The sequence below is a fragment of the Rhodovulum steppense genome (assembly GCF_004339675.1).
Lineage (GTDB): Bacteria > Pseudomonadota > Alphaproteobacteria > Rhodobacterales > Rhodobacteraceae > Rhodovulum > Rhodovulum steppense.
Map to the genome: position 1 here is coordinate 111699 of NZ_SLVM01000003.1, position 54057 is coordinate 165755.

The window sequence follows — 54057 nt, forward strand, 5'->3', positions numbered from 1 at the left end:
TTCGAACGAGATGTTCGACGATCCGGTCCCCGAAGTTTCGCTTGACCCATTCACCGACGAAATTCGTCGGCACTCCGAACCGTGCGACCCCGTTCTCGAGAGCATGGAACTCGAGCGGTGCGATCCAGGTCACATAGTTGTTCTTTCCGATCGTTTTTTCGAGGTCCCTGCAAACACGTCCCCAGGTGTCTTCTGTCATCTTCGCCCGCTTTCGCTCCGTCCCAGATCATCCGGCTGACGAGTGCCCCCGCCGTTTTGGCAAAACGCACACGCCCCCACGCCCAACCGACGAGAGAGGTCAAAGACCCGGCCCGCACCAGTCGGACAGAAGAGCGACCGAGACACTCCCGGTCGCACCCGCTCCCAGGCACCGGTTCCTGTTCCGTTCGGCTCCGCTTCCGCGCGGGCAACAATGGACATGAGGCTCAGGCCGTTCCGGGCGGTATCCGCCGGGCAACGCCTGTGTCGCGTCCGATCTTCACGAATCCCCTATTCGCGAGTTCCGGATTGCTCCCCGAAGACGCCCCGGCCGCGCACCCACGGCCCTCGGAACATCCGCGGGGACCGCGTGCGCCATGTCCCCCCAAGTCGATATGAATCGCTTGCAAGACGGTAGACCGCCCCCTGCGAGGGGCGCAACAGAACTTCGGCCTTGACGGAAGCTTTACCGGAAACGAATCCGGACCCCGTGTCCGGACCGCCACGCGGGCGAAGTGATCGGCCCGAAAGCAAAGGGGCGCGGCCTGCGCCACGCCCCTGAAATGCCTTGTTTTTATGGCCGATCAGGCCCCCAGAGCCTTCACCCGGGCCGACAGCCGCGAGATCTTGCGGGCGGCGGTGTTCTTGTGGACGACGCCTTTTGTCACGCCGCGCATCAGTTCGGGTTGGGCGAGGCGGAGGGCGGCGGTGGCGGCGGCCTGGTCGCCGGTCGCGATGGCCTCCTCGACCTTGCGAAGGAAGGTGCGGATGCGCGAGCGGCGGGCCTTGTTCACCGCGGTGCGGCGTTCGATCTGGCGGGCGCGTTTCTTGGCCTGGGGCGAATTTGCCATGGTTTTCAGATACCTCTGTGTCCGGGTCGTCGTTCAAAATCCTCGCGCGACGAGTTCCCGGCCGGGTGTCCAGATCACCGGCTGATTCCGGCCAGAGCGGGCCTCACGCGCATGCAGGCCCCGGCCTATAGGGCAGATCGGGACCGAAGGAAAGGCCGAAAAACCGGATCGGAATTCCATATGAAACCCATATGAATTCCATATGACTTTTTTCGGCCCCCCCGCGAGGCTATTTCGCGGGACTACTTGTCGCGGAACTGCGGTTCGCGTTTCTCGACGAAAGCCTGCATGCCCTCGGTCTGGTCCTCGGTGGCGAACATCATGTGGAACATGCGCCGCTCGAACAGCAGCCCCTCGCGCAGGGTCGTCTCGTAGCTGCGGTTGACGCATTCCTTGACGGCCATCGCGGTCAGCGCCGATTTCTCGGCGATCTTCTGGGCGGCGGCCATCGCCTCTTCCATCAGCTTCTTGGCGGGCACCACGCGGCTGACCAGCCCCGAGCGTTCCGCCTCTTCGGCATCCATGAAGCGGCCGGTCAGGTGCATGTCCATCGCCTTGGACTTGCCGATGATGCGGGTCAGCCGCTGGGTGCCGCCGATGCCCGCGACCACGCCCAGATTGATCTCGGGCTGGCCGAATTTCGCGGTGTCGGCGGCGATGATGAAATCGCACATCAGGGCCAGTTCGCAGCCCCCGCCGAGGCAATAGCCCGACACGGCCGCGATGATCGGCTTGCGGCAGGCGAGAAAGCGTTCGGTCTCGGGGGTGAAGAGGTCGCCCGCGAAGACGTCGACAAAGCTTTTCTGGCTCATCTCGCGAATGTCGGCCCCGGCGGCGAACGCCTTTTCCGAGCCGGTCAGCACGATGCAGCGCACCTTGTCATTGGCGTTGGCCTGGGCCACCGCGTCGGCCAGTTCGGCCATCAGCTCGGCATTCAGCGCGTTCAGCGCGTCGGGCCGGTTCAGCCGGATCAGCGCGACATGGTCTTCGATCTCGACGATCAGCGTCTTGTAAGCCATCTGGGGCTCGCCTCCGTTCCGTTCGGAGCCGAACCCTTAACCTTCTGGCCCGGGCTTTCAAGCTATCTTTGGCATTGCGGACAGTAGAAGGTCGACCGCCCGGACTGGACGATTCGCCCGATTGTCCCGCCACAACCGGGGGTCGGGCAGGGCCCGCCCGCGCGGCCATAGGCGCGGAACGCATGCTGGAAATAGCCGAGTTCCCCGTCGGTTCGGCGGTAATCGCGCAAGGACGATCCGCCCGCCTCGATCGCCTCGGCCAGAACGTCGCGGATCACGGGCACGAGGCTTGCCGCGCGGGGTGCGGCAATCCGGCCCGCCTGCCGTTTCGGCGAGATGCCCGCGCGGTGCAGCGCCTCGCAGACATAGATATTGCCCAGCCCCGCCACGACATGCTGATCCAGCAGCGCGGCCTTGATCGGCGTCATCCGGCCGCGCAGGCGGGCCACCAGATAGGGTTCGTCGAAGGCGTTGCCGAGCGGTTCCGGGCCAAGCCCCGCCAGAAGGCGATGGGTTTCCAGGCGGTCGGTCGCGATCAGGTCCATCGCGCCGAAGCGGCGCGGGTCGTTGAAGGTGATGCGCGCGCCGCCCTCGATATCCAGCACGACATGATCGTGTTTCTCGGGCGCGGGATGGGCGTGGACGAACGCGCCCAGCATCTGCCCCGAGACCAGCACCCGGCCCGACATGCCCAGATGCCAGATCAGCGTCTCGCCGGTGTCGAGATCGGCCAGCAGGTATTTCGACCGCCGCCCCAGCCGGATCACCCGCGCGCCGGTCAGCCGGTCGGCCATCCCTTCGGGAAAGGGCCAGCGCAGGTCGGGGCGGTTGACCTGTGCGCGGGCGATCACCCGGCCCTCCAGCACCGGCGACAGGCCGCGACGCACTGTCTCTACCTCTGGCAATTCGGGCATCGGGGCCTTCCTTGTGGTCCGCTTCGCATTGTAGTCCCCGCAGGGCGCCCTATAAGAAGGGCGCGGCAGATCAACGGCAAGGCCCATGACAGAGCAAGCCCAGAACACCACGCATTTCGGTTTCCAGACGGTGCCCGAAGAGGAAAAGGCGGGGATGGTGCACGGGGTCTTTACCCGCGTCGCCTCGCGCTATGACCTGATGAACGATCTGATGTCGGCGGGCATTCACCGCGTCTGGAAGGATGCGATGATGGACTGGCTGGCGCCGCAGCCCTGGCAAAGGCTGCTGGATGTGGCGGGCGGCACGGGCGATATCGCGTTCCGGTTCCTCAAGCGCGCGCCGGGGGCGCAGGCGGTGGTCTGCGACCTGACCGAGTCGATGCTGGTCGAGGGCCAGAAACGCGCCGAGGCCGAGCGGCTGGGCGAGGATCTGGACTGGGTGGTGGGCGACGCGATGGCGCTGCCTTTCGAGACGGGCAGTTTCGACGTGGTGACCAACGCCTTCGGCACCCGCAATGTCACCCGCATCCAGGACTGGCTGAACGAGGCCTATCGCGTGCTGCGCCCCGGCGGGCGGCTGATGGTTCTGGAATTCAGCCAGATGCCCAACCCGATGCTGCAATGGGCCTATGACCGCTATTCCTTCAACGTGATCCCGGTGATGGGGCAGATCGTGACGAACGATCGCGGCAGCTATCAATACCTAGTGGAATCGATCCGCAAGTTCCCCGATCAGGACACGTTTGCCGACATGATCCGCCGGGCCGGGTTCGAGCAGGTGAAATACCGCAACATGTCGATGGGCATCGCGGCGCTGCATTCGGGCTGGAAGATCTAGGTGCGCGGTCCCCACAATATCGTCCGGCTGGTGCAGACGCTGGCCACCTTCGAGCGCACGGGCGCGAACCGCTTTGTCCTTGAGGCGATGGAGGCGCCCGCCAGCGTGCGGGTGGCGGCGCGCATCCTGGGCTGGCCGTTCAAGGTGCTGGGCAAGAAGGGCGATCCCGACCAGCCCCCGGTGACGCGGGCGCTGACCGCGCTGGGGCCGGCCTATATCAAGTTCGGCCAGATCCTCTCGACCCGGCCCGATGTGGTGGGCGACGAGCTGGCGGTGCAGCTGCGCGTGTTGCAGGACAAGCTGCCGCCGTTTCCGATCGAGGTGGCGAAGGAAACCGTGGGGCTGGAGCTGGGCCGCCCGGCGGACGAGCTGTTCTCGGAGTTCTCGGAACCGATCGCGGCGGCCTCGATCGCGCAGGTGCACAAGGCACGGGTGCGCGAGACCGGGGAACTGGTGGCGGTCAAGGTGCTGCGGCCGAATATCGAGCGCGATTTCCGCAAGGATGTGGATGCGTTCTACCTGGCGGCCTCGACCATCGAGATCCTGGCGCCGTTCTCGCGGCGGCTGCGGCCGACCGGCGTGATCGCGCATTTCGACAGCGTGGTGGCGGGCGAGCTGGACCTGCGGATCGAGACGGCGGCGGCGGGCGAGTTCGCGGCGAATACCGAGGGCGATGCGGGGTTTGTCGTGCCGCGGGTGATCTGGCCGCTGTCGGGCAAGCGGGTGATGACGCTGGGCTGGTGCGAGGGCGAGCCGATCGGCGACAATGCGGCGCTGGACGCGGCGGGGCATGACCGGCGGGTGCTGGGCGAGCGGGTGCTGTCGATGTTCCTGCGGCATGCGCTGCGCGACGGGTTCTTTCATGCCGACATGCACCAGGGCAACATGAAGGTCGCGCCGAACGGCGATATCCTGGTGTTCGATTTCGGCATCATGGGGCGGATCGACGAATATACCCGCCGGGTCTATGCCGAGATCCTGTTCGGCTTCATCCGGCGCGATTACCGCCGGGTGGCCGAGGTGCATTTCGAGGCCGGATACGTTCCCTATGACCGCGATATCGACGAGTTCGCGCAGGCGTTGCGCTCGGTCGGCGAGCCGATCTTCGGGATGGATGCGAGCCATATCTCGATGGCCCGGCTTCTGGCCTATCTGTTCGAGGTCACCGAACGCTTCGGCATGGCGACGCGGACCGAACTGATCCTGCTGCAGCGCACGATGGTCGTGGTCGAGGGGGTGTCGCGGTCGCTGAACCCGTCGATCAATATCTGGGAAGTCGCCCGGCCCATCGTCGAGGACTACATCAAGCAGAATATCGGACCCAAGGCGCTGATCCGGGATCTGAGGCGCACCGCGCTGGTGCTGGCGCGGTTCGGCCCGCGGCTGCCGGAAATGGCCGAGGCCGCGCTGATCCGCCAGTCGAACCCGCCGCCCGAGCCGACGCGATCCAGGGCGCTGAAGCCCGCCTTGTGGGCGGGGCTGGGCGCGGTGGCGGGCGGTGCGGCGGTGGCGCTGGCGCTGCTGGTCTGAGCGGCCTCAGCCCGGCTGGCGCAGCGCGGTCACGTTGCTGGCCGATGTCTCGCCGCCGCCCTGGAAGACCAGCTTGACGCCGCTGGCATCGCTGCGCACCTCGACGATGGGGGCATAGATCTCGGCCGCGCTTTCGCCGATGCGCGCGCCTTCCGAAAAGCTCTCGACCACGAAGCTGTAGCGGCCCGAGGCAAGCGTGGCCCCGTCCTGTCCCACACCGGTCCATTGCACCGGCGAGCCATCGGTGGCGATGGGCAGGCGCTGCACTTCGCGGCCACTGGCGTTGCGCACGACAAGCTGGGCGCTGTCGGCCGCAGGCAGGGGCTGGGGCAGGACCGTGATCGGAGTGCCCGTGAACTGTGCGGGCACCGCGGCGCGCCCCTCCATCCCGACCCAGGTGCCGTATTGCGCGAGCCCGGCGCCGCCCATGTTCTCGGTCAGTTGCTTGAGCAGGTCGTTGGTGCGCACCTGCTGTTCCACCCCCGAAAAGGTCGCGAGCTGCACCGCATAATCGGTCGACTCGATCGGATTGAGCGGATCCTGGTTCTTCATCTGGACCGTCAGCATCTTGAGGAAGGTCTCGAAATCGCTGCTGATATTGGCGGCCTTGGCGCTGGGCGAGGCGGCGGTGGTCGTGGCGGCGGTGGTCGTGGCGGCGGTCGGGTAGGTCACGCTGGTCATCTGGATCACTCCGTTCAAAGGCGCAGGTCGAGCCCGCCCGCGGCCATGGTCCGGCCTGCGGTCGCGGGTGGGGCGGACGGGGCGCTGTCATCGCCCGTCATGCCGGGGGTGGGGGCACTGTCAGGGGCCTGCCCCTGCCGCCCGCCCTTGCCCCGGAAATCGAGCACCACCTCGCCATAGCCAAGCTCGCGCATCGCATTGCCCAGAAGGTCGGCATGGCGGCGCATCAGGTCGAGCGTATCGGCGCGGTCGGCATTGATCGTGACGGTGATGCCGTTCTCGCCCGGCGCCAGCGTCAGGCGCACCCGGCCCAGTTCCTCGGGGCTGAGCGTCAGTTCCACCGCGCCGTCGGCGGCCCGGTGCAGGGCCTCGGCCATGGTGCGCATCGCCGGGCGCGGGGCATCGGCAAGCTGCGGCGCGGGGACGGAAGACCGGGGCGCGTCGGCGCCCGGGCGTTCGGGTCCGGGCGCATCGCCGCGCGCCGCGGTCTCGGTCACGGCGCCATCGCCCGACACGGCGGACGCGCGCGCGGGATCGGTTGGCGTGACATCCTGGGGCGGGACCAGGGCGGCGGCGGGCGCGCTGCCCGAATCGGGGCGCAGGACGGGGCCGACCGGGGGTGGCAGGTCGGCAGACCGATCGGCGCGGACCGCGCGCTTGCCGACGCGCGCGGGTTGGGGGTCGGCATCCGCCGCCTGGCGCAGCGCCGTTGCAGGGGTGTCGGGGCCTGATTTGCCGGGCATCGCCGGGGGGGCGGGGCGGGCCTCGGCAAGCGGCGGCCTGTCATCCGTGGCCGCGGAGGGGGCGTCGCCCGTCGGCAGAGCCTCCGGCTCCGGCGCCTCCGCCCCGGCGGGGGCGGCAAGGGGGGGCGTCTGCCGCGCGGCCATCACGGGCGGAGCGGGAACGGGACGCGGGTCCGGGCGCGTTTCGTTCCGGGTTTCGGGCTGGATTTCAGGGCGCGCCTCCGGGCCGGTTCCGGGCTGCCGTGCCTCGGCCGGGGGCGGCATGGCGCGGGACGGGAGGGGGGCTGCGCCCGGATCGGGGCGCGCGGTGGCGGACGCCCCGGCGGCGGGGGGCGTAACCTCCGGCGCACGGGGCGCTGCGGGATCCGCCGGGGAGCCCAGCGCGGGCCGGGCAGGCGCTGCCCCGGGAAACGCATCGACGCGGCCGGGCGCTGCGGGGCGCTGCGCGGCAACCTGCTCGGCAACGCGGTCCAGGACGGGGGCGGGAAGGGGCGCGCCGGGCATCGCGGGGCCTGCCGCCCCGGGAACGCGCAGTTCCGCCGCGGGGAGCGGTGCATCGGCGCGGCGGGACGGCGGAACGGTATCGGGGTCGGTGTCGTCGGACCCTGCCAGCGGAGCGGGCGGGGCGAGCGGGGGCGCCATGTCGGGGCGGACGCTGTCCGCATTCCCGTCGGTCGCCTCGGCGGGCGGGAATGCGGCGACGGGCCGGGATCCGTTGTCCCCGGCGGGGTCGCGGAGCACCGGCTCCTCGGTCGGTTGCGCAGCGGAACCAAGCAGCAGGGCCATCCCGGCCGCGAGACGCGCGCCGGGTTCGGCCGGGCGCCACAGGGCAAGCCCGGCGGTCGATCCGGCCCCGTCATCGGCGGGGACCAGGTGCAGGGGCAGCGCCGCGGCCACCCCGGAACCGTCGGACAGGCCGGGGGGCAGGCGGGCGGGCGCGGCGCCCTGTTCCCCGGCGAAGGCGGCAAGGAAGGCGCCGGGCTCTGCCCCGGGCAGCGCCGCGCCGGGACGGGCCGCGTCGGGCTGCACGGGCAGGCCGCCCGCCGCAAGGTCGAAAAGGGGAAAGGGTTGCATGCGCATCGCCGGACTTCTGCCACTGGTCGGGAGCAGACTGGCCGACAAGCGGTTACCGCTTCTTTACCGCTTGCCCCGCATAACCGGGAAAACGACTCGCAATTTAGGGATCATGCCATGCTGCCTCCCGTTACCGCACCCGTTGGCGGCCAGAGCCACGCCGTTCAGGAAACGCGCCTGCGCGAGGCCGCGCAGAAGCTGGAGGCGCAGTTCCTGGCCGAGATGCTGAAACATGCCGGCCTGGGCGAGACCCAGGGGCCGTTCACCGGCGGGGCGGGCGAGACGCAGTTCGCCTCGTTCCTGCGCGAGGCGCAGGCCGGGGAGATGGTGCGCGCGGGCGGAATCGGGCTGGCGGAACGGCTGTTCGAAGCGCTGAAGGAGCGGGCCGATGGCAAGTGAGGCGCTGGAGGATCTTCTGGAGCGCGAGGCCGAGGCGCTGCGCCGGGCCGATTTCGCGGCGCTGACCGGGATCGCCGAGGAGAAGGAACGGCTGGCCGCGGCCCTGGCGGCGGCGCCCGAGGAGGATGCCGACAGGCTGGCGCGGCTCAGGGCGCTGGCCGAGCGCAATGCCGGGCTGCTGGAGGCGGTGCGTCGCGGCGTGGACAGCGCGGCCGAAACCCTGCGCCGCGCGCGCGAACCGGCCGCGCCGCTCAGCACCTATGACAAGAGCGGCCAGTGCAGCCCGATCGGCGCCACGCAAGGGTCGCTGACCCGCCGTGCCTAGGCCTCATTTTCGCCCAGACGCCCCGGTAATACCCAGTTTCATTAGCCGTCGTTTAACCCGCAGCTGAAATGCTCGGGACCGCGTCCGGAAGATGGATGGCACGGCACGGGACCTCTCCACAGCCGTAAGGGTGAGAACACCTCGGATCGTCGTTACAGGCGGCTTCAACCCGTGGCGCAAAGCGCCATACGCAAGGAAGGACCGGAACCATGTCCAGCATCAACACGAATAGCGGCGCAATGGTCGCGCTGCAGACCCTCAAGGGCATCAACAACAACCTCGCCAAGGTGCAGTCGGAAATCTCGACCGGCAAGTCGATCGACTCCGCCAAGGACAACGCCGCCGTCTGGGCCATCGCCAAGACGATGGAAGCCGACGTCTCGGGCTTCAAGAAGATCTCGGACGGCCTGTCGGGCGCCGAAGCGACCGTTTCGGTGGCGCGCAACGCAGCCGAATCGATCACCGACCTGCTCAAGGACATGAAGGACCAGATCGTTCAGTCCGTGGGCGCCGCGAACGACGAAGAGCGGACGAAGATCCAGGCCAACGTGAACGCGCTGCGCGAGCAGGTCGCCTCGGTCGTCGGCGCCGCCCAGTTCAACGGCGTCAACCTGATCGACGGCACCGCCGGCACGATGGAGGTGCTGTCGTCGCTGAACCGCGACTCGGCCGGTCTGGTGACCTCGGCCAAGATCGACGTGGCCTCGCAGGATCTCTCGATCGGCGACTATACGGCCAAGGATGCGTTCTCCGGCACCACCGGTGCATCGACCAACGGGGACGCCGCCGCCTTCTCGCTGGATGCCACCGGCGGGTCCGACGACATCCTCATCCTGGATGCGACCTACGAGGTTGGCGACAGCCTCAGCGTGCGGATCGGCGAGAAGACGGTGACCCACACCTTCTCGCAGGCGGATATCGACTCGACCACGCCCGAGGCCGTGGCCGCGACCTCGCTGAAGGCCAAGATCGAGGCGCTCGGCATCAGCGGACTCGAGGTGGACTATGACGCCGCCGCCGCCGGAACGCTCAGCCTGACCAATAACGGCGCGAACGACCTGTCGGTGAGCATGCAGTTCAAGAATGCCGGGACGGGCGGACTGGGTGCCCTCGAGGCGATCAACGTGTCGGACGCTACCGGCGCCACCAATGCGCTTGCGGCAATCGACGGCCTGATCAAGACCTCGATCGACGCTGCCGCCGCCTTCGGCACGTCGCAGAACCAGCTCGAGACCCAGAACGATTTCGTCAGCAAGCTGATGGACTCGATGAAAACCGGCATCGGCTCGATGGTCGATGCCGACATGGAGGCGGTCTCGGCCCGGCTCCAGGCGTTGCAGGTCCAGCAGCAGCTGGCCACCCAGTCGCTGTCGATCGCCAACCAGGCGCCGCAGAACCTGCTGTCGCTCTTCCGCTAAGGCAAGGCAGGGCCGGGGCAAAAGCCCCGGCCCTTTCCTGACGCACCTAGCCCCCTCTCAGAACGGAAGGACAGACAGTGAACGCCCTGCACATGGCCCGGAATGCCTATTCGGCCCCCACCCAGGCCCAGACCCGCCCCCCCCGCGCCACCGAATACGCGGCCTTTGCCCGCATCACCGCCCGGCTGAAGGCCGCAGATGCCGACGGACGGAAGAACTATCCCGCCCTCGCCGCCGCAATCCACGAAAACCGCAAGCTGTGGACGATGCTGGCCGCGGATGTCGCCGATGGCGACAACGGGCTGCCGACGCAACTGCGCGCGCGCATCTTCTACCTGTTCGAATTCACCACCCATCACAGCCGCGAGGTGCTGAACGGCAAGGCCGATGTCGGCCCTCTGGTCGAGATCAATACCGCCGTGATGCGCGGCCTCGGGAAATCGGAGGCGGAGGCATGAGCGGTCTTGTCCTGAAGCTGGGTCCCAAGGAACGGGTGCTGGTCAATGGCGCGGTGATCGAGAATGGCGACCGCCGCACCCGACTGTCGATCAAGACGCCCAACGCCAACATCCTGCGGCTGCGCGACGCGATCCACCCCGAAGAGGTGAACACGCCCGTGCGCCGGGTCTGCTACATGGCGCAACTGGTGCTGTCGGGCGATTCGGTGCCCGAGGACATCCGCCCGCAATTGCTGCGCGGGATCGAACAGCTGAGCCAGGTGCTGACCGACCATGACAGCCGCACCCAGCTGACACTGGCCACCCAGGCGGTGCTGGCGGCGGATTACTACCAGGCGCTGAAGGCGTTGCGCAGCCTGTTGCCGCGCGAGGAACGCCTGCTGGCGGGTACGAGGCCGTCATGAGCTTTCAGCCGATCCTGCCGATCGGCGGTTACGCCGGCTGGCGCTTTCTCGAACGCACGATGGAGCGCCAGCAGGAGGCTTTCAACAAATCCACGACGGTTCAGCGCGAGATCGACTATTTCGCGGAGAAGATCGGCAAGGTCACGAATGCGGACGAGATCGTCTCGGACTACCGGCTGCTGAAGGTGGCGCTGGGGGCGTTCGGGCTGCAGGACGATATCGGCTCGAAATTCTTCATCCGAAAGGTGCTGTCCGAGGGCACCAGCGCCGATGACGCGCTGGCCAACAAGCTGGCCGACAAGAGCTATTTCAAGCTGGCCGAGGCCTTCGGCTTTGGCGGGTCCGGCCCGCCACGCACCCAGGAGCCGGGTTTTGCGGAACGGATCGCCAAGGCCTATCGCGAGCGCAGCTTCGAGGTGGCGGTCGGCCAGCAGAACAACGACATGCGCCTGGCGCTGAACATCGACCGCGACCTGGGCGGCATCGCACAGGACGAGTCAAGCGACCGGGGCAAATGGTTCAGCGTGATGGGCTCGGGCCCGCTGCGGCAGGTCTTCGACACCGCGTTCGGGCTGCCCACCGCCTTTGCCGCGCTGGATCTCGACCGGCAGCTCGAAGTCTATCGCGACAAGGCCAAGGCGATGTTCGGCAGTTCCGAGGCGGCGCAGTTCACCGACCCGGACAAGCGCGAGAAGCTGATCAAGATGTTCCTGATCCGCAGCGAGATCGCCTCGGGCGGCGGCAATTACAGCCCGGGCCAGACCGCGCTGACATTGCTGCGCGGCGGCTGAGGCGCACCGGGCCGGATCAGCCCCGGGAACCGGCCGGATCGGCCGCCGCGAGGACGTCGGACAGACGGGCGAAGCTGGTTGCGACATCGCCTGGCGCGTCTTCGGAGAGGAAGGCGTCGAGCCCGGGCCAGACCCGGATCGCGGCGTCGATCTCGGGGTCGGACCCGGCGGCGTACAGTCCCGCCTGGATCATCATCTCGGCGCGGTCATAGGCCCCGAGCAGGCGACGCGCCTGCGCGATCAGGGCGTTCTCGGGACCGCTGGCCGCCCGCGGCAGGCTGCGCGAGACCGAGCGCAGCAGATCGACTGCCGGGAACCGCCCGCGTTCGGCGATGCGCCGGTCGAGCACCACATGGCCGTCGAGCACGCCGCGCAGGATGTCGGCGACCGGCTCTTCCATGTCCGAGCCCGCCACCAGCACCGAGAAGACGGCGGTGATGTCGCCCGCGCCCTCGACGCCCGGGCCGGCGCGTTCGGCAAGCGCCATGATCGCCTGCGCGGTCGAGGGCGGATAGCCGCGCAGCGCCGCGGGTTCGGCCGCGGCAAGGGCAAGCTCGCGATGCGCCTCGGCGAAGCGGGTAACCGAATCGGCGAGGAACAGGACATGGTGGCCCTCGTCGCGGAAATGCTCGGCCACGGCCATCGCCGCCCAGGCCGCGCGGCGGCGCACCATCGGCGACTGGTCGGAGGTGGCCGCGACGATCACCGAGCGCGCCATGCCCTCGGGCCCCAGCACATGCGAGACGAACTCGCCGACCTCGCGGCCGCGTTCGCCGACCATGGCGATCACCGCCATGTCGGCCTGAACGCCGCGGGCGAGCTTGGCCAGCAGCGTCGACTTGCCGACGCCCGAACCCGCGAACAGGCCGATGCGCTGGCCGCGCACGATGGGCAGAAGCGTGTCGAAGGCTGCAAGCCCGGTGCCGAGCCGCGGGCCGAGGCCCCGGCGCGCGGTGGCAGGGGGCGGCGCGGCGCGCAGCGGCCGCGGTTCCGGTCCCGGCATCAGCGGGCGGCCGTCGAGCGGCTGGCCGAACGGATCGACGATCCGGCCAAGCCAGCCGCGATGCGGCGCGATATGGCCCGGGCCGGTCAACACGACGCGGTCGCCCACCGACAGCCCCTCGGGCGTGCCGTCGGGCAGCACGGTCACCGTGCCCTGGGCCAGCGCCAGCACCTCGCCCCGCCGACGCACGCCACGGCCATGCCGGATCTCGACCAGATCGCCCAGCCCGGCCTCGGCCGACAGGCCCGAGACGGTCACCGTGCCGCTGCCCGCGGCGGTGACGCGGCCGACCGCGCGGATCGGGGCCAGCGCGGCGATATGCGCCTGAAGGGCGGCGAAGGGGCTTTCGGGCATGCGGGGTCTCCGGTCCGGGCCGACACTTACCGTTTCTAAAGGAATCATCCTTAAGCCTTGATTGAAGCCGAGGGAGAATCCCCGATGTTCGAAAAGCTGGAAATCTTTCGCATGGCGCATGGGCTGGCAACGCATGCCGGCACGCGCCAGGCCGTCGTGGCCCGCAACGTGGCCAATGCAGACACGCCCGGATACCGGGCGCAGGACATCGCGGCATTCGCCGACACCTACCGCAAGACCGGGGACGAGATGGGCCTGCGCAGGACGCGCGAGGGGCACATGCCGGCGCGCGACCCCCTGCCCTTCCGCACCGAGCTGCGCGCCGACGACGTGCCCGGCGAGCCGAACGGCAACAGCGTTGCCCTGGAAGAGGAAATGCTGAAGGCGGCCGACACCAAGAGCAAGCACGACCTGGCGCTGGCGGTCTACCGCTCGTCGCTCAGCATCATCCGCACCAGCCTTGGCCGGTCGGGGGGATAGGAGGCTTGAATGACCGATCTCAGCGATAGTCGCGGCCTTTCGGCCAGCGGGTTGCGCGCCCAGGCACAGCGGCTGCGCCACCTGTCCGAGAACATCGCCAATGTCGATACGCCCGGCTATCGGCGCAAGCTGACGAGTTTCGAGGCCGAATTGGCGTCCAAGGGGCCGGAGGGCGCGGTCCGGACGGGGCCGGTTCGGCTGGACCGGACCGAGCTGCCGAAGGTCTATGACCCCTCGCATCCGATGGCCGATGCGACCGGGCATTACGACGGCTCGAACGTCAACCTCATCATCGAGATCGCCGACGCGCGCGAGGCACAGCGCAGCTACGAAGCGAACCTGAAACTGTTCGATCAGGCCCGGCAGATGTCGCGCGGCCTGTTCGACCTTCTGCGCCGTTAGGAGATCGATCCATGGATATCCGTTCCAGCATCGCCGCCAATGCCTATGCATCGGCCAGGCCCGCGACCCAGCCGCAGAAACCCGAGCAGGGCGGCGTCTTTGCCGATGCGGCCCAGAAATTCGGCCAGATGCTGCAGAATGGCGAGCAGACGGCGATGGCGGCGATGTCGGGGGGCGCCGATCCGCATGCGCTGGTGCAGGCGCTGGCCCAGACCGAACTGGCCGTCGAGACCGCCGTGACCGTGCGCAACAAGGTGGTCGAGGCCTATCAGGAAATCCTCAGGATGCCGGTGTAGGCCATGACCGAATTCGTCTTCTACGACACGTTGCGCCAGGGGCTGTGGATCGCGGTGATCATCTCGATCCCGATCCTGACCGCCGCGCTGGTCACCGGGGTCGCGATCGGCCTGTTCCAGGCGCTGACCTCGGTGCAGGAAATGACGCTGACCTTCGTGCCCAAGCTGGCGGCGATCCTGATCGTGTTCTGGATGTCGATGGCCTTCATGACCGAGACGCTGACCAGTTTCTTCACCGGCCGGATCGTGCCGATGATCGCGGGGATCTGAGATGGACAGCACCGGATACACCACGCTGACCCGCCAGGTCGGGCTGATGCGCGAGATGCAGAGCGTGGCGAACAACATCGCCAATGCCTCGACAGCCGGGTTCCGGCGCGAGGGCGTGATCTTTTCGGAACATATCGCCGCGCTCGACGGGCCGGGGGGGTCGCTGTCGATGGCGAATGCGCATGTGCGCAACATCGACCTCAGCCAGGCGCCGCTGACCCAGACCAATGGCCAGTTCGATTTCGCCATCGAGGGCGAGGGGTTCTTCCTGCTGGAAACGCCGCAGGGCGAGCGGCTGACCCGGGCGGGCAGCTTCACGCCGGACGCCAATGGCGAACTGGTTTCGCCCGATGGCCACCGGCTGCTGGATGGCGGCGGAGCACCGATCTTCGTGCCGCCCGACGCCGCCTCGGTCGCGCTGGCGGCGGATGGGACGCTGAGCGCGGATGGCCAGCTTCTGGGGCAGATCGGGCTGTTCCTGCCCGCCGACCGCAACGCGATGACCCATGTCGCCGGCACGTTGTTCGACCCCGGCGGCGCACCCGAGCCGTTCCTGGAGGGCACCATCCTGCAAGGCTATGTCGAGCAGTCGAACGTGAACGCGGTCTCCGAGATCACGCGGATGATCGAGGTTCAGCGCGCCTACGAGCTTGGCCAGAACTTCCTCAACCAGGAGGACGAACGTATCCGCAGCGCCGTCCGCACCCTGAGCGGCAACAGCTAGACCGGAAAGGATTGACCCATGCGCGCCCTCTCCATCGCCGCGACCGGCATGTCGGCCCAGCAGATGCGGGTCGAGGTGATCTCGAACAACCTCGCCAACATGAGCACCACGGGCTACGACGCCCGCCGGGCCGAGTTCGCCGACCTGCATTACCAGCAGGTGACGCGGCCGGGCACGATCAACGCCTCGGACGGCACGGTGCTGCCGACCGGGGTGCAGCTGGGCCTGGGCGTGCGGCCGGCCTCGGTCACGGTGAACCTGGCGCAGGGCGCGCTGTCGCAGACCGGGGGCGATCTGGACGTCGCGATCGAGGGGCGGGGCTATCTGGAGGTCACGCTGCCGAACGGCAACCCCGCCTATACCCGGGACGGCGCGCTGAAACGCACCGGCGACGGGCTGATCGTGACCTCGGACGGGTTCGAGGTGGCGCCGGGCATCGTCATCCCGGACGACGTGCGCAGCCTGTCGATCAATGCCGATGGCGAGATCTATGCCTATTTCCAGAACCAGGTGCAGCCGCAGCTTCTGGGCCAGTTCACGCTGACGATCTTTACCAACGAGAAGGGGCTGGAGGCCATCGGCTCGAACCTGTTCACCGAGACCGAGGCGTCGGGCGGACCGATCGCGGGCGTTCCCGGCGACGAGGGCTATGGCACGCTGCGCCAGGGCTATCTGGAGGAAAGCACGGTCGATCCGGTGCGCGAGATTACCGAACTGATCCAGGCCCAGCGCGGCTATGAGCTGAACTCCAAGGTCATCACCGCCGCCGACCAGATGCTGGCCGCCACGACGCAGGTGCGCTGATGCGGACCGTGCTGCTCCTCGGCGCGCTTGCCGCCGCCGCCCCGGCCCCGATTTCGGCCGAGATGCTGGTGGCCACGCGAACGATCCGCGGCCAGACGATCCTGGGGCCCGGCGATGTCGCGCTGGCCGAGGGCACGATGGCGGGCGCGCTGACCGACCCCTACGACGCGATCGGGCAGGAGGCGCGCGTCAATCTCTATGCCGGGCGACCGATCATGGCCGGCGATCTGGGCGCCCCCGCGATCATCGAGCGCAACCAGATCGTGACGGTCTTCTACCGCAACGGCGTCGTGAACATCGCGGCCGATGGCCGCGCGCTGGAACGCGCGGGCATCGGCGACCCGCTCAGAGTGATGAACCTCGCCTCGCGCACGACCGTCACCGGATTCGTCGCGTCGGACGGCACAGTGACCGTCGGCGCCTCTGCCAGACCCTAGGAGCCCAAGCCCATGAACCGCCTGATCCTTCTTGCCTGCGCTGCGGCGCTTGCCCTGCCCACCGCCTGTTCGAAGCTGGAGGATGTCGGCAAGGCACCGGCCTTCAAGCCGGTCGAGGGCAGCAACGAATATTACGCGATGACCGCGCAGGGCGGCCTGCCCAACGCCGCCGAGCGGCGCAGGCCGGTGGACAGCTCGTCGCTTTGGGCGGGCGGGCGCAAGTCGCTGCTGGGCGATCGGCGCGCGGGACGGCAGGGCGACATCATGACGGTCGTGATCCAGATCGACGACAAGGCCGAGATCTCGAACCAGACCGCGCGCAGCCGCACCGGCTCGACCTCGATGGGCATTCCGCAGATGCTGGGCCTGCCCCAGATCATCGACCAGGCGCTGCCCGACGGGGCCACGATGGCCAATGCGGCCAATGCCAATTCGAGCACGAACCACAATGGCAACGGCTCGGTCCGCCGCAACGAGAAGCTGACGCTGCGCATCGCCGCGACGATCACCGAAGTCTTGCCGAATGGCGTGCTGCGGGTCGAGGGCTCGCAGGAGGTGCGGGTCAATTTCGAGATGCGGGAACTGATCGTCACGGGCTATGTCCGGCCCGAGGACATCTCGCGCCAGAACGAGATCACCTATGACAAGATCGCCTCGGCGCGCATCTCTTATGGCGGGCGCGGCCAGATCACCGACATGCAGCAACCGCGCTATGGCCAGCAGGTCGCTGACATCCTGCTGCCGTTCTGAGGGCCGAGATGGGCAAGCTTCTCCCCGTCATCATCGCGGTCGTCGGCCTTCTTGCGGGGGCCGGTGCGGGGTTCTTCCTGCGCCCCGCACCCGAGCCCGAGGTCATGGCCGAAGGCGAAGCCGGCGAGGACGCCGCCCAGACCGCGGGCACGCCCACGGCGAAGCCCGCGGCCGACGGAAAGGCGGATGCGGAACGCGATTTCATCAAGCTGAACAACCAGTTCGTGATTCCGGTCGTGCGCAACGGCCGGGTCGCCTCGCTGGTGGTGATGTCCCTGAGCATCGAGGTCACGACGGGCAGCACGGAACTGGTCTTCAAGAACGAGCCCAAGCTGCGCGACGCCTTTCTTCAGGTCATGTTCGACCATGCCAATGCCGGCGGGTTCGACGGCGCCTTTACCGAGACCGGCACCATGACCATGCTGCGGCGCGCCCTTCTGGAGGCGGCCGACCAGGTGATCGGCGCACGCGCGCGCGACATCCTGATCACCGATATCGTCCGCCAGGACGCCTGATCCGCCGATCAGCTTTCGGCCGCGCCGCGGATCAGCCTATGCAGCGCCTCGTCCCGCCCGAAGGCGCGGGCGGCCTCTCGAAGCCGCAGCGCCTCTTCGGACCGGGCGCGCGCCAGAGCACCGTTCAACGCGGCGCGGCGCTGCAGATACCGGCGGCCGCGGCTCTGGCCCATCACGGCGCGCGCCGCGGGATCGGTTTCGGCTTCGCAGGCGCGCCATTCGGCATCCAGCGCGGCGATCTCGGCCTCGATCCGGCGGCACTCTCCGGCCGCGGCCTTGAGCCGGGCAAGCGCGGCATCGCGCAGCATGCCGCCGACCTCACCCAACCGCCGCAACCTGCCATCGACCCGCGCCATCAGCGGGCCCGCGCGCGGGTGCGCATCTCTTCGGCAAAGCGGATCGCGGCGGCCACGGCGCGGTAATGCTCGGGCTGGATCTCGGCGCCGATCTCGACGGTGGCGTAAAGCGCGCGCGCGGTCGGCGGATCGCGCCGCATCGGCACGCCCGAGGCGGCGGCGACCTCGCGGATCCGGGCGGCGACCTCGTCCACGCCCTTGGCCACGCAGACCGGCGCGCCGGGCGTCGCACGGTCCCATTTCAGCGCGACGGCGTAATGGGTCGGGTTGACGATCACCACATCGGCCTTGGGCACGTCGGTCAGCATCCGGTTGGTCGCGATGTCCATCCCGCGCTGGCGGCGCTGCTGTTTCATGTGGGGATCGCCCTCGGACTGCTTGATCTCGTCCTTCAGTTCCTGGTGCGACATCCGGTTCTTGCGGCGATGCTCGGCCAGTTGCCACAGGTAATCGACGGCCGCGATGCCGCCGGCGATCGCGACCGCGACCGCCATGAACTCGATCGCCATCCGCCCCAGCGTCGCGGCCGCCATGCCTGGCGAGAGGAACATCGTGCCGATCAGCTGCTCGATCCGGGCCGAGAGATAGACGCCGAGCAGAAGGATGTAGAGCGTCAGCTTGGCCGCGCTCTTGGCGAATTCGAACAGACCGCCGCGGCCGAACTTGTTCTTGGCGTTCTGGAGCAGCGAGATCTTGGACAGCTTGGGCTTGATCTTCTCGGGCGCGACGACAAGGCTGCGCTGGGCGAGGATCGAGGTCAGCGCGGCCAGGCCGGGCAGCGTCAGCCAGGGCAGCGCGGCCAGCATCGCGCTGGCCATCAGCCCGCCGACCGGCGCGCTGCCATGCCCGCCCAGCATCATCGGCGCGATCCGGTCGGCCTGGCCGATCAGCCCGGCGCCGATCCCGCCCAGCGCGGTCAGGCTGGCCGCGCCCAGGCCCAGCGCGGTGAGGGTCAGGCCCAGATAGGCGGCGGCGGTGTGCAGGTCGGTGGATTTCGCAAACTCGCCCTTCTTGCGGGCGTCGTCCAGTTTCTTCTGTGTCGGCTCGAACTGCTTGTCGCCGGGGCTCTCGTCGCTCATCGCCCGGCTCCGAACGGGGCGGCGTAAAGCTCGATCAGGCCGGTCTGCCACAGGCCCAGCATCGGCGGCAGGGCCAGCATCAGCAGGATCAGCCCGCCTGCCGTGATCGCGGGCGCCCCGACGAAGGCGACCATGAGCTGCGGCATCGCCTTGTTGATGACGCCAAGCGCGAGGTTGTAGATCAGCGCGGCGATGACGAAGGGCATGGCCAGCGTGGCGGCCAGCGCAAAGCCCTGCGCGATCCGCAGCACGCCCCAATCGGCCAGTTCGGCGGCATCGGGAAAGCGGCCGGCGGGCAGCAGGTCGTAGGACAGGATCATCGCCTCGGCGGCGCGCACATGCAGCCCCGACATCACCGCCAGCGCCAGCCCCGCCATCACCATCAGCCGCCCCATGGCGGGTTGCGGATCCATCGCGGTCGCGCCCAGCATCTGCGCGAGCGACGTGGCCTGGGCGGCGATCTCGCCGGCGATCTGGAGCGCAAGGATCATCAGCCGCAGCACCAGCCCCAGCGCAAGGCCGATCACCGTTTCGGTGGCGACGGCGATCCCCAGCGGGCCGGGCGCGATGTCGATCCCGGGCGCGACGGCGGGCGCCACGACCGCGGTGAAGGCCAGCGCGAGGCCCAGCCGGATCCGCACCGGAACCGCCCGCTCGCCGAAGGCGGGCAGCATCGCCAGCACCGCGCCGACCCGCAGGAACACCAGCCAGGAGGCCCAGAGCAGGGGCTGCCACAGCTCGGCCAGTTCCGCGAGGTCGTAGGTCATGCCGCCACCATGCCGACCAGGGAGGGGCGGGAATTGGTGCCGATTTCCTCGAAGGAGAGGACCGCCACCGAGATGCCCTTGGCCGAGAGCGCCGTCTGCAGGAAGCGCCTGCGCCGCCCCGAGGTGGCGATCACCGGGAAGACCCCGGCCTCGCCCGCGCGTGCGAGCCGTTCGGACACCGCGCCCGCCAGGCGGTTGAACTCCTCGGGCGGCAGGGCGACATCGGGCGGGCCGTAATCGTTGGCGATCTGGTAGGAAGTGAAGCGGTCTTCCCATTCCGGGACGAGTTGCAGCAGGGGCAGCGTGCCGTCCTCGCGCCGGTGTTCGGCCACGAGCTGGAAGCCCAGGCGGCGGCGGACATGCTCGCAGATCGCCTCGGCGCTGGCATGCGAGGGGCGGGCCTCGGCGATGGCTTCGAGGATCAGCGGCAGGTTGCGGATCGAAACCCGCTCCTCGAGCAGCAGGCGCAGAACGGCGAGCAGAAGGTCTGTCGGCACCTTGTCGGGCACAAGTTCCTCAAGCATCCGGCGGTTGGCCGCGGCGCGGTCGGTGTCGGAAAGGTTGGTCAGTTCGTCGAGCAGCCGACGCAGCGCCTTGTTGGTCATCAGCCGGGCAAAGTTGCGCTTGACCACTTCCAGCAGATGGGTGGCCAGCACCTCGGAGGCGTTGACCACGGTGACGCCCATCAGCGCCAGTTCCTCGCGCTGGTCGGCGGCGACCCAGCGGGCGGGCGCGCCATAGACCGGCTCGCGCACATCCTCGCCCGGGGGCAGCGGCGTCGCCGCGTCGGGCTGCAGCGCCAGCACCTGTTCGGGGCGCAGCCGGTCGCGCGCCTGTTCGACCCCCTGGATGCGCATGACATAGGTTCCGGGCACCAGCGCGCCGTTGTCGGTCAGCCGGATCTCGGGAAGGATCAGACCGAAGCTTTCGGCCACATGGCGACGCATCGAGGTGATCCGGGCCTCGATCCCCGTGGCCGGGTCGAGCACCATGCCGACGAGATCGGGCGCGAATTCCAGGTGGATGTCGTCGAGGTCGAGCAGATCGCCCAGGCGGTTGGCAGGCTTGGCCTCGGCCGCCTCGCCGTCCTTGGGTTGCGCCGCGGCCGCGGCTTCGCGCTGGGCGCGGCGATACATCGCCACGGCGGCCAGGCCCAGCGCCGCGGCACCCGCGATGAAGGGCAGGAAGGGCAGGCCCGGGACCAGCGCAAAGAGGCCCAGCAGAACGGCGACGGTGCCCAGCGCGGCGGGGTGGCGGCCAAGCTGGCTGAACAGGGCGAAATCGGCCGTTCCGGTGGCGCCCCCGCGCGACAGCAGTAGCGCCGCGGCAATCGAGATGACGACCGCCGGGATCTGGGTCACAAGCCCGTCGCCCACGGTCAGGATCGCATAGGTCTCGAACGCGCGGCCGATCGGCATGCCATGCACGATCACGCCCATCGCCAGCCCCATGATGAGGTTCAGCAGCGTGATGAGAAGCCCCGCGACCGCGTCGCCCTTGACGAATTTCGACGCCCCGTCGAGCGAACCGAAGAACGTGGTCTCGGCCTGTTCGCGTTCGCGCCGGGCCTTGGCCTCGGCATGGTCGATGGCGCCCGCGGCCATGTCGCTGTCGATGGCGAGCTGCTTGCCGGGCATGCCGTCCAGCGCGAAACGCGCGCCGACCTCGGCCATGCGGCCCGCGCCCTTGGTGATGACGATGAAGTTGACGATCATCAGCACGGCGAAGACCACGAGCCCGAGGAACACGCTGCCGCCCATGACGAACATCGCGAATCCCTCGATCACGTCGCCCGCGGCGCCGGTGCCGGTATGGCCCTGGCCGATGATCAGCTTGGTCGAGGAGACGTTGAGCGAGAGCCGCAGCATCACGGCGGCCAGAAGCACCGTGGGAAAGGCCGAGAAATCGAGCGGCCGCTCGATGAAGAGCGTGACCGTGAAGATCAGGATCGCGATCGCGAAGGAGGCCGCGAGGCCGATATCCAGCACCCAGGCCGGCATCGGCAGGATCATCATCACGATCACCGCCATCAGCGCGAGCGCGAGCAGGATCGTCGGGCGGAAGAGTTCCTTGAGCGTCAGGTTCGGCACGGACGCCCCCCGCCTGTTGCGCAAGCCGCGTCGCGGCAAGGGGATGGGCCCGCGTCAGGGGCGGGCGGCACGGGCGCGCGACGGGATCTGGGATATGCCATTCTGGCCTGTCCGGGTCGTTGGGGGGCTGTTCGGTCCGTCCGAAGCCTAGGGCGGTACGGTTGACAAAAGCTGAATCCCCGCGGTCTCAGCGTGGCTCTGTCCTGGCGAGGAGATCCTTGAGCCGGTCGCGCATGACCCCGCTGCCCTCCAGCAGATCGCGCGCGCCTGCGAGGCTGGGCGCCTGCGCGGGGTCGAAGGCGGCGGCCGGGGTGGTCTGGCGCATCGCGGCATAGCCGCTCTGGCTGTCGGGGCCCGCGGTCTCGACCGTGGACCAGTCCCGCTCGCGCCAGGCCAGCGCGGCCTGTCGGGCGGTATCGCCGGCCGCCCCGTAATGGCGGGCGGCCTCGACCAGATCACCGCGGGCGCGCGCGGCCTCGGCGCGCAGACGCTCGGCCTGGGTCGTTTCAAGGCCGGACAGGTATTGCGTCGCCTCGCCCGGCCGCCCGGCGGCCAGCGCAAGCCGGGCCCGCACGAGCCGTTCCTCGTCGGTGCCCTGGGGCGGGATGCCCGCGATGATCTGCCCGGCCCGGGGCGCGAATCCGAGGTCGAGCAGCCGGTCGGCCGCGGCAAGACGCGCCTTGGGTGTCAGCGCAATGGTCGGCACGGTCAGCGCGCCCGAGAATGCCTCGCGCAGGATGTCGGCATCGTTGCCGTCGCGGGCAAGCGCCCGCAGCAGGTCGGAGGCAAGATCCTCGCGGGGTTCCAGGCCGTGATGGAGCAACATGCCGAAGGCCGTCTGGAAATTGCCCCGCGTCGCGTGGCCGCGGATCGCGAGTTCGACCAGGCGCATGCCCTGCGGGGTGTCGCGTCGTTCATAGGCCAGCGCCTCGGCCAGCCGGAGGATGTCCATTTCGGGCACCTGCCCCGAGATCAGCAGGCTTTCGATCTTGACGATCACGGCCTCCGGCGTGGCCGGTCCGCCTTGCGCCAGCACCTCCTCGATCCTGGCCTCGGCGGTCTCGGTCTCGCCGCGGGACAGGTCGATCCTGGCCTCGACGATCGTCAGATCGCCCGAACGTGTCTTGTCGCCCGCACGCGCCACGGCGTTGCGCACCCGCGTCGCGGCCTCGGTCGCGCCCGAGGCGAGAAAACGCTCGGCCAGGATCGGGCCGAGATGGCGGCGCAGGTGAAGCGGCAGCTCCGAGAAGCTGCGGATCACCGCGGCCTCGTCGACCTCGGCGGCCGAGGAGATCTTCGGACGGGCGAGGGTCGCCCAGAGCGCGGCGCGGTTGGGACAGGAGAGCTGGCCGTCGAACAGGGCGGGGTTCTCGGCGATGCCCTCGTCGATGATCGCACCAACCTCGCGCCAGACCGCAGCGGGCGGCGTGTCCAGGCGGACCGTATCGATCACCGCCCGCACCTCGGTCCCGAAGCCGAGCGCGAGATAGGCGCGGACAAGCTTTTCGGCACCGGCCGGATCGGTGGCGTCGCGCATGTTCAGCAGCGCAGCGCGCCCCTCGGCGATCAGCGCCCCCGGGCTCTGGCCCTCCCCCCAGGCGGCGAGGTCGAAATAGCTGTCAGGGTAGCAGGGATCGCCGAGAGCCGAGCGGTCCTGCCGAGCGGCCTGGGGGCCTAATCCGCGGTCGATGCTGGTCTCGACATGGATGTTGGGCCGGTCTCCCAGCCCGGCAAGCGGCGTTTCGGCATCGGCCGATCCGGGCTCCGGCTCAGGTTCGCGCCCGCGCGCCTCGGACGGCGGCGGCCGGTCGGGGGTGATGTCGGCGGCTTGCAGCAGGCCCTGGGACGCAGCCCGGCCGATCTGCTTCATCAGTTCCGACCGGGCGCTTTCGACCCTGGGGTCGGGCGGGTCCACGGCCGCGAGCGGCTCCGGGGGAAGGAAACGGCCGATCACCGGGGACGGCGTCATGCGGCCGATATCGAGCGGCAGTCGCACGCGCGGGCGGGCGGGAACGACCGCCGGGCGGGCGGCCTCGACCGGACGGGGCTCGACCAGGGAGGCCTCGAAGGGCGAGTCGGCGGGGGCGGGACCGGTGCGCAGGTCGAGCACAAGCACGCCCGGACGCAGCAGCATCGCATCGGCATGGACCCCGTCGGGCACGGCGAGCGCGACGATTCCGGGCTCGGCCTGGCGGATATCGGCCAGGCGGGTCCGCGGGATCAGGGTGAACACGCCGCCCAGGGCGAAATCCAGTGCGGGATTGCCGAATCGCAGAAGGTAGCCGTCCGCGCCACGCCCCAGCGTCCAGCTCACATCGGCCGGAAACTCGAAGACGAGCCGCGAGAAATCCGCATGCTCGCCCGAGCGGATCGCGACGGTCTGGGCCAGCGCCGGTGTCCAGAACAGCGCGAGAAGAATGGCCAGAAGGCCCCGGCGGATCATGCGGCCTCCTGCTTGGTTGCCTTCAGCGCCTCTTCGAGTTCCGAGAAGCTGGGGCGCATCGCGCCCGGCGTGTTCTGGCGGCCGACCTCGATGCAGATGGTGGGCGGGTGGTTGTGCAGGTTGGCGACCAGCACCTCGCGGATGAGGTGGTAGAAATGGGCGTCCTCCTCGGTGACGGCGCGCACCCGCACGGCGAAGGGGCCAACGAAACCATAGGCGAGGAACACGCCGAGGAAGGTGCCGACCAGTGCACCGCCGATCATCTTGCCGAGGATCTCGGGCGGCTGGTCGATCGAGGCCATGGTCTTGATCACGCCGAGCACCGCGGCCACGATCCCCAGCGCGGGCAGGCCGTCGGCGACGGTCTGAAGCGCGTGGCTGGAATGCATCGCGTGATGCATATGCGCCTCGAGCCGTTTCTCGAGCACCTCCTCGACCTGGTGGGGGTCGTCATAGTTCATGCTGGCTGCGCGCAGGGTGTCGCAGATCAGTTCGACCGCGGTGGAATCGGCGGCAATCCTGGGATAGCGGCCGAAGATGGGCGAGTCGGCGGGTGCCTCGATATGGGATTCCAGCTCCAGCGGGTTCTGCCGTGCGACGCGGATCATCTCGAACAACAGGCACAGAAGGTCGCGGTAATCCGCAGGTTTCCACTTGGGTCCCTTGAAGATCTTGCCGATATCCTTGAGCGTGTGCTTGATCGACGCCATGTCGTTGCCGATGGCAAAGGCCCCGATCGCGGCGCCGCCGATCATCATCATCTCGAACGGCAACGCCTTGATGATGATCCCGAGCTTGCCACCTGCAAGCAGGTAGCCCCCGAAGACCATCACGAAGACGACAAGAATCCCGACGATGCCGATCATGGCAGCTCCGATATGTTCCGTTCAGGACGGACTCTGGCAGGCCCGCGTTAAGAAAGACTGATTATTCCCTTGGCGCCCGCGCGTTGCGGCCCGCCAGAATCACGCTGATCGAATAGGCAAGCGGCGGGTCGAGCCCCGCCAGGACCGCCGCGGCCGCATCCGGCCGCATCCGGCCGAGGAACCCCGCCGCGAATTCGGGGGCCATTTCGGCAAAAAGCGCGGCGGCCTCGTCGGGCTTCATGTTCTCGTAGACGGCGGTCAGCCGGGCGACATCGTTCTCGGCCGCGTCGTCTGCAATGGTGAGGGTGTCCCGGAGCGCGGCTTGCGCGGCCTCGAGCGCCTCGATCTGGCGGGCGATTTCCTCGCCCGCGATGTCGATTGTCGCCTCGCGTTCGTCCAGAAACGCCTCGCGGGCCGCGACCTCGGCCTCGCGGGCCTGGAGCGCGGCAAGCACGGCGGCGATGTCGGGCGGCGGGGGGCAGGGCTCGGCCACAGCCTCCTGCGTTGCGGGCGACGTCTGGGCAAGCCCGCGGATCTCGTCGGTCAGGGCCTGCGCGGTGCCGCCGCCGAAACGGATCAGCCCCGAGGCGAGGAAAAGCCCGGCGATGACCGGAAGCACCGCGCCGCCGCTGCGGAAGGGCGAGGATTTGCGGCTCATTCGGCGGCCTCCGGAACGCGGCGGCGGAACAGAACCGCCGGGGCCTCGGCGGGCGGCGGCGCATCCGCCGGAGGTGCCGGGGCCATCGGCGGCGATGCCGAAGCGGGGCCCGCCGGTGTCGTCTCGGCGGGCGGAGGCGCGGCGCGCGGCACCTCGGGCGGCAGATCGTGCATTGCCGCGACCAGCAGTTCCAGGCGCCTTGCCACATCCTCGGCCCGTCCGGTCAGGCTTTGCAGCCCGTCGGTAGAATGGCGTGCGGTGCTTTGCGCCCCGTGCAGCACCTTGGTCATGTCGTCCACCTGGGCCGAAAGCACGGCGATCGCGCCCCCCATGCCCTTTTCCAGGTCGTTGAAGCGCCGCAGGCGCCGCGCCAGGACATGACAGTAGAGCGTGGCGCCCAGCGCCCCGGCGATCAGCAGGATATCCGCGATCAACGCCATTCTCGCCTCCTCAGTTCAGCACGAATTCGGTGATCAAGAGGTCACGCACCCGATCCTGCCCGGTGACGAGCTGGACCCGGCGCAGCATCTGCGCACGCAGGGTGATGAGCGCCGTCGGGCGCTCCAGCTCGGCGGCCTCGACGGCGCGCAGATAGCTGTTCAGCACGTCGACCACCCGCGGCATCAGCAGGGTCACTTCCTGCTGATGGACCGGGTTCACCTCGAGCTGGGCCTGAAAGCGCAAGTGACGCCGCTGCGATTCGGGGCCGAGCGAGATGATCATCGGCTCGATCGGGACGAAGGCGACGCTGCCCAGAACGGAATCGCTGACCCGGTCCGATGACCCGCTGCCCGTGGTCGTCTTGTCCGCCCCTCCCAGGATCAGGCCGGAATAGATCGCAAAAAAGGCCCCGCCGCCGAGGACGAGCGCCCCGACCAATCCGAGGATCAGCGGTTTCTTCGACTTGCTGGCGGGGGCTTCTGCCCCGTCGTCTTGCGTATCGGCCATTTCCCGGCCTCCTTGTCTGCCCGTTCCTCTATAGCCGCGGGAGGGCTAACCGATTGTTAAGCCGGTCCTGCGAAGGATGTGCGGCAGAAACGGGGCAGAAGCCCCCAGGATCGGGAGACCCATCTTGCCGCAGCTTTTGGCCATATGGACCGGGCTGACCCCGAGCCGCCGGGTGATCGTTATTCTGGCGACCGTGGCGATGTTCGCCGCCGTTCTTTTTCTGTCGCGGGTGGCAACGACGCCCCGCATGGCGCTGCTCTATTCCGGTCTCGACAGTGCCGCAGCCGGCGAGGTGATCCGCGCGCTCGACCAGACCGGCATTGCCTACGAGGTGCGCGGCCCGGCGATCTATGTCGATGCCGGCCGCCGCGATTCGCTGCGCATGACGCTGGCGAGCGAAGGATTGCCGTCGAATGGCGCCGCGGGCTACGAGCTGCTGGACTCGCTGTCGGGATTCGGCACGACCTCGCAGATGTTCGATGCCGCCTATTGGCGCGCCAAGGAAGGCGAGCTGGCGCGCACGATCCTGGCCAATCCGCAGTTCCGCAGCGCGCGGGTGCATATCGCCACGCCCAGCGCGCGGCCCTTTGCACGCAATGTCAGGCCCGCCGCCGCCGTGACGGTCGGCGCGGCCGGCGGCCCGCTGGGCCCCGCCCAGGCCAAGGCGCTGCGCTACCTCGTCGCCTCGAGCGTCGCCGGGCTGATGCCCGCGGATGTCTCGGTGATCGACGCGAATAGCGGCACCGTGGTCACCGACGACACGACCGCGAGCTTTGGCGGCGACGCCGATGACCGTGCCGCGGCGCTGAAGGGTCGGCTGGAACGGCTGCTGGCCGCGCGGCTCGGTCCCGGACGTGCGGTCGTCGAGGTCAGCATCGAGACCGAAACCCAGAGCGAATCGATCCGCGAACGGCTGATCGACCCCGAAAGCCGGATCGCGATCAGTTCCGAGAACGAGCAACGCTCGACGAACTCGAGCGAAACCGGCGGCGGCGCGGTGACCGTGGCGAGCAACCTGCCCGAGGGTGCCGGCGCCTCCGACCGCCAGTCGCAGCGCAAGGAAACCCAGACGCAGGAGCGCGTGAACTACGAGGTCTCGCAGACCGAACGCGAGATCCTGCGGGCTCCGGGTGCGGTCAAGCGGCTGAGCGTTGCGGTCCTGGTCGACGGGGTGGCCGGGCGCGACGAGGCGGGCAACCCGACCTGGAACCCGCTGCCCGAGGCCGAGATCGAGGCGCTGCGCGAGCTGGTCGCCTCGGCCGCCGGATTCGACGACTCGCGCGGTGATGTCATCACGCTGAAATCCATGCCGTTCGAGCCGGTCGAGGCGCTGGGCTCGGGTCCCGGAAGCAGCCTGCTCGGCGACGTTTCGCTTGATCCGCTGACGCTGATCCAGCTTGCCGTGCTGGCCGCAGTGGCGCTGATCCTCGGGCTTTTCGTGGTCCGCCCGATCCTTGCCGGGTCCGGTCGTGCGACACCCGCGGGCCTGCCGCCGCCGCAGCGGTCCGGTGCCGACTCTGGCGACGGCCAGACCTGGCTGGACGGCGAGATCGACCCCGATGACGGCTTTGCGCCGGGCCTGCCCATGGCCACGATGACGATGAACACGCTTGATCCGTCGGCCTTCACCGATAGCGGCTTTGGGGGTGGCGGCTTCGGCGCGTCCGACAACGACCCGGTCGGCCGACTGCGCGACCTTATCGAGGAACGGCGAGAGGAATCGGTGGCGATCCTGCGCGGCTGGATGGAGGAACGGCAGGAGACGCCGTCGTGACCCGGCTCAACCTGGAGGATTTCTCGGCCCCGCGGGTCGAGGAGCCGGAGGCCCGGCCCGAGCCGTTCGATGCCCAGGACATTCGCCTGAAGGCCTTCGAGGAGGGATACAAGGCCGGTTGGGACGATGCGGCCGCCGCGGAGGCCGAGTCACATGCCCGCATCACGGCGGATTTCGCCAAGACCCTTCAGGAGATGTCCTTCAGCTATCACGAGGCGCGCGCTCACATGCTCGCGGCGCTGGGGCCGCTGCTGAGCGCGATGGTCGAGCGGGTGCTGCCGCAGATCGCCGCCGCCGGGTTCGCCCGGACGGTGGTCGAGACGGCGATGCAGCTTGCCGAGACCCAGGCCGAACGCCCGGTGCGGATTCGTGTCTGCCCCGAGAACCGGGCGGCGCTGGAGGGGCTGATCGCCACCGATCCGGGCCTGCCGCTGGCCGTGGTCGAGGACGACACGCTCGGCCCCGGGCAGGCGCTGGTCTCGGCCGGAACCGTCGAGAACGAAATCGACATAGACGGGATGCTGTCCGCGCTCCGGACGGCGCTCGACGACTTCCTGACCACCCAAGAGGAGACCCGCCACAATGGATGACCCCATATCCGAGGAGCCGACCGGGATGCCGGGCGCCCGATTTCTCGATCAGGTACCGATCGAGATCACCGTTTCGGTCGGCAAGGCCCGCCCGCTGCTGCGGGATCTGCTGCGGGTCGAGCGCGGCGGCGTGCTGCCGCTGGATCGCCGGATCGACGACCCGGTCGAGCTTTACATCGGCGACCGGCTGATCGCGCGCGGCGAGTTGCAGGAGGTCGAGGGCGCACAGCCAGGCCAGATTGCGGTGCGCCTGACCGAGGTCATCGACAGCGTGAAGGGCGGCTGAGCGATGCGCGCGCCCCTGATCCTTGCCGTGATCGCGCTGGCCGCGCTGACCCTGCCGGCCGGCGCACAGGAGATCTCGATCTCGCTCGGCGGCGAGGGCGGCTCGCTTGCGGGACGGGGGGTGCAACTGATCCTGCTGATCACCGTGCTGAGCCTGGCGCCCGGGCTGGCGATCATGGTGACCTGTTTTCCCTTCATCGTCACCGTGCTGGCGATCCTGCGTCAGGCGATCGGGTTGCAGCAATCGCCGCCCAACATGCTGCTGGTCAGCCTGGCGCTGTTCCTGACCTATTTCGTGATGGAACCGACCTTCACGCTGGCCTGGCAGGAGGGCGTGGTCCCCCTGATCGAGGAGACGCTGTCGGTCGAAGAGGCGATCCCGCGCATCATCGACCCGTTCCGCGCCTTCATGGCGGCCCGGGCCGAGGCCGACACGTTCGATGCGCTGGCCGCGCTCCGGCCGCAGACCGATCCGGCGGTGCCGATGGCCGAGGCACCGCTGTCGGTCCTGGTGCCCTCGTTCATGCTGAGCGAGATCGGCCGGGCCTTCGAGATCGGATTCCTGATCTTCCTGCCCTTCCTGATCATCGACCTGGTGGTGGCGGCAATCCTGATGTCGATGGGCATGATGATGGTGCCCCCGGTGATGGTCTCGATGCCGTTCAAGCTGGCCTTCTTCGTGGTGGCCGATGGCTGGACGCTGATCTCCGAGGCGCTGGTGCGGGGATACTTCCCGGCGGGATGATCCGCAAGCGATTGCCCGGGATCGAGATCGGGGTGGCGGGCGCATCGACCCGCTGCCCGATGCAAAAGGGCCTGGGACCGGCCGCTGCAGAACCACCGGGCCGCGCACCGGCCGGTCGAACGCCACCCGCCGGACAGCCCGGCCCTGTGCGCCGTCATCGCGATCGTCATCCCGGCGCGAGCCGCAGCCCCGGGATCCGGGCTGCGCGCGGGTCCGGAATGACAGGCTGATCCGCGCGCGCTGCACTGCCCGGAGTGCATGCGGGGGCGGGGCATCCACGCGCCGGGATGACGCCCCCCGCCCTGACACTCGTCCCGGCCCAGGCGTTTTCAGGCCGAACCGGTCGCTGGCGGATCGGCCTGCGGGGCGCGACCGGCGCGGCCCCGCGCATCCAGCCGATCGCGGCGGCCCGGGCACGCAGCGCGCGCTCGGGCCTCGGGCGGCGGAGAGTTCGCCGTGGCCTGTGGCGTCGGCGGTCGGATCGGGGCGCGCGCCTGTGGGGCAGGGCCGGGGCAACCGGATCGCGGCATCGGCACCGCGCGCGTCGCCGGACATCGCCCCGGCAAGAGGCTGAGCGGCGGGACCGACCGCTCGGGCCGCGACGGGGTCAATGCACCAGGAACTCCGCGTGCAGCGCGCCGGCGGCCTTGATGCTCTTGAGGATGTCGATCATGTCCCGCGGCGACACGCCCAGCGCGTTCAGCCCCGCGACAACCTCGGACAGCGAGGCGCCACCGGGCACCTCGGCCAGGCCGATGCCGGGCTCTTCCTCGATACCGGCCCGGGTTCGCGGTACGACCACGGTCTGGCCCGGGGCAAAGGGATTGGGCTGCACGACCATCGGTTCCTCCTCGATCCGCAGCGTCAGGTTGCCCTGCGAGACGGCCACGCGCGAGATCCGCACGTCCTCGCCCATGACGATCGTTCCGGACCGCTGGTCCACGACGACTCGGGCCTTGCGCTGCGGCTCGACCGTGATGCCCTCGATGCGTTGCAGCGCATGGGCGGGCGACGGCGCCTGCGTCGCGCGGATGTCGAGCACGACCGTGCCCGAGTCGATCATGCGCGCCACGCCGCGCCCGTAATTGTTGTTGATCGCTGCCTCGATCCGGCCGGCGGTGGTGAAATCGGGGCTGCGCAGCGCCAGTCTCAGGGAGGTGAGCGTGCTGAAGTCGAAATCTATCTCGCGCTCGATCCGGGCGCCGGAGGGAATGACGCCCGCGGTCGGAACCCCCTGGATCACGGCGGCGCCCTGCCCCTCGGCCGCGGCGCCGCCCGCGATCACGGTGCCCTGGGCAACGGCATAGATCTGGCCGTCCGCCGCATTCAGGGGCGTCATCACAAGCGTCCCGCCCAGAAGACTCTTGGCATCGCCGATCGCCGAAACCGTCACGTCGATCTGCGAGCCTGCACGGGCAAAGGGCGGCAGGTTGGCCGTGACGAAGACGGCCGCGACATTCTTGGGCCGGAACTGCTCTCCGGTAACGTTAACGCCGAGCCGTTCGAGAATGCTGGACATGATCTCTTCGGTGAAGGGCGCGTTGCGGATGCCGTCGCCCGTGCCGTTCAGCCCGACCACGAGGCCGTAGCCGACCAGATCGTTGCCGCGCACGCCGTCGAACTCGACCAGATCCTTGATGCGGATCGGCGAAGCGAGGGCCGGCAGCGCGAGAAACAGGGCAAGAAGGAGCGTCGGAATGCGCCGCATCATCTGAGGTAGTCCACCAGGCTGAGGCGCGACAGGCGCGCGGTGACGGCATAGATTGTTTCGAGCTGTGTCTCGGCGGCCTTGAGTTCGGACGCCGCGTCGTAGGGATCGACGGCAAGCATGTCGAGCCGGGCAAGCTCCAGCATCTGGCGGCTGGAGGCGTTCTCGGTCCTTATGGTCTCGACCTGCGCCTGCGCGGTGCCGACCTCGCCCTGCAGGACGGTGAGATTGCCGGAATTGGTCAGGAGCCTTTCGCCGACGGCAATCGCAAGCGCCTTGCGTTGCGTGAGGTCGCCACCGAAAAGCGTGTCGTCCGAAAGAAGGGCGCCCGCGACCATGTCCCGCAGCGCGGTGCGGATGCCCGGATCCGACGCGGTGACGTCGAGCGTCAGGCTGCTGCGGTCGTTCAGGCGCACGGGGCCGACGGGGGTATCCGACCCCAGATAGCCCAGGGTCTCGAATCCGCCGCCCGGCGTATCGAACCAGAGATCGACCGCGTCGAGCACATCCTGGGCAGAGGTCAGTCCCGCGACCGCGGCCTGGACCTCGGCGAGGATCTCCGGGCCCGTGGCGAGCGCCGGACCATTGGTCGCGGCGCCTGCGAACAGGGTTCGACCGCCGACCTGGGCGTTGAGCGCGGCGGCGGAGATGTCGAGCCAGACCTTCGCGTCGGCTCCGAGTACGTCGATCGTGCGCGCGTCGAACATGTTCGCCGCGGTCATCAGGCTGGAGCTCATCTTGTTCGCGGCCTGGTGCAACTGCCCGAGGGCATGCTGCATCGCCTCGGTCGCAAAGGCGGCCTCCTTGGTGGCGAGATCGTAGGAGTCCATGACCTTGAGCCCGCGCTCGATCCCGCCGAGCGCACGGAAATCGCCGCGCAGGCGGGCGGCCGGATCGGCGGTGAGACCGGTCGAGACCTCCTGCCCGAGGCGGCTGATCCGGGCCTTGACCTCGGTGTTCTGGGTGCGCAGGGCATAGCCGCGGGAAAGATCGCCGATGGAAACGAAGGACATGGCTCAAAGCTCCATCAGAAGGCGCATCATCTGGTCGACGGTCTGGATGACCCGCGCATTGGCCGCATAGGCCTGTTCGTATCGCAGGAGTTTCTGAAGCTCGGCATCGGTGTCGACGCCGCCTTGCAGTTCGGCCTCCTTCAGGGCGCTGGTGCGGGCCATCGCGAAGCCCTCGTTCTCGATCGCGCGCTGGGCCTGGACCGAGATGCGGGAAACCGTCTCCGCGGCGAAGGCGGCTGCCGACAGGACCTGGCCGGCAAAGGGCCCGGATGCGGCGGGGCGTCCTGCGCTCAGGGCACCGGAAAAGGCATCGAGTTGACGGGAATCGCCGACATCGCCCGGCGCAGCGGCACCCAGCCCGGCGCGCAGTCGCCAGAGTGCGCCGCCCTTGTCCGGATCGACCAGCGTGTTGACGGCGATCCGCTCGGACAGGCCAAGTTCCTGCGGCGGCAGCGCCGCCGGATCGAACGGGGCGTTCGCGCCATTGGTGAAGAGCCCCGCAGCGCCCGGGGCAAGGGTCGCATCGAGCGCGGGATCCTGAAACCGCTCGATCAGATCGCGGGCCAGCGCGTCCAGACTTTCCTGCGCCTGGGGAGCGATGACGTCTCGCTGTTCGAAGAGCGCCCCCAGACGGCCACCGCCCATCGGCGCGAACCGGCCACTGGCGGCAACGGGCTCGCCATTCAGGGTGAGACCGGAGAGGGCCCCGCTGTCGAGCGTCATGTCCGAGACGATCATGCCCGCGGGATCGAACCCGAAGACCGATGGCCGTCCGTCGACCAGGGCGGCGCCGGTGGTGGAGTAGAGCGCGATGGTCCCGTTGTCGCGCGTGATCTGGCGCAACGGAACGATCTCGGCGATCTTGTCCACGAGAACCTGGCGTTGGTCGTAGAGCGCGCTGATATCGGCCCGGGTGCCGTATTTGCCGCCGATCTCGGAATTGAGCTCGGCGATCCGGGCCAGAGAGTCGTTGAGGGTCAGGACATCGGCGGCGATGGCGGTCTCGGCATCCATGCGCACCGCCTGGATGTCGTTGGCTGCCGAGCGGATGGTCCCGGCAACCGACTGCGCGGCGGCCAGGACATCGGCCAGGCGCGTGGAGCTGTCGGGGCGGCTGGCTGCGGCGACGAAAGCAGATTCCATCGCGGCGATTCTGGCCGCGATGGAATCCGGGTCGTCTGGCGTACCGAGTGCGGCCTCGATGCGCGAGAGCGCATCGGCGCGTACCCCGGCGCCGCCGGTATCGGCCTGGGAAAGCCGCCGGTCCGAGATCAGGGCGAGGTTGGTGTCGCGACGCACGCCGTCGATGCGCACGCCGCCCAAGGGGTCCGCCGAGGTATCCAGGGCGCGTCGGCCATAACCTTCGGTCAGCGCGTTCGAGACATTCGCCGACACGACCTGGGCGCCCCGCGACGCGGCGTTGAGGCCGGAAAGGGCATTGGACAGGGTTCCGGTCAGGCTCATTTCTCACCTCGCTTTCACGAAGGCCGATATCGGTCGGCCTAGCGCTTGATGTTCGTCGTCTCCTGGAGCATTTCGTCCACGGTCTGGATCACCTTGGCATTCGAGGAATAGGCCCGCTGGGTCTGGATCAGGTCGGTCAGTTCGCCGGCAACGTCGGTGGCGGATCCTTCCAGCGCGTAGCCCACGACATCGCCGGTCGGCCCGTCGCCGGCATCCCAGAGGAAGAACGATCCGCTGGTGGAGGACAAGGTGTAGATCTGGTTGTCGAGCGAGATCAGGCCGTTCGGGTTTGGCAGATCGACGATGGGCACCTGGTAGAGGGTCCGGGTGATTCCGGTGTCGAACACGGCCCTGACGAAACCGTTGCCATCGACTTCGACCGCGGTCAGGTTGCCGACCGGAAACCCGTTCTTGTTGATCGCCGTGGGGGCGAAGCTGTCCGAGAGCTGGGTCATGATGCTGCCCGAGTTCTGGGCGCCGATATTGATCGACATCGTGTCGCCCAGCGGGCCGACGGCGACGGTCAGAACGCCTGTCGTCGGGTTCCAGGCCCCCGCCCCTGCGGCGGTACCGGCCGCGGTCAGCGTGACCGTGTCGAGCGTGCCGCCATTGCCCTGCGTGGCGTCGAAGACCAGCGTGTATTCGCCGATCACGGCGCCGCCCTGGGCCGAGTCGGTCAGGGTCATCGTCCAGGTGTTCGATGAGCCGGGCGCACCGGGGATCGTCGGGGTATAGGTCACCCCGATGCTCTGCGACGTGCCGAGGTTGTCGAAATACTCGACCGACAGGGGCAGCGGCGTTCCCGGCGCGCCGAACTCGGTCTCGGTCGCGGGCAGGTTGACGCCAAGCGTGATCTCGGTGGTCGGTTCGGCGGCGAACTGGTTGGTCTGGATCTGGACCGGGCGAAGCCCGTCGGCCGTGTCCCGGGGATAGGGCGGAATCGTCCCGTCGGGGTTCGCGGGCCAGCCGAGCAGCACCAGACCGGTCGAGGTGCGCAGAACCCCGTTGGAATCGGTCCGGAACGATCCGGTTGTCGCGAGATACATGGGATAGTCGTCCGTGCCCGAGATCAGGGCGGTTTCCTGTGTCACCGGCAGGAAACCCCGCCCGCGGACCGCGAGATCGGTGGGATTGTTCGTCGCCTCGAGCGCGCCCGGCTGATCGATCATGCGCATCGAGGTGATGCGCACGCCGCCCGCCGAGTAGGTGCCGCGGTTGGAGCCGATCACCATCGAATGGAAGTCGGTCTGCGACCGCTTGTACCCGTAGGTCGACGAGTTCGCGATGTTGTCGGCAATCGTCGCAAGCCGGTTCGCATTGGCCGCAAGGCCAGAGACACCGGCATTGAGCGAGGAGGAAATGGTCATGTAAGCGCCTTTCTGCAGCTTGGTCCCCAGCCAAACGCACCGTTACATCCCGACATTTAACACCCCCCTAACATCTAAAATCCCACCTAGTTCCCCGTGTCCGAGCGCAGCAGAACCAGTTCCAGCCGGTTGTTGCGCGGCGCCATCGGCATCGAGACCGCAGGCTTGCGATCGGCATAACCGGTGATCCGCTCGAACCGGTCCGGGCGCAGTCCGGTCTGCTCGATCATGCGGCGCACGGCATGGGCCCGCGCGGTCGAAAGATCCCAGACCGGATTGTCCGCAAGAACGATCGGCCGGGCGCTGACATATCCCGCAACGGCCACCTCGTTGCGAACCAGCGCGAAGGCCTGGCCAATAACCTCGATCAGTTCCTCGAGCACCGGCATCGCCTCGGTGCCGTCGGCGACGAAGAGCGGAGCGTCGTCGAGGTCGAAGATCTCGACGATCAGGCCCTCGTCGGTCAGCCGCGTCACGATATGGCGCAGCAACTGCTCGCTGAAGACGGTTTCGCCGCTCTTGCCGTTCAGCAGATCCTCGATCTCGCGCAGCGCCTCGGCCTCGGCCATCGCGTCGTTCTTCTGCTCTTCCGCCTGCTCGGACCCGATCATGCCGCGGGCCTGCCGCTCGGGCGTCGGGCTGGGCCGGTCGGCACCGGTGCCGGTCTGCGAGAGGATGCGTTCAGAGAATACGCTGTCCCCGCCGAAGGCGCCCTCGCCGCCACCGGAGACCCGGTTCACCGGGATCGTGGGATTGAAATAGTCCGCAATCCCCTTGCGTTGTTTTTCCGTCGTCGCGTTCAGCAGCCACATCAGCATGAAGAAGGCCATCATGGCGGTCACGAAGTCGGCATACGCGACCTTCCACGCTCCACCGTGATGTCCGCCGCCGCCCACTACCTTCTTACGCTTGATGATGACTGGCGCGTTCGTACCATGCGCCATTGCACCACCTTCGTATTTGTACCCCACCGCTTTTCTAGTGGGCAGCCATGGAATCCGGCGTAATGCCGAAACTTGGCGGAAATCGGGCGGCAACGCGCGAATCCACGGCCTTTTTTCGCGCATCTCCCGGCTTTCCCGGCCGCGCCGTGCATGCGCGCACAGGGTCCGTGTCCTGCCCCGTTCTTGCTGCGGGCCGTCCCGGCACCAGATTTGTTCGAGGGAAGACAGGTGGAAAGGAGGGCGCGCGATGGCGGTGGAAGGTCTGCACCATGTCACCTCGCTGGCAAGCGGTGCGGTGGCGAACAATGCGTTCTTCACGACGATTCTGGGCCTGCGGCGGGTGAAGACGACGGTGAATTTCGACGCGCCGGAGGTTTATCACCTCTATTACGGGGACGAGATCGGGCGCCCGGGCAGCGTGCTGACCTGTTTCCCCTACGAAGGGGCCAGACGCGGACGCCGGGGCACGGGCGAGGTGCATGCGACGGCGTTCTCGGTGCCCGAGGGCAGCCTGCCGGACTGGCAGGCGCGGCTGCATGCGGCGGGCGTGCCCGGGCTGTCGGTCGAGGAACGCTTCGGCGAGGCGTGGCTTCTGTTCGACGGGCCGGATGGCGAGCGGCTGGCGCTGGTCGAGCGGGCGGACGGGCGCGCGCCCTGGACCGGGGGCGGCGTGGCCGCGGCAACGGCGATCCGGGGCTTTCATGCGGTGACGCTGCGGCTGGCCGATGCCGGACCCACGGCAGAGCTGTTGCAGGCCATGGGCTATGACGAGACCGGCCGCGACCGGGCGCTGCGGCGGTTCGAACTGGGCCGGCATAACGGGGCCGGGATCGTCGATCTGGAAACGGTCGCGGCCGCGCCCGCGGTTCCGGGCGCGGGTTCGGTGCACCATGTCGCCTTTGCGGTGCCCGACCGGCCGGCGCAGGATGCGCTGCGGCAGGCGCTGACCGATCAGGGGCTGCGCGTGACCCCGCCGATCGACCGCGACTATTTCCACGCGATCTATTTCCGCAGCCCAGGCGGCGTCCTGTTCGAGGTCGCGACGAACGCGCCGGGCTTTGCCCGCGACGAGACGCCCGAGCATCTGGGCGAAGCGCTGAAACTGCCGCGCCAGCACGAACATCTGCGCGCGCGGCTGGAGCGGGAACTGGTGCCGCTCTCCCCCTGATGAAACCGCAATCGGCGTCAAAGGGGACGGTCCGGATCGTCGCTGACGCGCTATGTCAGGCAGCCGAGGGGATGGGGAGGCACGGATCGACCGGCCCGCGGCGGGCGCCCTCCCGCGGGACGGGGCCGCCTTTCCCGGCACCGGACTTCGCGAGGTTCCGCCGCCCGGCCCTTGTGGCGCCCGCCGGGCCTGCTCGGGGCTGGTGCCGCGGCGCGCTAGCTGGCGCGGGCGCGGATGCCGTTCTCGGCGGCGCCGGTGGGCACCAGGGCGCGGACCAGGTCCTTGACCGACAGGATGCCGACCTGCCGACCGTCACGCAGCACCCGGTAGCAGAGCCGCGTATCGCCCTCGGACAGCGCGATCACCGATTCCAGGGTGTCATCGGCATCGACATCGCCCGCAAGTCCGGCACGCGGCGCCTCGGTCCGCTCCATCACCGAGCGGACCCGCAGCACGCGGGCGCGGTTTATGTCGGAAATGAAGTCGACGATATAGGGGTCGTTGGGGTGCATCAGGATATGCTGCGGCTCGCCCTGCTGGACGATCTCGCCATCCTTGAGGATCACCAGATGGTCGGCGAGTTTCAGCGCCTCGTCCAGGTCGTGGGTGATGAAGACCACGGTCTTGTGCAACTCGTCCTGCAATTCCAGCAGCAGATCCTGCATGTCGGTGCGGATCAGCGGATCGAGCGCCGAGAATGCCTCGTCCATCAGCATGATATCGGCATTCGAGGTCAGCGCCCGCGCGATGCCGACGCGCTGCTGCATGCCGCCGGACAGCTGGTGCGGATACTGGTTGTCCTGCCCCTCCAGCCCGACGCGGTTCAGCCATTTGCGCGCCTCTTCTTCCCATTCGGGGCGGGGAATGCCGCGCACCTCCAGCGGGGTTCCGGCATTTTCCAGAACGCTGCGGTGGGGCAACAGGGCGAATTTCTGGAACACCATCGACATGTTCTCGCGTCGCAACCGGCGCAGTTGCTCCTCGCCATAGGCCAGAACGTCCTCGCCATTGACCACGACCTCGCCCGCGGTGGGTTCGATCAGGCGGTTGAGGTGCCGGATCAGCGTGGACTTGCCCGAACCCGACAGGCCCATGATGACCGTGATCCGGCCCGCGCGCATGTCCACGTTGATGTCCCGCAGGCCCAGGACATGGCCGTGGGCCTCCAGCAGTTCGGCCTTTCCCATTCCGGCGCGGACATGGTCGAGTGCCGCGACAGGATGCGCCCCGAAGACCTTGTAGAGGTTGCGGATCGAGATCTTGATATCGTCGCTCATCCCCCGGCCCTCACTGCTTCTGCGACGCGTTCACGCGCGCCAGTGCCGCCTTGGTCACCCGATCGAGGATGACCGCCAGCAGCACGATGCCCAGCCCCGACACGAGGCCCACGCCCAACTCCAGGTTGCGGATTCCGCGCAGCACCAGAACGCCCAGCCCCGGTGCCGAGACCAGCGAGGCGATTACGACCATGGCCAGGCTCATCATGATGGTCTGGTTGACGCCCGCCATGATGTTGGGCAGCGCCAGCGGGATCTGGACGCCTTTCAGCTTCTGCCATGAGGTCATGCCGAAGGCGTCGGCGGCCTCGATCACCTCCTTGTCGACCAGCCGGATGCCCAGGTTCGTCAGCCGGATAACCGGCACGATGGCGTAAAGGATGATCGCGATGCCGTAGAGCTTCGGCTCGGTCACCGAGAACAGGAAGATCAGCGGGATCAGGTAGACGAAGGGCGGCAGCGTCTGAAGCATGTCCAGCACCGGGATCGTCATGTTCTGGAAGGTGTTGCTGCGCGACATGGCGATGCCGATGGGCACCCCGATCAGCACGCAGATCGCCGCGCAGACGAAGATGATCGCCAGCGTCTGCATCGCGTAATCGTAATGGTCGATGAAGGCCAGGAACCCGATGCAGAGCGCGACGAACCCCACCAGTTTCACCGAGCGCGCGACCAGTTGCGTGACCAGCAGCAGCAGCGGGATCATGATCCACCAGGGCGCCGTCTGAAACAACCACAGCGCGCCTTCGAGAAACCAGCTGAGCGGCTGGGTCAAAGGGTCGAGAAAAAGGCTGAGGCCGTCCTTGATGGACAGAAAGCCGTTTTCCAGACCCTTGGTCAGATCGCGCGCCTGGGGAAAGTTCGGGCAGGCCCGATTCAGCGCGTCCATCGAGGGAAAGGGCAGATCCCAGATCGTGGGGGCGGGCGCCGCGCCGCCGCTGGCCCGTCCGATCAGGTCGGCCATCGACATCGGCGCACTGCTACCGCCCGACTCGCACCATCCGCGCAGCCCCAACCCGTCGAACAGGAAATCGTAACTCGCCATCTTTCGGTTCTCCGTTGCCGGGCCCGCAAGACCCGTCGTGAAACGAAGACGGGCCCGCCGGGGCAGGCCCGTCCGTCGGCATGGGCCGGGATTACTGGCTCAACAGTGCGGCCAGCCGCTCGCGCGCGGCGTCGTTCAGCCAGGCCGACCAGAGATCCGGATAGGTGGTCAGGAAATGCACCGCCGCCTCTTCGCCCGAGGCGCTGTTCTCGTCCATCCAGGCGACGACCGAACTCATCACGTCGACATCGAAGCTGACCTTGGCCAGGAACGCGGCCGCGTCGGGTTCGCGTTCGGCGAAATCGGCGGTGACCACGGTCAGCACCGGCGCCGCGGGGAAGGCCGAGGGTTTCGGGTCCGGATTGGCCGGGTTCTGGTTGGCCGCATGGGCGGCGGCGTCATAGTCGCCCATGTCGACGGCGACCATGTCGTATTTGCCCAGAACCGCGGTCGGCGCCCAGTAATAGCCGAACCAAGGCTGTCGGTTCTCGTAGGCCGAGGCCATCGAGGAGGCCAGCGTCTCGCCCGAGCCGTGGTTGAAGATCCGCAGCCCCGCCTCTTGCAGGCCGAAGGCGGGGATCAGATTGTCGTTGACGATGCGGCAGCCCCAGCCGTCGGGACAGTTGTTGAAGGTGCCGCCCACGAGGTCGGGATTGGCCAGGATGCCCTCGATCGTGGTCAGTTCGGGATGGGCCTCGGCCAGGTAGGAGGGGATCCACCAGCCCTCCACCCCGCCGGGGCTGAGAACCTCGCCCAGTTCCACGACCTTGCCCTCGGCCTTGAGGCGGGCATAGACCTCGCCGGTCGAGTTGATCCACATCTCGGAGACAGTGTCCGGGCGGCCATTCTCGGCGATCGAGGTGACCGCGGGCACGGTGTCCGAGGGCACGACGCTGACCGTGCAGCCATAGCCCTGTTCGAGCAGGAATTTCTCAACCTGGGTCACGACCGAGGCCGAGGACCAGTTCATTTCGGCGATCGACACCGTGCCGCATTCGGCCTGGGCCAGGGTCGGGATGGCCAGCGCACAAAACAGGGCGCCCGCAGCGGTCTGATGTTTCATCGTGTTTCCTCCTGGGAAGTTCATCCTGGATATCGGCCCGCGTCGGATTTCCCGTCACGAAGCAGGCCTGCGGAACCGGTTCCGGCGTCCGCGCGGCAATGCGCGTCGTGTCGCGCAGGGCATCTGCCACGCCCAAGGCGTCGGCAACCGGACAACCGACAGGGGGCGGGGACAGACCGGCGCCACACTGGCGGCGCTACGCACCCGTCCCTGTCGATATCGCGGAGATGTTATGTCACCGGTCCGGGAATGCCAACCGGGAGTTTTCCATTTGCGACATTGTCTGTCGTTTTTCGTCATTGAACGCCCGCCGGGGACGGGCTTTTTCGCTGGCGCGGGGCCGGTTCCGGGCATAGATCTGAGCCCGAACAGAACAGGAGGCCCCGCGTTGCCCGGCTTGTGTCCCGATGTCGATCCCGAAGGCCTGAGCGAATTCTCGGTGGTGTTCACCGACCGCTCGCTGAACCACATGTCGGCGAAGTTCCAGAGCGTCATGCGCGACATCTCGGCGATGCTGCGCGAGGTCTATGGCGCCGAGGCGGTGGCGCTTGTGCCCGGCGGCGGCACCTTCGCGATGGAGGCGGTGGCCCGCCAGTTCGCGACCGGACGCCGCGCACTGATCGTCCGCAATGGCTGGTTCTCCTATCGCTGGACGCAGATCTTCGAGGCGGGCGGTTTCGCGGCCGAAACCACGGTGGTCATGGCGCGGCCCTCCGGCAACACGCCCCACGCCCCCTATGCGCCCCCGCCGATCGAGGATGTCACCGCCGCGATCCGCGACACGCGCCCCGAGGTCGTCTTTGCCCCGCATGTCGAAACCTCGTCGGGCATCATCCTGCCCGACGACTATATCCGCCATATGGCCGTGGCCGCGCATGAGGTCGGCGCGCTGATGGTGCTGGACTGCATCGCCTCGGGCTGCGTCTGGGTGGACATGGCGCAAACCGGCGTCGATGTGCTGATCTCGGCCCCGCAAAAGGGCTGGTCGGCCTCGCCCTCGGCGGGAATGGTGATGCTGTCGGCCCGCGCCGCCGCCCGGCTTGAGGAAACCGCCTCGAATTCATTCGCGATGGACCTGAAGAAGTGGCGCGCCATCATGAAGGCCTACGAGGATGGCGGCCACGCCTATCACGCCACCATGCCGACCGATGCGCTGGTCGGCCTGCGCGACGCGATGGCCGAGACGAAGGCCATGGGCTTCGACGCCGCGAAAGCGGCGCAATGGAAGCTTGGTCAATCCGTGCGCGAGATGCTGGCCGGGATGGGTGTCGCTTCGGTGGCCGCCCCGGGCTTTGGCGCGCCCGGCGTCGTGGTGTCCCATACCGACGATCCCGACATCCAGAACGGCCGGAAATTCGTCGCCGAAGGCATGCAGATCGCCGCGGGCGTGCCGCTTCAGGTGGGCGAGGGCGCCGGGTTCCGCACCTTCCGGCTGGGCCTGTTCGGTCTGGACAAGCTGACCGATATCGACGGCACGCTGGCGCGACTGCGCGCGGTTCTGGAACGGGTGATCGGGGCCTGATTTCCGGCGAGCGAGGCGCGGCCGGTTCATCGGCATGTCGATGACCTCCGCGCGAGCGGAGGTAATGCGCGCCGGGGTCGGGTGTCTTTCAGGCGTGAGGCCAATCTCACGGTGAAGCCTGAAGGAGGCAGGACATGGAACGCACTCCGCGGCCCTCGCCCTTGCCTTTCTGTCCGCCGGGGCCGCCTCGGCCATGTACAGCATGATGCCCTGTCCTCCGACGAAGCGTACTCGATCCGGCAATACGCGCCCGGCGCCGGTCTTTCCGGCCTGACCCGGGGTGAGATCCTGCAGATCGTGAACCATATCGGGACGGACGCGACCCCGCCCGAGACCCGCGGATCATCCGCAGAATGACGGCGTGATCGGCAGGACCGACAGGACGGGATGGCTCTGGACCGGCGGGGGCGGGCCGACATCGTCCGCGCGGCCCTTGCGCAGAGGCGTTCACGAATGTTTGCTTCACGCGATTGCGTGTCGCATTTCAGAACGATTATTCTTCTATTTCCGCCCATGCCTTTGCCGGGACATGCGGGAGTACGGGCAATGCGGAACAGGATCGACGATGAAAGGCAGGTGCCCGATCTGCTTGCCTCGGGCGACCGGGCCACATTCGAGCGGCTATATCGCCAGCATAACGGCGCGATGATCCGGGTCTGCACCGCGATCGTCGGCAACCGGGCCGCTGCGGAAGAGGTCGTGCAGGATGGCTGGATCGCGATCCTGCAGAATATCGGCGGGTTCGAGGGCCGCGCGTCGCTGGCCGGATGGATGTTCGCCATCGTCCTCAACAAGGCGAAAAGCCGCGCGCGGCGGGACGGAAGGTCGGTGTCCTTCGACGCGGGCGGCGAGGAGAACAGCCTGGCCGCCGCCTTCGACGGGCGCGGGCGGTGGAAGGACATGCCCGAGCTTTGGGACGAGGTCACGCCCGAGCGGATACTGGCCGGGCGCCGGGTGCTGGACCATGTCACCGCCGCCATCGAGGCCCTGCCCCCGGCCCAGCGCGCCGTCATCGTGCTGCGCGGCCAGCACGGGCTGGACCCGGCCGAGGTCTGCGCGGCGCTGGGGATCAGCGAAGGCAACATGCGGGTGCTGCTGCATCGCGCGCGGCTGGCGGTGCGGGCGGCGCTTGACGATCTGCTGTAGCATCCCGTCGCGGGGGCGGGTCGGGGATGGCGTGTAACGGAACGCGGGATCGGGAGTCTTCCCGACAACCGGATGGAAGGCAGGGACTGGCCCGATGTTGAACTGCAAGGACGTCGCCGCACGCGCGAGCGCGTTGATCGACGGCGAGTTGAGCGGGTGGCAGGCCATGCAGATGCGCCTGCATCTGGCGATGTGCCGGGGTTGCAGCGCCTTTGTCGGCCAGATCCGGCAGACCCGCGATCTGACCGAGGCGGCCCTGCGCGAGGGGACGGCGCATCCGGGCGATGATGCGCGGCTGGCCGCGATCCTTGCGCGCCTTCCCGATCAGCGCCGGGGGGTCTGAACGCGCGGCGGCCCGGCCGGTTTCAGCGCGCGCCCGGCCGAAGCAGGGCGGCCTGCGCGGCGCGGGCGACGGGCGCGAGTTCACCGGCCCCGGCGCCCGAGCGGGCGCGCAGCATCAGGCCGCGGGCGACGGCGGCGGCCAGTCCCGCCGCCGCGGGGGCGCCGGTCTCGCCCGTCTCGTCCCATCCGGCGGCGCGGAAGCGGGCCGCCAGCCGGGCCTCCATCCCGTCATAGCGCCGGGCCAGTTCGGCGCGGAAGGCCGGGTTCGCCCCGGCGGCATCGGCCAGCACGCAGGAGATCAGGCAGCCGGGCGTCCCGGGGTCGGCCGTGGCCAGCGCGATCACCTGCTCGAAGAAGGCGGCCAGATCCTCGGCCAGCGTGCCACAAGGCCCCAGAGCGGCCACCACCGGAACGATCCGCGTCTCGACATATTGGCCGATGGCGGCCAGGAACAGCCCCTGCTTGTCGCCGTAGAGATGGTAGAGGCTTGCCCGCGGCATCCGCATCGCGCGGCAGAGCCTGTCGATCGAGGCGCCGTCATAGCCCGCGGCCCAGAACACGCGGATCGCCGCGTCAAGCGCCGCGCGCTCGTCGAACTGGCGGGGTCGGCCGCGCGGGCGCGGGTCTGCGATGCTGGGGCTGTCTCCTGGGGCCATCCTGCCAAGATAGGCAGGGCGGCGGTCGGGACAATCCGCTTTCCGCGCGGCGCCGGTCGGGTTCGGCCGTCACGCGGCCTGCGCGGCGGCGGGGCGCGGCCGCGGCCTGCCGGGGTCCAGCCCCAGCAGGTGGTCGAGCGAGGCCCGCCCCGGCCCGCCTGCGACGAGTGCCAACAGCGCGGCGGCCCAGAGGCCGTGGGTGATCCAGGCGCCGGGATAGACGAAGATCTGGATCACCGCCGTCATGGCCAGCAATCCCAGCGCCGAGAACCGGGTGAAAAGGCCGAGGATCAGCAGGACCGGCAGCACATGCTCGGCCAGGGTGGCCAGAACGGCGGCCAGTTCGTGCGGGATGACCGGAAGCGCGTATTCATGCTCGAACAGGAACCAGGTGGAGTCCCTGATCGAGAACAGCCCGTCGACCTTGGTGCGGCCCGATTGCAGGAAGACCATCGCCGGGAAGAGGCGCAGCCCGAGGACGACGAGATCATTCGGAACATGGGCAAGCGCCCGGTTCAGGCTGCGGATCAGGGGTTTCATCGTCGGTCCTCCCGGGGGTGATGAGGGCGCCCGCCTGCATCAGGCGGACGAGGATGGGCTGGGGGTCATGCGCGGGCTGGGCCGTGGCGGCACGGTGCGCGGCGGCGGTCAGCGGGGCGCCGGTGCGCAGGGCCTCGACCAGCGCGGCATCGCCCGGGCCGATGGCGGCGACCGGCACGTCGAAGCGGGTATCGCGCAGGATCAGGGCGGTCTCGGCCGCGGGGGGGAACGGGCCGCCTGGGTCGCGGCCGGGCTGGTTCGCGGCCCAGATCGACACCGCCGGATGGGCAAGCCGCAGCACCTGCACCGAGGGGTGAAGGCAGAGCCGCAGGCGGGACGGATCGGCCCCGGCCAGCGCCGCGGGCAGCAGGGGTGGCCGGTCGGCGGCATGGAAGGCAAGGCCGCGGGCATGCTCGATCCGGGCGATGTCGGCCAGGTAGGGATGGGCGGCCAGCGGCGGAAAGGTCTCCAGAAACCCGGGCAGGTCCGCGCCCCAGTCCAGCAGAACGGGCGAGCGCGGCCGGTGGGTTTCCGCGAAGACCCGGGCCATCGCGCGGAAGAAGTCTTCGCCCAGCAGCCGCCGGATCACCGGGAAGCGGGCGGCCAGCGCGTCGATCAGGCCGATGGCGACGTTGTTGCGGTAGACCGCGAAGCGGCGCGCGGCCTCGTCCGGCATCTTGGCGGTCAGGCCCGGCGGCAGTATGCCGTCCCGCAGCCCGGCGGCGAAGCGGGCGGTGAAGTCAGGATGCGCGGGCAAGGCCCTGCCCCCCGCCATCCAGGATCGCCTGCGCCCGGTCGGCCTCGGCGGCGAGCACGGGCCAGTCGGGCAGATCGTTGTCCCATTCGACCAGCGTGGGCCGGGGACCGATGCGCGCGATCACCTCGGCGTAAAGCGTCCAGACCGGGTCGGCGACGGGGCTGCCATGGGTGTCGATCAGCAGCGGGCCGGAGGGCAGATCCTCGCTGTCATGGCCGCCCAGATGGATCTCGCCCACCCGATCCATCGGGAAATCGGCCAGATAGGCCCGCGGATCGGTGCGGTGATTGCTGGCCGAGACGAAGACATTGTTGATGTCGAGCAACAGCCCGCAGCCGGTGCGGCGGCTTATCTCGGACAGGAAGTCGACCTCGGGGATCGTCGATTGCGCGAAGAGCACACAGGTCGCGGGGTTTTCCAGCAGCATGCGCCGCCCCAGCGCCTGTTGCACCGCGTCGACATGGTCGCAGACGATGGCCAGCGTTTCCCCGGTATAGGGCAGCGGCAGCAGGTCGTTGAGATACTCGGCCCCATGGCTTGACCAGGCGAGATGCTCGGAGAAGCTTTCGGGCTGGTAGCGGTCGATCAATGCCCGCAGGCGGGCGAGGTGATCGGCATCGAGCGGCCCCGCCCCGCCGATGGACAGCCCGACCCCGTGCAGCGAGATCGGAAAATCCGCGCGCAGGGCGGTCAGCTGGGCATGGGGCAGGCCGCCCGCGCCCATGTAGTTCTCGGCATGGACCTCGAAAAAGCCGATGCGGGCGGCGGTTTCGCGGATCGCCGCGAAATGCTGCGGCTTGAAGCCGACACCGGCGGCATTGGGGAGAACGGTCATCGCGGACCCTCGCGGCTGGGATGGCCGGGGCGGGCCTGTGACCCGCCCCGAAGGATCAGGACGGGATGTCGCGATCGAGCGGCTCCAGCGCGCCCATGCGATCGCCGGGCAATTCGATCTGGGTGCAGGTGCCGGTGGGCACCAGCGTCCAGGCATTGCCCTGGTAATCGACCCTGGACGTGCCGGCACAGGTCGTGCCGGGACCGGCCGCGCAGTCGTTCTGCCCGGCCAGTGACACACCGTAGCATTTTTCCATCTCCTGGGCATGGGCCGGAGCGGTTGCCATAACGCTCAGCGCACAGGCCAGCGATGCGCCAAGCCCGAGGGTCGGTTTCATGATGTCCATCTCTCTCTCCATGTCAGACCGGTTCGGGGCCATTCACGACCCACGCCGATCTGTCGGACGGGAGAGGCCGTCGTTACACCGCTCACGAAAGCGTGTCGCGACACCTGTCGGCGCCGACGCCCCCCCCGGAGGGGGAGGCAGGTCAGACATGCGCACATGATCGGTTTCCAGCAACCCGCGTGAGCCGCCTTTGGCAGATCGCGTCCGATGCCGGGTCGCCTGGGTTGCGGCCGCCCACCCGGCGCAATAGGCTCGTCTCATGACCAGCATCCCTTGCACCGCCGCGCCCGTCGTCTGGACGACCCCGGATCCTGATGCCCTTGTGCCGCGTTGGTCGCGCCTGAGCGGCCATCTTCGAAACATGCTGTTCGCGGCATGCCTGTCGCTGTCGGCGACGATGATCCTGCATGCGGAGGAGGCGCCGCAGGACTGGGTACCGGACGTGCTGGACTTCCCCGAAGATATCGAGGTTCTGACGGATCGGGCCATCGGCTCGACGCTGCGGATGTTCTCGTTCAGCACCGAGCAGGATGCCGAAGCGCTTATGGTCGCGTGGGAAGAGGCGCTGCGGGTGGCAGGCTACACGATCATCCAGACGCAGGGGGAAATGCTCGACGCGACGATCGAGTTTTCGGGGCAGGACATCGGCAACGCCAAGATCGTCCTGACACCGACGGCCGGGGACGAGCGCGCCGTCATCGAATTCGACGCCACGCTTCGATAACCGCCGAGAGGCGGCGCGGCCGGAGTCGACTGCGCCCGCCTCATGGCGGGCGCAGTGCCGTTCACCTGTTCGCCGGAGCTATCGCTCCAGCCTGTCGACGATCCGCGCGCTGAGTTCGGCGTCGACCTGCGCGATGGCCAGGATCTCGACATAGCGGTCTACGTCGATCCCAGGGGTTGCCTCCACCGCCTCGGTCTTCCTGACCTGGGCCGCTTCCTGAAGGCCCTCAAGCTCGGCCTCGTTGGTGGTCTGCGCCATCTGGGCGCCGTATTCCGCGTCGATGGCCAGCACGCTTTCATAGGCGGTGACGAAGGCATCTATCTCGTCGCCGGTCACATTCTCCGCGGAGGGGGTGGCCTGCTGCGCCTGCGCCACGGCCGCGACGGGCATGGCAATCCCCGTCAGGGTGGCAAGGGCAAGCGCGCTGACAGTCCTGGCAAGTTTCATGTGGTCCTCCTTGGTTTTCCGTTCGACACCGCGCGGCGATCCGCGCGGTGCCCCTGAACGTATGAACCTTGTCCTCGGAGACCAAATCGATGCGCAAGAAGATGCTGACCGGCCCGCGCGCCGTTCAGAACCGCCAGGTGACGCCGAAAAGCGGGCCGCTCATCGTGGCGTCGATGCGGGTTCCGCCGTCGCGGTAATCGACGCCGAGCGCGCGGTAGCCCGCCGACAGGAAGACCCGGTCGCTTAGCTGACGGTTCAGCGTCGCGACCACCTGGCCCGTGCGTTCGGACCCGACCCCGAAGCCACCGAAATCGCCGTAAAGAATGGCCGACCATTGCGGCGCGAGCGCGATATTGGCCCGCAGGGCGAGGACCGGATCCGTGAAACTGCGCGTCGGCGAGGCGGAGAGCCCTGCCAACGGCACATCGACCGATCCCTTGATCCGCCAGTGCCGCACCCCTGCGAGCAGGTCGACCGAGAGGCCGGGTTCGTCCACCGCCCTGACCCCGGCGGCCAGCGTCAGCGATGTCTGCTCGAGCTTGCCCCTGGCCGGGGCGCCGGGGGGAACCAGACCGCTGCGCGAACTGGCGGAATGGCTCAGATCGCCCAGCAGGACGAACCGGTCCCGCCGCGCGTAGCCCGATAGGAAAAACGCCGCGTCGAGATCCTCGAGAACTTCGGAAAAGGACGAGTCGAACGATATCGTGGGGGCGCCGCCAAATGGCGTGATGTCGCCGCCCACGCCCGCGGCCCAGGCATAGGGCGTGACCTGCCAGACCCAGTCGGGGCTTTCCTGTGCCGCGGCGGGGCCACAGGCCGCCGCCAGGAGTGCAGCCCACACGCCCTGCCCCACCCGTTTCGTGGTCATGCCAGCATGTCCTTGACGATCCGCCCGCCCTTGAGGATCAGGCGCAGCGAGGTTTCGGAGGTTTCGAGCCAGGCGAGATCGGTTTCCGGATCGCCCTCGATCACCAGCAGATCGGCCAGCGCATCCTTGCGGATCACGCCCAGGGCCCCGGCATAGGGCGCGCGGTCGCCCGAAAGGGCCAGCAGCGCGCCCGCCGCGCCGGTGGCCTTGTGCAGGGCTTCGAGCGGCGACATGAAGCGGGCGAACTTGGCCAGGTTGCGGCCCTGCAACGCGCCGCCCTGCGCGTTGAACAGGATGTCGGTGCCGAAGGCGACATTCACGCCATGCTTGCGCGCCAGATCGAAGGCGCGCACCGTGCCCTCGGCGACCTGCTGCTGCTTGGCGATCTGGCGGGGGTCGGTATAGGCGTTGGAATCCTCGTCGGCGAGGAAGGGCTGGATCGACCACCAGACGCCATTGTCGGCCATCATCCGAACGGTGTCCTCGTCCGCCAACTGGCCGTGCTCGATGGATCTCACGCCGGCGGCGATGGCCCGCCGGATGCCGGTCGAGGTGTAGACATGGGCGCAGACATAGGTGCCCCAATCCTCGGCCGCCTCGACCGCGGCGCGCATCTCGCGTTCGGTGTATTGCGTGGCGTCCAGCGGATCGTAGAGCGAGGCGACCCCGCCGCCCGCCATGATCTTGAGCTGGCTCGCCCCCTTCATCAGCTGTTCGCGCGCGGCGCGCAGGACCATGTCGGCGCCGTCGGCGATCTGCGCGACGCCCTGCCGTTCGATGTAATTCGCGGGCGTGTCGGGAAAGCGCGGCAACTCGTTCAGCAGGCGGAAATCGCCATGCCCGGCGGTCTGCGAGATCATCGCGCCCGAGGGGAAGATGCGCGGCCCGGCCACCACGCCGCGGTCGATCGCCAGTTTCAGCCCGAAGGCGGGACCGCCGACATCGCGCACGGTGGTAAAGCCGCGCATCAGCGTGGCACCCGCCTCGCGCCCGGCCATCAGGTGAACGAAGCCGATATCCTGCGTCAGCGCCACGATCTGGCTGACCGCGACCAGCGTCGCATGCCAATGCGCGTCGATCAGGCCGGGGATGACCGTGCGCCCGCCGCAATCGATCCGCTCTGCCTCCTGCGGGCCCTGGCCGATCGGCGGCAGGGCGGCGATCCGCTCGCCCGCGATCAGGATGTCGACGCCGTCGCGCAGCGCCAGCGTCTCGCCGTCGAAGAGGCGCAGATTGGTCAGCAGCAGCGGGCGGCCGGGCGTCTGGGCGCGGACCTCGCGCGGGGCAAGGCCGAAGCCTGCGAACATGCCCAGCACGGCCGCCGTGCCGCCGATCATCCGGCGCCGGTTGATGTCCGCCTCGATCCGGGCAAAGGCGGCCTGCGTCCCGGGCGCGCCGCAATGGCAGATATCGACGGGCGCGCGATCTGCCGGATCGACAGAGTGACAGACCTGGCACATGTTCGACCCCCGGCGACCTTTCCAAGCTTGAGTCTATGCGTCCCGGCCCGCGAGTCAACGCATGGAAAGCCCTGCACCGCAGGGCACAGGGCCGGTCAACGGGGCGCAAGGACCGTTCCCGGACTGGACATACTGCCCCATCATTCATCAAGGCGCGCAAGAATCGGGCAGAGTCGCTGACCTGGGGGCTCCGGCCGATTGTCCGGCTTGCCCGCATGCGGATCATATGGTGAAGTCTGGGAAAGGTTTATGGTCGGCAATCGGGCCCCGGCCCCCTGCGTGGGGGACTGGGGCTTTTTTAGTTCGGCCCGTCACGGAAAGGAACGGGTGCATGGCAACGGCAAGGATCGGATTGCTCTTCTCGACGACCGGCCCCTATTCGGCGCTCGGCCGGAGTGCGCTCGACGGCGCGTTGATGGCGGTCGCCGAGGTCAACGCGCGCAATGGCCTGACGCTTGTGCCGGTCTGCGCGGATCCGCGGGGCGTTCCGGCGGATTACGAGAGGCTGGCGGCAGAGCTGCTGGGCGAAGGCGCGTTGCGGCATATCGTGGGCGGCATCACGTCATGGTCGCGCAAGGACATGATCCCGGTGATGGAGCGGCATGGCGCGCTTCTGTGGTATCCCTGCCCCTATGAGGGGTTCGAGTGCAACGATCATGTCGTCTATCTCGGCGCCTGCCCGAACCAGCATCTGGTGCCGCTGATCGACCATGTGCTGCGCAAGGGGCATCGGCGGGCCTTTCTCGTCGGGTCGAACTATGTCTGGGGCTGGGAGACCCTGCGCGTCGCGCGGGAATGGGTCTCGGCCGGGCAAGGCGGCGAGGTCACGGGCGAACGCTACCTGCCGCTTGGCGATACCGCTTGCGGGCATCTGATCGAGGAGATCGCGGCGCAGCAACCCGACCTGATCGTCAACAGCCTGATCGGGCCGTCGAGCCACGCCTTCATGCAGGCGCTGTCGCGGCTGGATCTGCCGGGGGGGCGACCGCTGGTGGTCAGCGCCAACCAGACCGAGGCCGATCTGGACGCCCTCGGCCCTGCGGCGGACGGGATGCTGTCAATGGGGGCGTGGTTCGAAACGCTGGACGACCTGACCACGGTGGCATTCCGCAACCGCATCGCCGCGCATTACGGCGCGGAGTATCGTGCATCCTGCAACTTCGCCACGGCCTATACCGCGGTGCACCTGCTGGCCCGCGGGCTGGAGCGCGCAGGACGCGACGATCCGCGCGCGGTGTTCGCGGCGGTGGCGGGCAGCCCCGAGGACACGGTGCTGGGGCCGGTGACGATCGACCCGGTGACGCGGCATACCAGCCTGATCCCGCGCCTTGCCATGGCCGAGGCGGGCCGATTCCGGATCGTGGACGACCCGATGATCGCCGTTACGCCGGACCCCTATCTTGCCCGTGTCAGCGGCCCCGTGCCGCCCCACGCGACGCCAAGGCTGAGGATCGTGTCATGACCCCGCGGCTGGAACTGAATTTCGCAGGCCGCAGTGCCGTCGTGCTGCACCCGGCCGAAACCGTCCGGACCGAACTGGCCGCGCGCCTGGCCGCGCTTGGGGTGAGTGTCGCGGCCGACTGGCCCGCAAGCGGCGCCGTGGACCGGGCCGATTTCCTGTTCGTCGATGTGGACATGGGCCATGACGACCAGATCCCGTGGGAGCCGGGAACCGCGCCGATCCCGCTGATCGGGCTGGTGCGCTCCGAAAGCCCGGGGCGGCTTTCCTGGGCGCTGGGGCAGAATTGCGATGCCTTCCTGTCGCAGGCGGCGCTGGGGCTGGTCTACTCGACGCTGGTGATCGCGGCCGCCAAGTCGGCCGAGCGTCTGCGCGTGCGGCGCCGCGAGGAGGAAGCCGCGCGACGGGCGGGGATGCGCGACGTGCTGGTGCGGGCGGTTCTGGCGATCATGCAGGCCGAGGACGTGGAAGAGCTGGCCGCGCTCCGGCAGTTGCGTGCCTTCGCGATGGTCGAACGCATCGCGCTGGAAGATGCCGCGGCGCTTTACCTGAACGACCCGCGCCCCCGCCGCGCAGGGCAACCCCGATGACCGACGCCACCGCCGCAACGCCGCCGCGGGGGCAGGGTTCGGTTCTGGTCGCGCTGCTGCGGCGCCCCCGGTCCGCCTTCGGACTGATCGTGATCCTGACGATGGTCGGCGCGGCGGTCTTCGCGCCCTGGCTGATGCCCTATGACCCGAACGACCAGATGTTCGACGGCCTCAGCCTGGAGGGCGCGCCGCTGCCGCCCTCGTCGGAATTCTGGCTGGGCACCGACCTTCTGGGCCGCGACCTGTTCTCGCGGCTGATCCTCGGCGCGCAGACCTCGCTCATCATCGGGGTGCTGGCCAATGGCATCGCGGTGCTGCTGGGCGCGACGGTGGGCATCACGGCGGGGTATTTCGGCGGCTGGATCGGCGGCATCCTGATGCGGTTTACCGACCTGATGATGGCCTTTCCCGCGCTGTTGCTGGCCATCGTGCTGGCCGCGATCTTCAAGCCCTCGCTGCTGATCGTGGCGATGGTGATCGCGATGGTGAACTGGGTCCAGATGGCCCGCGTGATCTATACCGAGACCCGCAGCCTCGCGCAGCGCGAGTTCATCGAGGTGCAGCGCGCGATGGGCTCGTCCACCTTCCGCATCCTCGGCCGCCACATCCTGCCGCATCTGGTCTATTCGATCATCGTCTTCGGCACGCTGGGGATCTCGACCACCGTGCTGCTGGAGGCGACGCTGAGCTACCTCGGCGTCGGCGTCCAGCCGCCCACGCCCTCATGGGGCAACATCATCTACGAGAACCAGACCTATTTCGCCAACGCGCCCTGGCTGGTGTTCTTTCCCGGCCTTGCCATCGTGCTGCTGGCGCTGGCGTTCAACCTGTTGGGCGACGCGCTGCGCGACACGCTCGACCCGCGGCTGAAGGGGCGGCACTGATGTGGGCCTATGTCGTCCGTCGGCTGGGCGAGTCGCTGCTGATCCTGCTGGGGATCAGCGTGGTGACATTTGCCCTGCTCTACCTCGTGCCCGCCGATCCCGCGCGCCAGATTGCGGGCCGGTCCGCCACCGCCGAGACGGTGGCCAATATCC

Annotated in this window: 62 protein-coding genes (2 of these 62 running past the window's edge); 30 read left to right on the top strand and 32 right to left on the bottom strand. The window is 68.7% G+C overall.

Features of this window, described 5'->3' with window-relative positions; genetic code table 11:
* The 4 genes from dnaA to mutM all read right to left on the bottom strand — a co-directional run.
* Positions 1-199: the beginning of a chromosomal replication initiator protein DnaA gene (dnaA, locus tag EV216_RS02825; protein WP_132693547.1), read on the bottom strand. 1148 nt of this gene lie to the left of the window's left edge; only the first 199 of its 1347 coding nucleotides appear in the window; the start codon lies at positions 197-199; its stop codon lies beyond the left edge, outside the window.
* Between the two features lie 583 nt (positions 200-782).
* Positions 783-1049, bottom strand: a complete 267-nt coding sequence (gene rpsT / locus EV216_RS02830; protein WP_132693548.1) for a 30S ribosomal protein S20 — start codon at positions 1047-1049, stop codon at positions 783-785.
* A gap of 242 nt (positions 1050-1291) precedes the next feature.
* Complete coding sequence (locus tag EV216_RS02835) at positions 1292-2068, bottom strand: enoyl-CoA hydratase (protein WP_132693549.1); 777 nt, start codon at positions 2066-2068, stop codon at positions 1292-1294.
* Positions 2069-2130: 62 nt separating this feature from the next.
* Complete coding sequence (gene mutM, locus EV216_RS02840) at positions 2131-2982, bottom strand: bifunctional DNA-formamidopyrimidine glycosylase/DNA-(apurinic or apyrimidinic site) lyase (protein WP_132693550.1); 852 nt, start codon at positions 2980-2982, stop codon at positions 2131-2133.
* A gap of 85 nt (positions 2983-3067) precedes the next feature.
* On the opposite strand from mutM, the gene ubiE reads away from it, so the two are divergent.
* Positions 3068-3820 (top strand): bifunctional demethylmenaquinone methyltransferase/2-methoxy-6-polyprenyl-1,4-benzoquinol methylase UbiE, encoded by a 753-nt coding sequence (gene ubiE, locus EV216_RS02845; RefSeq protein WP_132693551.1) that lies wholly within the window; start codon positions 3068-3070, stop codon positions 3818-3820.
* Positions 3821-5350 carry a 2-polyprenylphenol 6-hydroxylase gene (ubiB, locus tag EV216_RS02850; protein ID WP_132693552.1) on the top strand — a complete coding sequence of 510 codons (1530 nt, stop codon included), beginning with the start codon at positions 3821-3823 and terminating at the stop codon, positions 5348-5350.
* Between the two features lie 6 nt (positions 5351-5356).
* Here the strand turns inward: ubiB and EV216_RS02855 are convergent, their stop codons facing one another.
* Positions 5357-6031, bottom strand: coding sequence for a flagellar hook capping FlgD N-terminal domain-containing protein (locus EV216_RS02855; protein WP_132693553.1), 675 nt, complete (start codon positions 6029-6031; stop codon positions 5357-5359).
* Positions 6032-6045: 14 nt separating this feature from the next.
* Positions 6046-7848 carry a flagellar hook-length control protein FliK gene (gene fliK / locus EV216_RS02860; protein WP_132693554.1) on the bottom strand — a complete coding sequence of 601 codons (1803 nt, stop codon included), beginning with the start codon at positions 7846-7848 and terminating at the stop codon, positions 6046-6048.
* A 117-nt stretch (positions 7849-7965) separates the two neighbouring features.
* On the opposite strand from fliK, the gene EV216_RS02865 reads away from it, so the two are divergent.
* The 6 genes from EV216_RS02865 (at position 7966) to EV216_RS02890 (ending at position 11643) form a co-directional block, all read left to right on the top strand.
* Positions 7966-8247, top strand: coding sequence for a rod-binding protein (locus tag EV216_RS02865; protein WP_132693555.1), 282 nt, complete (start codon positions 7966-7968; stop codon positions 8245-8247).
* A complete protein-coding gene (locus EV216_RS02870; protein WP_132693556.1) occupies positions 8237-8572 on the top strand; it encodes a hypothetical protein in 336 nt (111 codons plus the stop codon). The genes EV216_RS02865 and EV216_RS02870 overlap by 11 nt, the downstream gene beginning before the upstream one ends.
* A 209-nt stretch (positions 8573-8781) precedes the next feature.
* Positions 8782-9990 carry a flagellin gene (locus EV216_RS02875; RefSeq protein ID WP_132693557.1) on the top strand — a complete coding sequence of 403 codons (1209 nt, stop codon included), beginning with the start codon at positions 8782-8784 and terminating at the stop codon, positions 9988-9990.
* A 77-nt stretch (positions 9991-10067) separates the two neighbouring features.
* Positions 10068-10448 (top strand): flagellar biosynthesis regulator FlaF, encoded by a 381-nt coding sequence (gene flaF / locus EV216_RS02880; protein ID WP_165899120.1) that lies wholly within the window; start codon positions 10068-10070, stop codon positions 10446-10448.
* Positions 10445-10852 carry a flagellar biosynthesis repressor FlbT gene (gene flbT, locus EV216_RS02885; RefSeq protein WP_132693558.1) on the top strand — a complete coding sequence of 136 codons (408 nt, stop codon included), beginning with the start codon at positions 10445-10447 and terminating at the stop codon, positions 10850-10852. The genes flaF and flbT overlap by 4 nt, the downstream gene beginning before the upstream one ends.
* Positions 10849-11643 carry a DUF1217 domain-containing protein gene (locus EV216_RS02890; RefSeq protein WP_132693559.1) on the top strand — a complete coding sequence of 265 codons (795 nt, stop codon included), beginning with the start codon at positions 10849-10851 and terminating at the stop codon, positions 11641-11643. Before flbT ends, EV216_RS02890 begins: the two co-directional genes overlap by 4 nt.
* A gap of 16 nt (positions 11644-11659) precedes the next feature.
* On the opposite strand, the gene EV216_RS02895 is transcribed toward EV216_RS02890, so the two are convergent.
* Entirely contained in the window at positions 11660-13000 is a 1341-nt protein-coding gene (locus EV216_RS02895) for a FliI/YscN family ATPase (RefSeq protein ID WP_132693560.1), read from the bottom strand.
* Positions 13001-13084: 84 nt separating this feature from the next.
* On the opposite strand from EV216_RS02895, the gene EV216_RS02900 reads away from it, so the two are divergent.
* From EV216_RS02900 to EV216_RS02940, 9 genes are read left to right on the top strand one after another with little or no spacing between them, the layout of a single operon-like run.
* A complete protein-coding gene (locus EV216_RS02900) occupies positions 13085-13480 on the top strand; it encodes a FlgB family protein (RefSeq protein ID WP_132693561.1) in 396 nt (131 codons plus the stop codon).
* A gap of 9 nt (positions 13481-13489) precedes the next feature.
* Positions 13490-13882 carry a flagellar basal body rod protein FlgC gene (gene flgC / locus EV216_RS02905; RefSeq protein WP_132693562.1) on the top strand — a complete coding sequence of 131 codons (393 nt, stop codon included), beginning with the start codon at positions 13490-13492 and terminating at the stop codon, positions 13880-13882.
* An 11-nt stretch (positions 13883-13893) separates the two neighbouring features.
* Positions 13894-14178, top strand: a complete 285-nt coding sequence (fliE, locus tag EV216_RS02910; protein ID WP_132693563.1) for a flagellar hook-basal body complex protein FliE — start codon at positions 13894-13896, stop codon at positions 14176-14178.
* A gap of 3 nt (positions 14179-14181) precedes the next feature.
* Complete coding sequence (locus EV216_RS02915) at positions 14182-14448, top strand: flagellar biosynthetic protein FliQ (protein ID WP_132693564.1); 267 nt, start codon at positions 14182-14184, stop codon at positions 14446-14448.
* Between the two features lies 1 nt (position 14449).
* Positions 14450-15172 (top strand): flagellar hook-basal body complex protein, encoded by a 723-nt coding sequence (locus EV216_RS02920; protein ID WP_132693565.1) that lies wholly within the window; start codon positions 14450-14452, stop codon positions 15170-15172.
* Positions 15173-15190: 18 nt separating this feature from the next.
* The gene (gene flgG / locus EV216_RS02925; RefSeq protein ID WP_132693566.1) at positions 15191-15976 is read left to right on the top strand and encodes a flagellar basal-body rod protein FlgG; all 786 of its coding nucleotides are present in this window, start codon (positions 15191-15193) and stop codon (positions 15974-15976) included.
* On the top strand, positions 15976-16413 hold the full coding sequence (flgA, locus tag EV216_RS02930; protein ID WP_132693567.1) for a flagellar basal body P-ring formation chaperone FlgA: 438 nt from the start codon (positions 15976-15978) through the stop codon (positions 16411-16413). The genes flgG and flgA overlap by 1 nt, the downstream gene beginning before the upstream one ends.
* A 12-nt stretch (positions 16414-16425) precedes the next feature.
* Positions 16426-17163 (top strand): flagellar basal body L-ring protein FlgH, encoded by a 738-nt coding sequence (gene flgH, locus EV216_RS02935; protein WP_132693568.1) that lies wholly within the window; start codon positions 16426-16428, stop codon positions 17161-17163.
* A gap of 8 nt (positions 17164-17171) precedes the next feature.
* The gene (locus EV216_RS02940; RefSeq protein WP_132693569.1) at positions 17172-17678 is read left to right on the top strand and encodes a flagellar basal body-associated FliL family protein; all 507 of its coding nucleotides are present in this window, start codon (positions 17172-17174) and stop codon (positions 17676-17678) included.
* Positions 17679-17686: 8 nt separating this feature from the next.
* On the opposite strand, the gene EV216_RS02945 is transcribed toward EV216_RS02940, so the two are convergent.
* From EV216_RS02945 to EV216_RS02985, 9 genes are all read right to left on the bottom strand, one after another.
* Positions 17687-18034, bottom strand: coding sequence for a hypothetical protein (locus EV216_RS02945; RefSeq protein WP_132693570.1), 348 nt, complete (start codon positions 18032-18034; stop codon positions 17687-17689).
* Positions 18034-19113, bottom strand: a complete 1080-nt coding sequence (locus EV216_RS02950) for an EscU/YscU/HrcU family type III secretion system export apparatus switch protein (RefSeq protein WP_132693571.1) — start codon at positions 19111-19113, stop codon at positions 18034-18036. Before EV216_RS02950 ends, EV216_RS02945 begins: the two co-directional genes overlap by 1 nt.
* Positions 19110-19880 (bottom strand): flagellar biosynthetic protein FliR, encoded by a 771-nt coding sequence (locus EV216_RS02955; RefSeq protein WP_132693572.1) that lies wholly within the window; start codon positions 19878-19880, stop codon positions 19110-19112. Before EV216_RS02955 ends, EV216_RS02950 begins: the two co-directional genes overlap by 4 nt.
* Positions 19877-21910, bottom strand: a complete 2034-nt coding sequence (flhA, locus tag EV216_RS02960; protein WP_424511166.1) for a flagellar biosynthesis protein FlhA — start codon at positions 21908-21910, stop codon at positions 19877-19879. Before flhA ends, EV216_RS02955 begins: the two co-directional genes overlap by 4 nt.
* Before the next feature lie 247 nt (positions 21911-22157).
* On the bottom strand, positions 22158-24413 hold the full coding sequence (locus EV216_RS02965; RefSeq protein ID WP_132693574.1) for a hypothetical protein: 2256 nt from the start codon (positions 24411-24413) through the stop codon (positions 22158-22160).
* Positions 24410-25279 (bottom strand): flagellar motor stator protein MotA, encoded by an 870-nt coding sequence (gene motA, locus EV216_RS02970; RefSeq protein ID WP_132693575.1) that lies wholly within the window; start codon positions 25277-25279, stop codon positions 24410-24412. The genes EV216_RS02965 and motA overlap by 4 nt, the downstream gene beginning before the upstream one ends.
* Before the next feature lie 61 nt (positions 25280-25340).
* Complete coding sequence (locus EV216_RS02975) at positions 25341-25937, bottom strand: MotE family protein (protein ID WP_132693576.1); 597 nt, start codon at positions 25935-25937, stop codon at positions 25341-25343.
* Entirely contained in the window at positions 25934-26377 is a 444-nt protein-coding gene (locus tag EV216_RS18540; protein WP_243641945.1) for a hypothetical protein, read from the bottom strand. Before EV216_RS18540 ends, EV216_RS02975 begins: the two co-directional genes overlap by 4 nt.
* 10 nt (positions 26378-26387) lie before the next feature.
* Positions 26388-26885 (bottom strand): flagellar basal body-associated FliL family protein, encoded by a 498-nt coding sequence (locus tag EV216_RS02985; protein WP_132693577.1) that lies wholly within the window; start codon positions 26883-26885, stop codon positions 26388-26390.
* Between the two features lie 124 nt (positions 26886-27009).
* Here EV216_RS02985 and fliF point away from each other — a divergent pair, with 124 nt between their 5' ends.
* The 4 genes from fliF to fliP are packed head-to-tail and all read left to right on the top strand — an operon-like array spanning position 27010 to position 30279.
* Positions 27010-28659, top strand: a complete 1650-nt coding sequence (gene fliF / locus EV216_RS02990; RefSeq protein ID WP_132693578.1) for a flagellar basal-body MS-ring/collar protein FliF — start codon at positions 27010-27012, stop codon at positions 28657-28659.
* Positions 28656-29249: a FliH/SctL family protein gene (locus EV216_RS02995; RefSeq protein WP_132693579.1), complete on the top strand. Its 594-nt coding sequence runs from the start codon at positions 28656-28658 to the stop codon at positions 29247-29249. The genes fliF and EV216_RS02995 overlap by 4 nt, the downstream gene beginning before the upstream one ends.
* The gene (locus tag EV216_RS03000) at positions 29242-29535 is read left to right on the top strand and encodes a FliM/FliN family flagellar motor switch protein (RefSeq protein WP_243641946.1); all 294 of its coding nucleotides are present in this window, start codon (positions 29242-29244) and stop codon (positions 29533-29535) included. The genes EV216_RS02995 and EV216_RS03000 overlap by 8 nt, the downstream gene beginning before the upstream one ends.
* Positions 29536-29538: 3 nt before the next feature.
* Positions 29539-30279, top strand: a complete 741-nt coding sequence (fliP, locus tag EV216_RS03005) for a flagellar type III secretion system pore protein FliP (protein WP_132693580.1) — start codon at positions 29539-29541, stop codon at positions 30277-30279.
* Positions 30280-30886: 607 nt separating this feature from the next.
* Here the strand turns inward: fliP and EV216_RS03010 are convergent.
* The 5 genes from EV216_RS03010 to EV216_RS03030 all read right to left on the bottom strand — a co-directional run bounded on the left by EV216_RS03010 (position 30887) and on the right by EV216_RS03030 (position 36775).
* Positions 30887-31987 (bottom strand): flagellar basal body P-ring protein FlgI, encoded by a 1101-nt coding sequence (locus EV216_RS03010; RefSeq protein WP_132693581.1) that lies wholly within the window; start codon positions 31985-31987, stop codon positions 30887-30889.
* Positions 31987-33000, bottom strand: a complete 1014-nt coding sequence (locus EV216_RS03015) for a flagellin (protein WP_132693582.1) — start codon at positions 32998-33000, stop codon at positions 31987-31989. The genes EV216_RS03010 and EV216_RS03015 overlap by 1 nt, the downstream gene beginning before the upstream one ends.
* Positions 33001-33003: 3 nt before the next feature.
* Complete coding sequence (flgK, locus tag EV216_RS03020; RefSeq protein WP_132693583.1) at positions 33004-34464, bottom strand: flagellar hook-associated protein FlgK; 1461 nt, start codon at positions 34462-34464, stop codon at positions 33004-33006.
* Positions 34465-34502: 38 nt separating this feature from the next.
* Positions 34503-35831, bottom strand: a complete 1329-nt coding sequence (locus EV216_RS03025) for a flagellar hook protein FlgE (protein WP_132693584.1) — start codon at positions 35829-35831, stop codon at positions 34503-34505.
* Positions 35832-35917: 86 nt separating this feature from the next.
* Positions 35918-36775, bottom strand: coding sequence for an OmpA/MotB family protein (locus tag EV216_RS03030; RefSeq protein ID WP_132693585.1), 858 nt, complete (start codon positions 36773-36775; stop codon positions 35918-35920).
* Between the two features lie 247 nt (positions 36776-37022).
* Here EV216_RS03030 and EV216_RS03035 point away from each other — a divergent pair, with 247 nt between their 5' ends.
* Complete coding sequence (locus EV216_RS03035) at positions 37023-37943, top strand: VOC family protein (RefSeq protein WP_132693586.1); 921 nt, start codon at positions 37023-37025, stop codon at positions 37941-37943.
* A gap of 215 nt (positions 37944-38158) precedes the next feature.
* On the opposite strand, the gene EV216_RS03040 is transcribed toward EV216_RS03035, so the two are convergent.
* From EV216_RS03040 to EV216_RS03050, 3 genes are all read right to left on the bottom strand, one after another.
* Positions 38159-39220, bottom strand: coding sequence for a quaternary amine ABC transporter ATP-binding protein (locus EV216_RS03040; protein ID WP_132693587.1), 1062 nt, complete (start codon positions 39218-39220; stop codon positions 38159-38161).
* 10 nt (positions 39221-39230) lie between these two features.
* Entirely contained in the window at positions 39231-40265 is a 1035-nt protein-coding gene (locus EV216_RS03045; protein WP_132693588.1) for an ABC transporter permease, read from the bottom strand.
* Between the two features lie 91 nt (positions 40266-40356).
* The gene (locus EV216_RS03050; protein ID WP_132693589.1) at positions 40357-41328 is read right to left on the bottom strand and encodes an ABC transporter substrate-binding protein; all 972 of its coding nucleotides are present in this window, start codon (positions 41326-41328) and stop codon (positions 40357-40359) included.
* 388 nt (positions 41329-41716) lie between these two features.
* Here EV216_RS03050 and EV216_RS03055 point away from each other — a divergent pair, with 388 nt between their 5' ends.
* From EV216_RS03055 to EV216_RS03065, 3 genes are all read left to right on the top strand, one after another.
* Positions 41717-42850: an aminotransferase class V-fold PLP-dependent enzyme gene (locus EV216_RS03055; RefSeq protein WP_132693590.1), complete on the top strand. Its 1134-nt coding sequence runs from the start codon at positions 41717-41719 to the stop codon at positions 42848-42850.
* 546 nt (positions 42851-43396) lie between these two features.
* A complete protein-coding gene (locus EV216_RS03060; protein ID WP_165899121.1) occupies positions 43397-43996 on the top strand; it encodes an RNA polymerase sigma factor in 600 nt (199 codons plus the stop codon).
* 94 nt (positions 43997-44090) lie between these two features.
* Positions 44091-44339 (top strand): anti-sigma factor family protein, encoded by a 249-nt coding sequence (locus tag EV216_RS03065; RefSeq protein ID WP_132693592.1) that lies wholly within the window; start codon positions 44091-44093, stop codon positions 44337-44339.
* A 22-nt stretch (positions 44340-44361) separates the two neighbouring features.
* On the opposite strand, the gene EV216_RS03070 is transcribed toward EV216_RS03065, so the two are convergent.
* The 5 genes from EV216_RS03070 to EV216_RS03090 form a co-directional block, all read right to left on the bottom strand.
* The gene (locus EV216_RS03070; RefSeq protein WP_132693593.1) at positions 44362-44994 is read right to left on the bottom strand and encodes a TetR/AcrR family transcriptional regulator; all 633 of its coding nucleotides are present in this window, start codon (positions 44992-44994) and stop codon (positions 44362-44364) included.
* 69 nt (positions 44995-45063) lie between these two features.
* On the bottom strand, positions 45064-45534 hold the full coding sequence (locus tag EV216_RS03075) for a DoxX family protein (RefSeq protein WP_132693594.1): 471 nt from the start codon (positions 45532-45534) through the stop codon (positions 45064-45066).
* Positions 45482-46291: an HvfC/BufC N-terminal domain-containing protein gene (locus EV216_RS03080; protein WP_165899122.1), complete on the bottom strand. Its 810-nt coding sequence runs from the start codon at positions 46289-46291 to the stop codon at positions 45482-45484. The genes EV216_RS03075 and EV216_RS03080 overlap by 53 nt, the downstream gene beginning before the upstream one ends.
* Positions 46275-47126 (bottom strand): MNIO family bufferin maturase, encoded by an 852-nt coding sequence (gene bufB / locus EV216_RS03085; protein WP_132693596.1) that lies wholly within the window; start codon positions 47124-47126, stop codon positions 46275-46277. Before bufB ends, EV216_RS03080 begins: the two co-directional genes overlap by 17 nt.
* Positions 47127-47181: 55 nt before the next feature.
* Entirely contained in the window at positions 47182-47472 is a 291-nt protein-coding gene (locus tag EV216_RS03090; protein ID WP_132693597.1) for a BufA1 family periplasmic bufferin-type metallophore, read from the bottom strand.
* A 259-nt stretch (positions 47473-47731) separates the two neighbouring features.
* On the opposite strand from EV216_RS03090, the gene EV216_RS03095 reads away from it, so the two are divergent.
* Positions 47732-48196, top strand: coding sequence for a hypothetical protein (locus EV216_RS03095; RefSeq protein WP_165899123.1), 465 nt, complete (start codon positions 47732-47734; stop codon positions 48194-48196).
* Between the two features lie 78 nt (positions 48197-48274).
* Here the strand turns inward: EV216_RS03095 and EV216_RS03100 are convergent, their stop codons facing one another.
* The 3 genes from EV216_RS03100 to EV216_RS03110 all read right to left on the bottom strand — a co-directional run bounded on the left by EV216_RS03100 (position 48275) and on the right by EV216_RS03110 (position 50971).
* Complete coding sequence (locus tag EV216_RS03100) at positions 48275-48643, bottom strand: DUF4168 domain-containing protein (RefSeq protein ID WP_132693599.1); 369 nt, start codon at positions 48641-48643, stop codon at positions 48275-48277.
* A gap of 124 nt (positions 48644-48767) precedes the next feature.
* Positions 48768-49511, bottom strand: coding sequence for a hypothetical protein (locus EV216_RS03105; protein ID WP_132693600.1), 744 nt, complete (start codon positions 49509-49511; stop codon positions 48768-48770).
* The gene (locus tag EV216_RS03110) at positions 49508-50971 is read right to left on the bottom strand and encodes a metal-dependent hydrolase family protein (RefSeq protein WP_132693601.1); all 1464 of its coding nucleotides are present in this window, start codon (positions 50969-50971) and stop codon (positions 49508-49510) included. The genes EV216_RS03105 and EV216_RS03110 overlap by 4 nt, the downstream gene beginning before the upstream one ends.
* 331 nt (positions 50972-51302) lie before the next feature.
* Between EV216_RS03110 and EV216_RS03115 the strand changes: the two genes are divergently transcribed.
* The 4 genes in view from EV216_RS03115 to EV216_RS03130 are tightly spaced (each overlapping or abutting the next) and all read left to right on the top strand, a layout consistent with a single transcriptional unit that may run on beyond the window.
* Positions 51303-52433 (top strand): transporter substrate-binding protein, encoded by a 1131-nt coding sequence (locus EV216_RS03115; protein WP_165899124.1) that lies wholly within the window; start codon positions 51303-51305, stop codon positions 52431-52433.
* Positions 52430-53020: an ANTAR domain-containing protein gene (locus EV216_RS03120; RefSeq protein WP_132693603.1), complete on the top strand. Its 591-nt coding sequence runs from the start codon at positions 52430-52432 to the stop codon at positions 53018-53020. The genes EV216_RS03115 and EV216_RS03120 overlap by 4 nt, the downstream gene beginning before the upstream one ends.
* Entirely contained in the window at positions 53017-53904 is an 888-nt protein-coding gene (locus EV216_RS03125) for an ABC transporter permease (protein WP_132693604.1), read from the top strand. Before EV216_RS03120 ends, EV216_RS03125 begins: the two co-directional genes overlap by 4 nt.
* On the top strand, positions 53904-54057 hold the start of the coding sequence (locus EV216_RS03130; RefSeq protein ID WP_132693605.1) for an ABC transporter permease. It continues 767 nt past the right edge of the window; only the first 154 of its 921 coding nucleotides appear in the window; it begins with the start codon at positions 53904-53906; the stop codon falls past the right edge of the window. The genes EV216_RS03125 and EV216_RS03130 overlap by 1 nt, the downstream gene beginning before the upstream one ends.

What these genes read in the sequence shown, in the direction of transcription:
- rpsT (WP_132693548.1), bottom strand. Translation starts at nt 1,049, where the DNA reads ATGGCAAATTCGCCCCAGGCCAAGAAACGCGCCCGCCAGATCGAACGC.
- EV216_RS02835 (WP_132693549.1), bottom strand. Translation starts at nt 2,068, where the DNA reads ATGGCTTACAAGACGCTGATCGTCGAGATCGAAGACCATGTCGCGCTG.
- mutM (WP_132693550.1), bottom strand. Translation starts at nt 2,982, where the DNA reads ATGCCCGAATTGCCAGAGGTAGAGACAGTGCGTCGCGGCCTGTCGCCG.
- ubiE (WP_132693551.1), top strand. Translation starts at nt 3,068, where the DNA reads ATGACAGAGCAAGCCCAGAACACCACGCATTTCGGTTTCCAGACGGTG.
- EV216_RS02855 (WP_132693553.1), bottom strand. Translation starts at nt 6,031, where the DNA reads ATGACCAGCGTGACCTACCCGACCGCCGCCACGACCACCGCCGCCACG.
- fliK (WP_132693554.1), bottom strand. Translation starts at nt 7,848, where the DNA reads ATGCAACCCTTTCCCCTTTTCGACCTTGCGGCGGGCGGCCTGCCCGTG.
- EV216_RS02865 (WP_132693555.1), top strand. Translation starts at nt 7,966, where the DNA reads ATGCTGCCTCCCGTTACCGCACCCGTTGGCGGCCAGAGCCACGCCGTT.
- EV216_RS02870 (WP_132693556.1), top strand. Translation starts at nt 8,237, where the DNA reads ATGGCAAGTGAGGCGCTGGAGGATCTTCTGGAGCGCGAGGCCGAGGCG.
- EV216_RS02875 (WP_132693557.1), top strand. Translation starts at nt 8,782, where the DNA reads ATGTCCAGCATCAACACGAATAGCGGCGCAATGGTCGCGCTGCAGACC.
- flbT (WP_132693558.1), top strand. Translation starts at nt 10,445, where the DNA reads ATGAGCGGTCTTGTCCTGAAGCTGGGTCCCAAGGAACGGGTGCTGGTC.
- EV216_RS02890 (WP_132693559.1), top strand. Translation starts at nt 10,849, where the DNA reads ATGAGCTTTCAGCCGATCCTGCCGATCGGCGGTTACGCCGGCTGGCGC.
- EV216_RS02895 (WP_132693560.1), bottom strand. Translation starts at nt 13,000, where the DNA reads ATGCCCGAAAGCCCCTTCGCCGCCCTTCAGGCGCATATCGCCGCGCTG.
- EV216_RS02900 (WP_132693561.1), top strand. Translation starts at nt 13,085, where the DNA reads ATGTTCGAAAAGCTGGAAATCTTTCGCATGGCGCATGGGCTGGCAACG.
- flgC (WP_132693562.1), top strand. Translation starts at nt 13,490, where the DNA reads ATGACCGATCTCAGCGATAGTCGCGGCCTTTCGGCCAGCGGGTTGCGC.
- fliE (WP_132693563.1), top strand. Translation starts at nt 13,894, where the DNA reads ATGGATATCCGTTCCAGCATCGCCGCCAATGCCTATGCATCGGCCAGG.
- EV216_RS02915 (WP_132693564.1), top strand. Translation starts at nt 14,182, where the DNA reads ATGACCGAATTCGTCTTCTACGACACGTTGCGCCAGGGGCTGTGGATC.
- EV216_RS02920 (WP_132693565.1), top strand. Translation starts at nt 14,450, where the DNA reads ATGGACAGCACCGGATACACCACGCTGACCCGCCAGGTCGGGCTGATG.
- flgG (WP_132693566.1), top strand. Translation starts at nt 15,191, where the DNA reads ATGCGCGCCCTCTCCATCGCCGCGACCGGCATGTCGGCCCAGCAGATG.
- flgA (WP_132693567.1), top strand. Translation starts at nt 15,976, where the DNA reads ATGCGGACCGTGCTGCTCCTCGGCGCGCTTGCCGCCGCCGCCCCGGCC.
- flgH (WP_132693568.1), top strand. Translation starts at nt 16,426, where the DNA reads ATGAACCGCCTGATCCTTCTTGCCTGCGCTGCGGCGCTTGCCCTGCCC.
- EV216_RS02940 (WP_132693569.1), top strand. Translation starts at nt 17,172, where the DNA reads ATGGGCAAGCTTCTCCCCGTCATCATCGCGGTCGTCGGCCTTCTTGCG.
- EV216_RS02945 (WP_132693570.1), bottom strand. Translation starts at nt 18,034, where the DNA reads ATGGCGCGGGTCGATGGCAGGTTGCGGCGGTTGGGTGAGGTCGGCGGC.
- EV216_RS02950 (WP_132693571.1), bottom strand. Translation starts at nt 19,113, where the DNA reads ATGAGCGACGAGAGCCCCGGCGACAAGCAGTTCGAGCCGACACAGAAG.
- EV216_RS02955 (WP_132693572.1), bottom strand. Translation starts at nt 19,880, where the DNA reads ATGACCTACGACCTCGCGGAACTGGCCGAGCTGTGGCAGCCCCTGCTC.
- flhA (WP_424511166.1), bottom strand. Translation starts at nt 21,910, where the DNA reads ATGGCGGTGATCGTGATGATGATCCTGCCGATGCCGGCCTGGGTGCTG.
- EV216_RS02965 (WP_132693574.1), bottom strand. Translation starts at nt 24,413, where the DNA reads ATGATCCGCCGGGGCCTTCTGGCCATTCTTCTCGCGCTGTTCTGGACA.
- motA (WP_132693575.1), bottom strand. Translation starts at nt 25,279, where the DNA reads ATGATCGGCATCGTCGGGATTCTTGTCGTCTTCGTGATGGTCTTCGGG.
- EV216_RS02975 (WP_132693576.1), bottom strand. Translation starts at nt 25,937, where the DNA reads ATGAGCCGCAAATCCTCGCCCTTCCGCAGCGGCGGCGCGGTGCTTCCG.
- EV216_RS18540 (WP_243641945.1), bottom strand. Translation starts at nt 26,377, where the DNA reads ATGGCGTTGATCGCGGATATCCTGCTGATCGCCGGGGCGCTGGGCGCC.
- EV216_RS02985 (WP_132693577.1), bottom strand. Translation starts at nt 26,885, where the DNA reads ATGGCCGATACGCAAGACGACGGGGCAGAAGCCCCCGCCAGCAAGTCG.
- EV216_RS03000 (WP_243641946.1), top strand. Translation starts at nt 29,242, where the DNA reads ATGGATGACCCCATATCCGAGGAGCCGACCGGGATGCCGGGCGCCCGA.
- fliP (WP_132693580.1), top strand. Translation starts at nt 29,539, where the DNA reads ATGCGCGCGCCCCTGATCCTTGCCGTGATCGCGCTGGCCGCGCTGACC.
- EV216_RS03010 (WP_132693581.1), bottom strand. Translation starts at nt 31,987, where the DNA reads ATGCGGCGCATTCCGACGCTCCTTCTTGCCCTGTTTCTCGCGCTGCCG.
- EV216_RS03015 (WP_132693582.1), bottom strand. Translation starts at nt 33,000, where the DNA reads ATGTCCTTCGTTTCCATCGGCGATCTTTCCCGCGGCTATGCCCTGCGC.
- flgK (WP_132693583.1), bottom strand. Translation starts at nt 34,464, where the DNA reads ATGAGCCTGACCGGAACCCTGTCCAATGCCCTTTCCGGCCTCAACGCC.
- EV216_RS03025 (WP_132693584.1), bottom strand. Translation starts at nt 35,831, where the DNA reads ATGACCATTTCCTCCTCGCTCAATGCCGGTGTCTCTGGCCTTGCGGCC.
- EV216_RS03030 (WP_132693585.1), bottom strand. Translation starts at nt 36,775, where the DNA reads ATGGCGCATGGTACGAACGCGCCAGTCATCATCAAGCGTAAGAAGGTA.
- EV216_RS03035 (WP_132693586.1), top strand. Translation starts at nt 37,023, where the DNA reads ATGGCGGTGGAAGGTCTGCACCATGTCACCTCGCTGGCAAGCGGTGCG.
- EV216_RS03040 (WP_132693587.1), bottom strand. Translation starts at nt 39,220, where the DNA reads ATGAGCGACGATATCAAGATCTCGATCCGCAACCTCTACAAGGTCTTC.
- EV216_RS03045 (WP_132693588.1), bottom strand. Translation starts at nt 40,265, where the DNA reads ATGGCGAGTTACGATTTCCTGTTCGACGGGTTGGGGCTGCGCGGATGG.
- EV216_RS03050 (WP_132693589.1), bottom strand. Translation starts at nt 41,328, where the DNA reads ATGAAACATCAGACCGCTGCGGGCGCCCTGTTTTGTGCGCTGGCCATC.
- EV216_RS03060 (WP_165899121.1), top strand. Translation starts at nt 43,397, where the DNA reads ATGCGGAACAGGATCGACGATGAAAGGCAGGTGCCCGATCTGCTTGCC.
- EV216_RS03065 (WP_132693592.1), top strand. Translation starts at nt 44,091, where the DNA reads ATGTTGAACTGCAAGGACGTCGCCGCACGCGCGAGCGCGTTGATCGAC.
- EV216_RS03070 (WP_132693593.1), bottom strand. Translation starts at nt 44,994, where the DNA reads ATGGCCCCAGGAGACAGCCCCAGCATCGCAGACCCGCGCCCGCGCGGC.
- EV216_RS03075 (WP_132693594.1), bottom strand. Translation starts at nt 45,534, where the DNA reads ATGAAACCCCTGATCCGCAGCCTGAACCGGGCGCTTGCCCATGTTCCG.
- bufB (WP_132693596.1), bottom strand. Translation starts at nt 47,126, where the DNA reads ATGACCGTTCTCCCCAATGCCGCCGGTGTCGGCTTCAAGCCGCAGCAT.
- EV216_RS03090 (WP_132693597.1), bottom strand. Translation starts at nt 47,472, where the DNA reads ATGGACATCATGAAACCGACCCTCGGGCTTGGCGCATCGCTGGCCTGT.
- EV216_RS03095 (WP_165899123.1), top strand. Translation starts at nt 47,732, where the DNA reads ATGACCAGCATCCCTTGCACCGCCGCGCCCGTCGTCTGGACGACCCCG.
- EV216_RS03100 (WP_132693599.1), bottom strand. Translation starts at nt 48,643, where the DNA reads ATGAAACTTGCCAGGACTGTCAGCGCGCTTGCCCTTGCCACCCTGACG.
- EV216_RS03105 (WP_132693600.1), bottom strand. Translation starts at nt 49,511, where the DNA reads ATGACCACGAAACGGGTGGGGCAGGGCGTGTGGGCTGCACTCCTGGCG.
- EV216_RS03110 (WP_132693601.1), bottom strand. Translation starts at nt 50,971, where the DNA reads ATGTGCCAGGTCTGTCACTCTGTCGATCCGGCAGATCGCGCGCCCGTC.
- EV216_RS03115 (WP_165899124.1), top strand. Translation starts at nt 51,303, where the DNA reads ATGGCAACGGCAAGGATCGGATTGCTCTTCTCGACGACCGGCCCCTAT.
- EV216_RS03120 (WP_132693603.1), top strand. Translation starts at nt 52,430, where the DNA reads ATGACCCCGCGGCTGGAACTGAATTTCGCAGGCCGCAGTGCCGTCGTG.
- EV216_RS03125 (WP_132693604.1), top strand. Translation starts at nt 53,017, where the DNA reads ATGACCGACGCCACCGCCGCAACGCCGCCGCGGGGGCAGGGTTCGGTT.